At 56.8% G+C, this 40,741-nt stretch carries 28 protein-coding genes and 1 pseudogene; 12 read left to right on the top strand and 17 right to left on the bottom strand.

Features of this window, described 5'->3' with window-relative positions:
- Nucleotides 1–427: 427 nt before the first annotated feature.
- Both AAE514_RS06815 and AAE514_RS06810 read right to left on the bottom strand, forming a co-directional pair.
- The gene (locus AAE514_RS06815; RefSeq protein WP_347330778.1) at nucleotides 428–1,126 is read right to left on the bottom strand and encodes a hypothetical protein; all 699 of its coding nucleotides are present in this window, start codon (nucleotides 1,124–1,126) and stop codon (nucleotides 428–430) included.
- 585 nt (nucleotides 1,127–1,711) lie between these two features.
- Nucleotides 1,712–2,359: a hypothetical protein gene (locus tag AAE514_RS06810; RefSeq protein WP_347330777.1), complete on the bottom strand. Its 648-nt coding sequence runs from the start codon at nucleotides 2,357–2,359 to the stop codon at nucleotides 1,712–1,714.
- A 571-nt stretch (nucleotides 2,360–2,930) separates the two neighbouring features.
- On the opposite strand from AAE514_RS06810, the pseudogene AAE514_RS06805 reads away from it, so the two are divergent.
- Nucleotides 2,931–3,053 (top strand): annotated as a pseudogene (locus tag AAE514_RS06805) (phage integrase N-terminal SAM-like domain-containing protein); the annotation flags it as partial.
- Nucleotides 3,054–3,107: 54 nt separating this feature from the next.
- Here the strand turns inward: AAE514_RS06805 and AAE514_RS06800 are convergent.
- On the bottom strand, nucleotides 3,108–4,688 hold the full coding sequence (locus AAE514_RS06800; RefSeq protein ID WP_347330776.1) for an ABC-F family ATPase: 1,581 nt from the start codon (nucleotides 4,686–4,688) through the stop codon (nucleotides 3,108–3,110).
- A gap of 167 nt (nucleotides 4,689–4,855) precedes the next feature.
- Between AAE514_RS06800 and AAE514_RS06795 the strand changes: the two genes are divergently transcribed.
- Nucleotides 4,856–5,383, top strand: coding sequence for a cytochrome b (locus AAE514_RS06795; protein ID WP_347330775.1), 528 nt, complete (start codon nucleotides 4,856–4,858; stop codon nucleotides 5,381–5,383).
- 102 nt (nucleotides 5,384–5,485) lie between these two features.
- Here the strand turns inward: AAE514_RS06795 and AAE514_RS06790 are convergent, their stop codons facing one another.
- A complete protein-coding gene (locus AAE514_RS06790; protein ID WP_347330774.1) occupies nucleotides 5,486–6,028 on the bottom strand; it encodes a DUF3617 domain-containing protein in 543 nt (180 codons plus the stop codon).
- 259 nt (nucleotides 6,029–6,287) lie between these two features.
- Between AAE514_RS06790 and ahpC the strand changes: the two genes are divergently transcribed.
- From ahpC to AAE514_RS06775, 3 genes are all read left to right on the top strand, one after another.
- On the top strand, nucleotides 6,288–6,854 hold the full coding sequence (gene ahpC, locus AAE514_RS06785) for an alkyl hydroperoxide reductase subunit C (protein WP_347330773.1): 567 nt from the start codon (nucleotides 6,288–6,290) through the stop codon (nucleotides 6,852–6,854).
- 93 nt (nucleotides 6,855–6,947) lie between these two features.
- The gene (ahpF, locus tag AAE514_RS06780) at nucleotides 6,948–8,552 is read left to right on the top strand and encodes an alkyl hydroperoxide reductase subunit F (RefSeq protein ID WP_347330772.1); all 1,605 of its coding nucleotides are present in this window, start codon (nucleotides 6,948–6,950) and stop codon (nucleotides 8,550–8,552) included.
- 115 nt (nucleotides 8,553–8,667) lie between these two features.
- Nucleotides 8,668–9,675, top strand: coding sequence for a zinc-dependent alcohol dehydrogenase family protein (locus AAE514_RS06775; protein WP_347330771.1), 1,008 nt, complete (start codon nucleotides 8,668–8,670; stop codon nucleotides 9,673–9,675).
- Nucleotides 9,676–9,698: 23 nt separating this feature from the next.
- On the opposite strand, the gene AAE514_RS06770 is transcribed toward AAE514_RS06775, so the two are convergent.
- Entirely contained in the window at nucleotides 9,699–10,814 is a 1,116-nt protein-coding gene (locus AAE514_RS06770) for an endonuclease/exonuclease/phosphatase family protein (RefSeq protein WP_347330770.1), read from the bottom strand.
- Nucleotides 10,815–11,119: 305 nt separating this feature from the next.
- Here AAE514_RS06770 and AAE514_RS06765 point away from each other — a divergent pair, with 305 nt between their 5' ends.
- The 6 genes from AAE514_RS06765 to AAE514_RS06740 all read left to right on the top strand — a co-directional run bounded on the left by AAE514_RS06765 (nucleotide 11,120) and on the right by AAE514_RS06740 (nucleotide 21,108).
- Entirely contained in the window at nucleotides 11,120–14,269 is a 3,150-nt protein-coding gene (locus AAE514_RS06765) for a TonB-dependent receptor (protein ID WP_347330769.1), read from the top strand.
- A 65-nt stretch (nucleotides 14,270–14,334) separates the two neighbouring features.
- On the top strand, nucleotides 14,335–14,667 hold the full coding sequence (locus AAE514_RS06760) for a hypothetical protein (protein WP_347330768.1): 333 nt from the start codon (nucleotides 14,335–14,337) through the stop codon (nucleotides 14,665–14,667).
- A 94-nt stretch (nucleotides 14,668–14,761) separates the two neighbouring features.
- Nucleotides 14,762–16,105, top strand: coding sequence for a TolC family protein (locus tag AAE514_RS06755; RefSeq protein WP_347330767.1), 1,344 nt, complete (start codon nucleotides 14,762–14,764; stop codon nucleotides 16,103–16,105).
- Between the two features lie 10 nt (nucleotides 16,106–16,115).
- Nucleotides 16,116–17,057, top strand: coding sequence for an efflux RND transporter periplasmic adaptor subunit (locus tag AAE514_RS06750; protein WP_347330766.1), 942 nt, complete (start codon nucleotides 16,116–16,118; stop codon nucleotides 17,055–17,057).
- 10 nt (nucleotides 17,058–17,067) lie between these two features.
- The gene (locus AAE514_RS06745) at nucleotides 17,068–20,202 is read left to right on the top strand and encodes an efflux RND transporter permease subunit (RefSeq protein ID WP_347330765.1); all 3,135 of its coding nucleotides are present in this window, start codon (nucleotides 17,068–17,070) and stop codon (nucleotides 20,200–20,202) included.
- A gap of 30 nt (nucleotides 20,203–20,232) precedes the next feature.
- Nucleotides 20,233–21,108, top strand: a complete 876-nt coding sequence (locus AAE514_RS06740) for a cation diffusion facilitator family transporter (protein ID WP_347330764.1) — start codon at nucleotides 20,233–20,235, stop codon at nucleotides 21,106–21,108.
- 97 nt (nucleotides 21,109–21,205) lie between these two features.
- Here AAE514_RS06740 and AAE514_RS06735 read toward each other — a convergent pair whose 3' ends face one another.
- The 10 genes from AAE514_RS06735 to AAE514_RS06695 form a co-directional block, all read right to left on the bottom strand.
- Nucleotides 21,206–22,381: a hypothetical protein gene (locus AAE514_RS06735; RefSeq protein ID WP_347330763.1), complete on the bottom strand. Its 1,176-nt coding sequence runs from the start codon at nucleotides 22,379–22,381 to the stop codon at nucleotides 21,206–21,208.
- Nucleotides 22,382–22,414: 33 nt separating this feature from the next.
- Nucleotides 22,415–23,239 (bottom strand): outer membrane lipoprotein-sorting protein, encoded by an 825-nt coding sequence (locus tag AAE514_RS06730; RefSeq protein ID WP_347330762.1) that lies wholly within the window; start codon nucleotides 23,237–23,239, stop codon nucleotides 22,415–22,417.
- Nucleotides 23,229–25,583, bottom strand: coding sequence for an efflux RND transporter permease subunit (locus AAE514_RS06725; RefSeq protein ID WP_347330761.1), 2,355 nt, complete (start codon nucleotides 25,581–25,583; stop codon nucleotides 23,229–23,231). Before AAE514_RS06725 ends, AAE514_RS06730 begins: the two co-directional genes overlap by 11 nt.
- A gap of 1 nt (nucleotide 25,584) precedes the next feature.
- Complete coding sequence (locus AAE514_RS06720; RefSeq protein WP_347330779.1) at nucleotides 25,585–26,634, bottom strand: flavin-containing monooxygenase; 1,050 nt, start codon at nucleotides 26,632–26,634, stop codon at nucleotides 25,585–25,587.
- A gap of 1 nt (nucleotide 26,635) precedes the next feature.
- Entirely contained in the window at nucleotides 26,636–26,920 is a 285-nt protein-coding gene (locus AAE514_RS06715) for an acyl carrier protein (RefSeq protein ID WP_347330760.1), read from the bottom strand.
- Between the two features lie 10 nt (nucleotides 26,921–26,930).
- On the bottom strand, nucleotides 26,931–28,631 hold the full coding sequence (locus AAE514_RS06710; RefSeq protein WP_347330759.1) for a fatty acyl-AMP ligase: 1,701 nt from the start codon (nucleotides 28,629–28,631) through the stop codon (nucleotides 26,931–26,933).
- 12 nt (nucleotides 28,632–28,643) lie between these two features.
- Nucleotides 28,644–29,822 (bottom strand): cysteine desulfurase family protein, encoded by a 1,179-nt coding sequence (locus tag AAE514_RS06705; protein ID WP_347330758.1) that lies wholly within the window; start codon nucleotides 29,820–29,822, stop codon nucleotides 28,644–28,646.
- Entirely contained in the window at nucleotides 29,822–30,190 is a 369-nt protein-coding gene (locus AAE514_RS18575) for an iron-sulfur cluster assembly scaffold protein (protein ID WP_430623886.1), read from the bottom strand. Before AAE514_RS18575 ends, AAE514_RS06705 begins: the two co-directional genes overlap by 1 nt.
- A gap of 18 nt (nucleotides 30,191–30,208) precedes the next feature.
- On the bottom strand, nucleotides 30,209–31,387 hold the full coding sequence (locus AAE514_RS06700; RefSeq protein ID WP_347330757.1) for a LuxE/PaaK family acyltransferase: 1,179 nt from the start codon (nucleotides 31,385–31,387) through the stop codon (nucleotides 30,209–30,211).
- Nucleotides 31,388–31,820: 433 nt separating this feature from the next.
- A complete protein-coding gene (locus AAE514_RS06695) occupies nucleotides 31,821–32,648 on the bottom strand; it encodes a hypothetical protein (RefSeq protein WP_347330756.1) in 828 nt (275 codons plus the stop codon).
- 85 nt (nucleotides 32,649–32,733) lie between these two features.
- Here AAE514_RS06695 and AAE514_RS06690 point away from each other — a divergent pair, with 85 nt between their 5' ends.
- Entirely contained in the window at nucleotides 32,734–33,393 is a 660-nt protein-coding gene (locus tag AAE514_RS06690; RefSeq protein ID WP_347330755.1) for a Fe2+-dependent dioxygenase, read from the top strand.
- Nucleotides 33,394–33,433: 40 nt separating this feature from the next.
- Here the strand turns inward: AAE514_RS06690 and AAE514_RS06685 are convergent, their stop codons facing one another.
- Nucleotides 33,434–34,837, bottom strand: a complete 1,404-nt coding sequence (locus AAE514_RS06685) for a PTS galactitol transporter subunit IIC (protein WP_347330754.1) — start codon at nucleotides 34,835–34,837, stop codon at nucleotides 33,434–33,436.
- Nucleotides 34,838–34,941: 104 nt separating this feature from the next.
- Nucleotides 34,942–40,741: tandem-95 repeat protein (locus AAE514_RS06680; RefSeq protein WP_347330753.1), on the bottom strand; the 5,800-nt coding region annotated here is incomplete at its 5' end.

Raw genomic sequence — 40,741 nt, 5'->3', positions numbered from 1 at the left:
CCGCGATTACGGCTTCTTGCACGGCAATGCAAGGCCACTGCTCAATCTGTTGCAATGGCTTCTGCGGGTACCGAAACCACCACCGGTTGAAAAACGCTCAGTGAGCCTGCCTTGCCCACATTGCCAGGGGCGAATGCGTGTGATCGGAATGCGATCCGTTAAAGAGTGCCCTGGTTGATCGCCTAATCCGACAACAACCCGCCATACACCGAAACGGGGAGGGCCAACACCTATGTAAAATCAGCTCGTTCTTTTTTATCGTCACACCGTGGCGAGGATCTCGCTCGCCCTGAAGAAAGGCCACTTGCAACGAGTGGCCCCAAACCGCCCGCCTGAAAACTATTTAATTACCTATAGAGAGAGCGACGGCCTCCGGGCTCGTTCAACAATGAGATAGGTTGCGGCAAGCGCAACATATCCTTATTCGTTATGCACTTGAACCTCCGGTACGCCTTTTGCGTTTTTTTTCAACTTCTATGCAATATTGCTCAGGCTCAAATATTTCCTGAAAATCGTTTTCGAACGTTGAAATCATGCGGTTGAGGCCACCGATAAGCTTATGTGCGTTCTCCGCCGTCTCCCTAATCAAGTCGCCTTTTTCGATATTACTATCTCCGCTATCGTCAACATATCTTTGGGTTGCCACACCGCCATCGTGCTCATAGACGTGGCGGCGCAAGAACATCTTTTTAATAAATGCGCGGTCAGTTGACATTCCCCGTAGCAAATTGATATCAAAGCAGTCCGTTAACAGATTTTCAAATTTATCCAGATTATGGAATAGCAGTCTTTCTAACTGACTTCTTCTTGATTCTTTCATGGGCACACGGGCAATGAGCTGATCTACATAATCCCGCGCAGCTGAATCAAACTCCGATACGGATTGCTTAACCGCGTCAGACGAAGATACTTCGTCCTTCACCAATCGATCTCGGATCTGTTCTAATGCAGCGCGTTGAAACTCCGCAGAGTTTCTCCATCCGCATGAAGAGCAATACCCATATTTTCCACGGATATCATTGTAACTATTACACGCCGAGCATCTAAATTCCGTCTGCTGCGCGGTAGACGTGTAATAAAAGTCCGGTCTCGGCTCATCCGTGATCGAATCAGCCAGAGCATCCATGTCAATAACAACTTCCCTAGTCGAGCCAGGTTCTGCTTCGTGTATAGCTGCGAGCAAAGACTCTATATAGTGTGAGATATATGACTTCTGAGGCGGAGTGAGAAAATGATACGACTCTGCTCTTACGCCACAGTATGGACAGGTCAACGGAAATCTCGAAGGAATACTCTCCGAACGAAAATGCTTATTGCAGTTAGGGCACTCATGGCCAAACTTTCCCTGCGAATCTGACGCCATCATCACAGCTATACAATTCGGATAGGGAGGCGTATTCCAAGGGTCCCCAATACCTCCCATCACTATATTTCCACACGCAAACCCATCTGGGTGAGTATAAATTCCTACAAGACTTGCCGGTCGCGGGGAAGCATGCGAGTAGCCGATTTGATATTGGACATTTCCGTGCTCATCACAAACGATAGTGAAAGTGACTTTTCCACCCGTATGCCCAATTTCGCTGAAATCCTCTCTGGTCATCTCATATCTTCGGTATCGGTTTCATATGTATAACGCTGAAATAAGCGGCAGCCCGACAGGGACGTCCGGTGGACGGCCGCCAGGCCGGGAACGAATTTAATTGACTGGTTAAACGATGCCCAACTCACGCCGCATCTCCCTGAAGATTTGCTCCTGAAGACCAATCAATTCTTGAGCTTCCCCTGAAGCTTCTTCTTGCATGAATTCTTGAACCTTTTGTTGCGCAGCCTCTGGCTGAGCTAAAAAAGTCGTCGCGTTCCCGTTCATCCAGCTCAGAAACGATACCGTTCTCTCCTGTACTTTTTCGAGAGCGGAGACGTAGGACTCAATCAACTCAAGCAGAGGCTCTCCGGCTTCTAGCCGCAGGCCATTCATTTCGTTTTTGAACATCAAAAACTTATCTGAAATATCATTCTGCAGGCTGAGAGTCTTTTTGATGTATTCGATCGTGTTCTCGGTCGAGGGGTTCTCCAAAATCTTGAAGATACCCTCCTGAAATCCGTCCATCAGCGCGCGCCGCTGCTCCAGCGAATAAGAATCCATAAGGGCAAAGTATTTCTTATACTGAGCCAGCTTTCCTTCATAGAGACGCTTCTTCTTATCCAGCTCGAAATCTAGATGGCTTTTCAGCTTGGCCAGATCTTGATCATATTCATACTTAATAGACTGCCGAAGTCGCTCTTTAATCCAGAACGCCCCGATCACGTTTATCAGTATCGCCAGCAATCCAGAGGCTGTGATCGTAGCTAGATCCATTTCTCTCCCTTACGTTTAACGCCGCGTACAGAGGCGCGAGCTTGCGAGCGTCCTGCCGACGCTTGCGGCGGCGAACTGGTACGCATGGTTATGTGGCTGCCGATAGCTACTCACTTGCTTCTCGCTTCAAATCGTGAAGCTCCTGCTCCAGCGTACTGATTCTATTAAGTGCGTCGTTAATGCGGTCGTCTTGATAGCTGTTTTCGCGAGCTCTTACATTCGGCTCGCCAAACGCTTGGCAATAGTTCGCGATAGAAGTTACGGAGAGAATGAATAGTAACAGTGAAAACTCCCAATAACCGCGTACGATACCCACGTAACAAACATAGATTGCGAGTATAGGCAGAAGTACGACGTTAAAAGCCCAATAAGCCTTATGCATAGTAAATACTCACGAAACCAAAGCACACATAACAATATTATTAGACGGAAAGTTTCCGTGTTTAAACCCGGAAACTTTCCGTCTTTCACATTTGGGTGTTTTTATATCATGCCCCATAGGCCGCGTCACTCTTGACTTAGAACGTATTGGCATAAAAACGGTAGCACAAAATACGGAAAATTTCCTTGTGTGGGGTATTCTGATGCAGAAGTTGAGGCGTTTCTCGATCATTTGGTGTTGCAGCGAGAGGTTGCCGGAGGCACTCAGGCGTTGGTTCTGAACACTTTGTGCTTTCTCTATAAGGAGGTCCTGGAGCAACCGCTCTCTCTGAATTTGAAGTTCATTAAGAGCCAGCGGTCTCGAAAGCTACAACCCCTGGCTGCGCAAATACTCATCATAGGAACCATGAAAATCCACCAGTCCATCGGGCTTCATATCGATAATGCGCGTCGCCAGGGAGGAGACGAACTCGCGGTCGTGGCTGACGAACACCAGTGTGCCGGGGTAGTTTTCCAGAGCCAGGTTTAACGCTTCGATGGACTCCATATCCAGGTGGTTGGTGGGCTCGTCCATCAGCATGACGTTGGGGTTGAGCAGGGTCAGCTTGCCGAACAGCATTCGGCCCTGTTCGCCCCCGGAGATGACTCGCACGGATTTTTTTACATCGTCATTGGAAAACAGCATGCGCCCGAGGGCGCCGCGCACCACTTGTTCGTCGCCGGTGGTCCACTGCTGCATCCATTCAAACAGGGTTGCTTCGTGCGCGAAATCGTCGGAATGGTCCTGCGCTACATAGCCCACGTCGGCCTGCTCGGCCCATTTTATGGTGCCGGTATCCGGGGTGACGTCACCGTACAGGCAGCGTAGCAGCGTGGTTTTACCCGCGCCGTTGGGGCCGATGATGGCGACTCGCTCGCCCGCTTCTATACTCAGGCTCAGGTCCTGAAACAGGGTTTTCTCGAAAGCCTTATTGGCCTTGTCCACGACCACCGCCAGGCGGTGCAGTTTTTTGTTTTGGTTAAACCGGATGAAGGGGCTGATCCGGCTCGAGGGTGGAATGTCTTCGAGCTGGATTTTCTCCAGCTGCTTGGCCCGGGAGGTGGCCTGCTTGGCTTTGGAGGCGTTGGCGGAGAAGCGGCTGACGAAGGCCTGTAGGTCGGCGATCTGGGTTTTCTTCTTGGCGTTTTCGTTGTGCAGTCGTTCGCGTGCGGCGGTGGAGGCCGTCATATAGTCGTCGTAGTTGCCCGGATAGATGCGCAGCTCTCCAAAGTCCAGGTCGGCCATATGGGTGCACACGCTGTTCAGGAAGTGCCGGTCGTGCGAAATAATGATGATGGTGCTGTTGCGCTGGGTGAGGATGCCTTCAAGCCAGCGGATGGTGTTGATGTCCAGGTTGTTGGTGGGCTCGTCCAGCAGCAATACGTCCGGGTCTGAAAACAGGGCCTGGGCCAGCAGCACTCGCAGCTTCCAGCCGGGGGCGATGGCGCTCATGGGGCCGGTGTGTTGCGCCTCGGGGATCTCCAGCCCCAGCAGCAGCTCGCCGGCGCGGGCCTCTGCGGTGTAGCCGTCCAGCTCGGCAAACCGCACTTCCAGCTCTGCGACCTTCATGCCATCGTCTTCGCTCATTTCCGGTAGGCTGTAGATGCGGTCGCGCTCGGCTTTGACCTTCCACAGCTCGGTGTGGCCCATGATCACGGTATCCAGCACGCTGTACTCCTCGAAAGCGAACTGGTCCTGGCGCAGCATCCCCATGCGCACGTTGGGCTCCAGCATGACCTGGCCGCCGGAGGGCTCAAGGTCGCGGCCCAAAATTTTCATAAAGGTGGATTTGCCACAGCCGTTGGCGCCGATTAGGCCATAGCGGTTGCCGTTGTTGAATTTGACGGAGACGTTCTCGAACAGGGGCTTGGCCCCGAACTGCATGGTAATATTGGCGGTAGAGATCACAAATGGGTCCAACTGGGAGGTGAGCGCCTCAAAATGGGTAGAAAGGGGCGCAAAGGGGTGCAGTCTACCGGATACCGGCCTTCAGCCCAACCGGGAGACGGTTCGGGCTTGTTTTTTTATAAGCCACCGCTAACATTCATATAGCCGTATTGGAAAGGAGGAGAATAATGACGAATACTCCGGGGTATTCCGCCATTTCTATCATTAACCACTGGGTAACCGCCTTGTTGGTGGTGGCGATGCTGGTATTGGGCTTTATGGCCGCAGCGGCGCCTTCTTCAGAGGTGGGTGGTTTCATTATGTCGGTGCACGTCAGTCTGGGCTTTTTCGTGTTCTGGTTTGTGCTCTGGCGGGTGGCCTACCGCCTTTATCAGGGCTTCCCGCCCACGCAAGGGGAGGTCCGTTGGCAACGCCTGCTCGCTGGGTGGGTACACCGGCTAATGCTCGGGTTGCTCTTGCTGCAGGTCTTTACCGGGCCGCTCTACCTGTTTACCGAGAATGAGGGCATCAGTGTGTTTGGCTGGTTTACGGTGCTGATTCCGCTGGAGAGCTTGGCCATTATCCACGAACCGGTTGAGATCCTGCATGTGATCACCGGCCTCTACATAATCCCCGCGCTCATTGTGATGCACTTTGTGGGCGCCGTGCATTACTTCTGGACTCGCCCCAAAATAACCCCCGCCGATATCTCTTAGCGTCTGGCAGGCCAGTGTGAGCCTGCCTGGCCACCCCCCTCACGGATACGCCGCTCAGCCAGCCGGGGAAGGACGCCCCGGCCGGCTGCGCCAGGCGTTCCGTTATTCGGCTTTTAGCGCTTCGGAGCAGCCCTCTTTGAGGCGCTTGCCCGTAATATTCAGTGTAAGGTTCCCGGAGATGCCGGGAAACTGGGAGGGCATTGTGAGTTTGCCGGTATAGCGCTCACCGTTATCGATCTGGAACTTGCCTTCAGTGCCTGACTCCGGGCAGGTTAGGGTAATCGTAGAGTCCTTTCCGTCCCGGCTAACGGTGTTCTCGCAGCTCGGGTCTTCGGCGAAGTTGAAATCCGCCTCGTCAATATCCTTTTGGGTCATGCACTCCTTTCGGGGTTCGCCGTCAAATAGGCTGAAGGGGTTCATTTCCTCGGCCATGGCCCGGCTCTGCTCGGGGAGGGAGGCCAGCTGCTGCTCCATTTGCTCGATTCGCTTCTCCAGCTCTCCCGAGTCCGAACTCATCTGCATGGTCATTTCCCAGGTGCCGGGCTTGAGATAGATGGACTCGGCCTGGGCGGAGCCGCAGACGAACACGACCCCGGCGAGAGGGAGGAGAAGGCGGCGTTGGATAGAAGTTAGCGTGCCAATCATAACTCGAACTCCTTGTTAACCGTTGTTGGGAGTGGATGAGAGGCGATCTCGCCGCCCCAGTTGGGATTGTGCCCGGCTTGTTGGACGAACTCAAACGATCAGAGAAGCATAGTCGCACACTATATTGATTGTGGCGAATAAATAGTTATGGGCTATGGCGGCCATTAATATATAGAATTTCAATTAGAAGGGTTTGTTTAATAGTATAGCTATCGTCATTTAGCCATCCATTGAAACCAAAGACGAGGAGTTATACTGAATGTCTCGCTACATTGAATCCGAACTGAAACCCTTTAGCGCCCAGGCTTACCATAACGGTGAGTTCGTGAAAGTCAGCGACAGCGATGTCAAAGGCGACTGGGCGGTATTTTTCTTCTACCCCGCCGACTTTACCTTTGTCTGCCCCACCGAGTTGGGTGACCTGGCGGACAACTACGCCGAGTTCAAGAAGATGGGTGTGGAAATCTACTCCGTATCCACCGATACCCACTTCACCCATAAGGCGTGGCACGACTCGTCCGAGACCATCGGCAAGATCCAGTTCCCGATGATCGGCGACCCCACCGGCCGGATTACCCGCAACTTCAACGTAATGATTGAAGAAGAAGGCATCGCCGACCGCGGTACCTTCGTGATCGACCCGGAAGGCCGCATCCAACTGGTGGAAATTACCGCCGGCGGCATCGGTCGCGACGCTACCGAGCTGCTGCGCAAGATCAAGGCTGCTCAGTACATTGCCGCTCACCCCGGCGAAGTCTGCCCCGCCAAGTGGAAGGAAGGGGAAGAGACCCTCGCGCCTTCTCTGGATCTGGTCGGCAAGATCTAAACCCCGCCAGCTTGATTTAGCTTTTCAACACTGGCCCACCTTCGGGTGGGCTCGCTTAACACCACAATTGTTTAACCGCTTAAGGACACACTGATGTTGGATGCAAACCTGAAGCAGCAACTGGACACCTACTTGCAGAAAATCGTCAATCCGATTGAGATTCGTGTGTCCGGTAACGATTCCCCCAAATCTTCCGAGCTGGAGACCCTGGCGAGTGAAATTGTCGAGCTCTCCGGTCAAATTGAGTTGAAAGCCGGCTCGGGTAAGCGCCAGCCGGCCATGGCCATTGCCCCGGCCGGGGAGGCACCGCGTGTGAGTTTCGCGGGCATTCCCATGGGGCACGAGTTTACCTCCCTGGTGTTGGCCCTGCTGCAGGCCGGGGGCCATCCGTCCAAGGCGGACCCCGAGGTTCTGGAGCAGGTACGTCAGCTCGAGGGCGAGTACCACTTTGAGACCTATATTTCCCTGTCGTGTCAGAACTGTCCGGATGTGGTTCAGGCCCTGAACCTGATGGCGCGACTGAACCCGAACATCACTCACGAAATGATCGACGGCGCTCTTTTCCAGAAAGAGGTGGACGAGCGCCAGGTGATGGCGGTACCCGCCGTCTACTTGAATGGCGAGCACTTCGGTCAGGGCCGTATGAGCCTAGACGAGATTGTGAACAAGCTCGATACCGGCGCCGCCGAGCGTAAGGCGGCCGCTCTGAGCGAACGCGACCCTTATGATGTGTTGATCGTCGGCGGTGGCCCGGCCGGCGCGGCAGCGGCCATTTATGCCGCTCGTAAAGGCGTTCGGACCGCACTGCTGGCCGAGCGCTTCGGCGGCCAGGTGATGGACACCATGGGCATCGAAAACTTTATCTCCGTGCCCTATACCGAGGGCCCAAAGCTCTCGGCCGGCCTGGAACAGCACGTGAAAGAGTACGGTGTGGACATCATTACCGAGCAGCGGGCGGCCAGTATCAGCCGCCACCAGATGCTGGACCTGGAACTGGAAAGTGGCGCGACGCTGTCGAGCAAATCCGTCGTTCTGGCCACCGGCGCCCGCTGGCGCGAACTGGGTGTGCCGGGGGAAGCCAAATACCGCACCAAAGGCGTGGCTTATTGCCCGCACTGTGACGGCCCCTTTTTCAAAGGCAAGCATGTGGCGGTTATCGGTGGGGGTAACTCCGGCATCGAAGCGGCCATCGACCTGGCGGGTATTGTTAAGCATGTCACCGTGCTGGAGTTCGGTGACCAGCTGAAAGCCGATGAGGTGCTTCAGAAAAAGGCGCGCTCCATGCCCAATGTGGATATTCTCACCAATGCCCAGACCACCGAAATCACCGGTGACGGCAATAAAGTGACGGGCCTGACCTACACGGATCGGGCCACCGGGGACAGTCATGATGTGGAGTTGGCTGGCGTGTTTGTTCAGATCGGTCTGATCCCCAATACCGAATGGTTGAAGGGCAGTGACCTGGCGATGAACCGCTTCGGTGAAATTGAGATCGACGAGCGCGGCGCGACTTCCATGCCGGGGGTATTCGCCGCCGGGGATGCGACCACCGTGCCCTACAAACAGATCGTGATCTCCATGGGGGCGGGTGCCACCGCCGCGCTGAGCGCCTTCGACCACCTGATTCGCTCCTCCATGGAGGAAGAAGAGCCCGAAGCGGTCGGTCAGAAAGAGGCGGCGGAAACCGTGCCAGCCTAATTCAAAGCTCTCTCTGACTGCACATAAGCGCGGCTTCCCTTTGGGGGCCGCGGTTTTATTATTGCTACACTGCCTTCATTACTACTGATATCCCTGAACCAACGAAGGAGTTGTTATGAAAACCATTGCCGTTCGTAATCCTGCCAGCCTGGACTCCCTGGAAGTCCAAGATCGACCCGAACCGGGAGAGCCCGCTGCGGGCGAGATACGGGTACGTTTGCATGCCAGTTCGCTCAACTTCCATGACTACAGCGTGGTGAGTGGTGTTATGCCCACTGAAGATGGGCGCATCCCCATGTCCGATGGCGCCGGGGTGGTCGAAGCCGTGGGCGAGGGCGTCGAGGAGTTCGCCGTGGGGGACTCGGTGGTCTCTACCTTCTTCCCGACTTGGCAGTCCGGGCCGCCCCCGCTGGGGGATTTCTCCCAAACGCCGGGGGACGGTATTGACGGCTATGCCCGTGAAGCCGTGGTGCGTCCGGTGAACTATTTTACCCACGCGCCCAAAGGCTATAGCCATGAAGAAGCCGCCACGCTAACCACCGCCGGCCTGACCGCCTGGAGAGCGCTGGTGGTGGACGGCCATCTCAAGGCCGGTAGCACGGTGCTGACCCTGGGTACGGGCGGTGTTTCCATCTTCGCGGTTCAATTGGCGAAGATGATGGGCGCCAACGTCATCGCCACCTCCTCTTCGGACAGCAAACTTGAGCGCCTCAAAGAGCTGGGCGCGGACCACGTGATCAACTACAAAACCGAGCCCGAATGGGGCAAGAAGGTGCTGGAGCTGACCGGCGGCCGCGGTGCCGACCACATTGTGGAGGTTGGCGGCCCCGGAACACTGCCCCAGTCCATTCAAGCGGTGGCGATCGGCGGGCATATCGCACTGATTGGCGTGCTGACCGGCGTGGCCGGCGAAGTTCCCACCGCGCGCCTGATGGCCAAACAGGCCCGGTTGCAGGGGCTGATTGTGGGCAACCGCTCGGATCAGCAGGATTTTGTCAGAGCGCTGGAGGTGAGCGGGCTCAAGCCCGTTATTGATCGCACCTTTGCGCTGGAGGAAATGGCGGAGGCTTTCCGGTATGAGGCCTCCGGCGGGCACTTTGGCAAAATTTGCTTAAAGATGTAGCGGGCTCTTAAAGCACCGTGCCTTTACGGAGCGCATGCCAGATCAACCCACACCAAGCGATGGTCCGAGCTGGCGTTGCGGCTCCGAACCAGCCGATGCAAAGTGTGATTCTCTGGCGGCCAAAAAACACCGCTGCCTGCCACTTCCCAGTGAGTGGAGGGCAGCACATAGTCTGCCCGCAAACCCCAGCTGACCGTATGCGCCGCCGCCCGCGAGTCATCCGGGCGTGCCTGCTGGCCGCCTGTGGAGGTGGGGGTGGCCCCGTTGACCAACGGATGGCTTAACAGCGCTCGAATAGCGCCCCGGTGGCTGTCTCCTTCCAGGGGGGAAGCATTTAAATCGCCTAGAATGACGAAGGGCGCATTGTCCGCCAGTCCTCCAGTTTCGCCTTGGTCGTCATAAAGATAAGCGGCGTTGTTCAGGTAATCCACCCAAAAGCGGATTTCATCGTGGTTGCGTTTGCCATTGCGGTCCTCGGGTCCGTCGAAAACCGGTGGTGTGGGGTGGCTCGCCAGTAAGTGCAAAGTTTGCTCGTTCAGCCGCACGGGTATATCCCAGTGAGACTTGGAGGACAAGCGGAATTGCGACCACGCCGCTTCGGAATAATACGGGGTGCCATCGGGGTTAAAGGGCTTTAACGCGTCCGGCATATCCTTCCATAGGAAGTGCTGAAACGTCCGGACCTTGTCGTTATCAATCGGGTAGCGGCTGAGCACCGCCATGCCGTACTGGCCCGGGTAATGCCCGAAGCCGTAGGCATCCTCCGGCAGGGTAATCTCGCCATCGCCGTTACTGTCGAGCGGCATTATCTCTCCGGTGTTAACCGGTGCCACAAAGCGGTACGCGTACTCGATGGGGGGCTGACCGGATTGAGATCGACTGAGATAGTTTTTCTGAAACAAATCCAGCCCCGCCGAGCGCGGCTCAATGGTGTCAAATTCGTTCAGTAGAAGAATGTCCGGCCGTACTCGCTGAATAACTTCCGCGATGTTCCGAATTTGGGGGTGATCGCCCGCCTGCAGCCGTTGTTGAAGCGCGGCGACCGACAACGGCTGGGCGGCATCCTTGTCGAGGTAATTGCCCGCTTCCATACTGACGTTGAAGGAAGCCACTCGAATGGCGCTGGTGCAGGGGTTCATTCCGGTTCTCACTTTTCGCTCGGTTGTACAGCCACTGAGTACCAGTGCCATCATTAAGGCGGCTAACCATCCCGATTTCATCAGGCTCTTCCTGTTGCGTTTAAACCGGTGACAGAATAGCCGCCATGCCTGTTCAATGCACGGACTTTTCCCTGCCATGCAATCGTAACCCAGCGGTCACATTGTCGTCACTGAATCGTCGCTTTTCCGTCCTATAGTTCCTGACCCAGAGCACACGTAAAAGTGTGCCAATGACGTCGTGCCCGGTCGCGGGTGCGTTCTCGCAGTATTCAGGGGATTGATCTATGAAGAAGGCATTGATTCGACGCTCTCTTGGCCTTGCCATCGCCACCGCCATGGGTGTCGCGACAGCGCCGGGCCTGGCTCAGCAAACCAGCTCCGCCATTCAGGGGATTGTGACCGACGCCAGCGGCAAGCCGGTGGACGATGCCCAGGTAGTGGTGACCCACACGCCGACCAACAGTCGCAACCAGTTGATGACCAACGACGCCGGGCGCTTCAGTGCCGACGGCCTGCGTGTCGGTGGTCCTTATACGGTCACCATTCGCTCCGATGAAGGTGAGCGTACCCTTGAAGACCTCTACCTGACCTTGGGTGATGCCCATTCCCTGGAAGTTGTGCTTCGCTCCGTTGCCACGGAAGACATCGTGGTGGTGGGCAACATCCTGGAGCAGGAATTTGCGGCGGTCGGCCCCAGCTCCACCTTTGGTGTGAGCGACCTGCGCAACGCACCGGCGATCAACCGGGACCTGAAAGACGTGGTCCGTCTCGATCCGCGCATCTACGTGGACGAAGCCTTCGGCGATTCGATTCAGTGCGCCGGCGCGAATCCACGCTTCAATAGCCTGACGGTCGATGGCGTTCGCATGAACGACAATTTCGGTTTGAACAGCAACGGTTATCCCACCGAGCGTATGCCGTTTCCTTACGATGCCATCGAACAGGTGGCCGTGGAATTGGCGCCCTTTGACGTTCAGTACGGTGGTTTCAGCGCCTGTAACATCAACGCCGTGACCAAAGCCGGCAGCAACGAGGTGCACGGTTCGGTGTTCTTCGACTACACCGACGATTCCTTTACCGGTGACTCACTCGAGGGCGACAAGATTGATGTGGCCCCGTTTGATGAACAGCGCTACGGTTTCAGCGTGGGCGCGCCGCTGATTCAGGACAAGCTGTTCATCTTCGCCGCTTACGAAAAGCTGGAAGGGGTCGACACGTTCAATCGGGGCCCGGTCGGCACCAATGTGGCCACGCCCGTGGAAGGCGTCAGCGTGGAGCAGGCGAATGAGATCGCGCGTATTGCCAACGAGGTCTACGATTACAACCCCGGCGGTTTCCCCACTAGCCTTCCGGTTGAAGACGAGAAGTTTCTGGTCAAGCTGGACTGGAACATCAGTGAAGATCATCGCGCCGCATTGACCTATAACTACAACGATGGCTACAGCATCGCGGAGTCCGATGGCGACCCGGATGAGCTGGAATTTTCCAACCACTACTATGAGCGCGGTGCCGAGCTAACCAGTTATGTTGGCCAACTGTTCTCTGACTGGAGCGACCAGTTTTCGACCGAAGTGAAACTGGGTTATCAGGAACTGGATAATCGCCAGCTGTCACTGGCGGGCGTGGAGTTCGGGGAGTTTCAGATAACCACACAAAATGACCACGACAACGACGGCAACCCGTCTGAGGCGACCGTTTACCTGGGTGCGGACGATTCCCGCCATGCCAACAAACTCAGCTACGAAACCTTCAACCTGAAACTGGCCGGCACCTACGCGCTGGACATGCAAACGTTCACCGTCGGATACGAGCGTGAAGAGTTCGATGTGTTCAATATGTTCATCCAGGAGTCCGAAGGGGAGTACCGGTTTGACTCCATCGAAGACTTCGAAGCCGGCACGCCCGGTACCATCATCTATGAAAACGCGGCGGGTACCAACGTCAAGGCCGACGCCGCCGCCGAGTTCGGCTACGCCATCAATACCCTGTACGCCCAGGACGAATTCTACTTTGGCGGAAATGAGCTCACCGTAGTGGCCGGTCTGCGCTACGACTGGTACGAAAGCGATGACGTGCCGGCCTGGAACCGGGACATCTACTTGACCTACGGGCTGGACAACGAGCAGAACCTGGACGACCAGGACCTGCTCCAACCCCGTCTTGGTTTTAACTGGAACGTGACCAACGCGATGGAGCTGCATGGTGGTGTGGGCTTGTATTCCGGCGGCAACCCCAACGTCTGGATTTCCAATAACTACTCCAATGACGGTGTGACTCAGATTGAAGTATCGGACAGCTCCGGCGCCTCGGTATTTGATATGGATTTTAACGGTGAGGGCCGACCGGGCTATGACGTTCCCCAGGCACTGTACGACCGCGTGGCCGCTGGCGATGGTCAGGCCGGCGGTGTGAACCTGATGGACCCGAACTTCAAGATCCCGTCGTCCTGGAAGTACGCCTTTGGCGGTAGCTACGATTTTGGGAACGATCTGGTTCTGTCAGCCGACCTGTTGTACAGCGAAATGCAAGACGCCGCTATTATCAAGGACATTTCCCGTGTACAGACCGGTACGGCCATCGACGGGCGATCCATCTACGGCAGCATCGACGGCCGCAGCCAGGACTTTATGCTTACCAATGTGAAGGGCGATTCGGGCAAGGCATTGACCGTCTCTCTGGGCCTCAGCAAATACTTCGACTTCGGTCTGGAAACTGCCTTTGGTTACGCCTACAGCGATGCCGAAGACGTCAATCCCATGACCAGCTCCGTGGCGTTCTCCAACTACACCAATATCGCCACGGCCGATCCGGAAAACCCGGGTACGGCCACGTCCAACTACAACATTCCCCACCGCTTCACCACGAAACTCGCTTATGAAAAAGCCTTTTTCGGAGATTATCAAACCCGTATTACACTCTTTGGCTCGGCCAACGAGGGTCGTCCCTACAGCTACGCGGTCGATAATGGCTACCTCTTTGGAGACTCCACTGGGTTTGCTCAACGCCACCTGCTGTATGTGCCCACCGGGGTTAATGATTCAGCTGTCGTGTTTGGCGACGAATTCGATACTGACGCTTTCTTTGCCTGGGTAGATTCCGAAGGCCTGAATCGCGGCCAGATCATGGAGCGTAATGACCTGTACAGTGACTGGTGGGTCAAGTTTGACCTTAAGCTGGAACAGGAACTGCCGGGCTTCTCTCGCGACCACCGCTCTTCGCTGTACATGGTGGTGGAGAACCTGGGCAACCTGATCAATGATGATTGGGGTGTTCAGTACGAGGCCGGCTTCCCACGAATCCAAACCGCCGTGAACGCCTCAATGGACGATGAAGGACGCTACGTTTACCAGAGCTTCCGCGACCCGGCCGGCCCCACTCGCGAGGGTGGCCCGTCTCTGTGGGAAATCCGCGTTGGTGTTCGCTACGACTTTTGACGCATAAAACCTCAAGGGACAGGGAGGCTTGTATTGCGTGATGGGCTGGCGGTAAACTCCGGTCCATGAAACGCGTCTCCCTGATCCTTTTTCTGATGCTCGTGTCGTTTGCGAACCTTGTGTTCGCAGCGGACTGGCACGAGCGCGCGGCGGGAGACGAGCTCGCGCTGGAGGCCATGGCTGAAGGCGGCGAGGTAACGGAGCACTCCGATCACTCCCACCCCCCTGGCGGCAACTGTATGCACAGCCACAGCTGTCACGCCCACGCCCATTTATTTTCCATCGATACCGACGGTTACAGCGCTGTTGTCACCGACGGTGATCGCTGGCTGGCGGTGAACCTGCCGCTACCTCCCCAGCACTTTATGGCACCGGATGTGCCGCCTCCCATCGCCTGATAACGGTTGTACCTGTCACACCCAGTGACGTCCCTATTCAGCGGTATCGAGTAGTCGATGCTCGGTACTCGTACTCCGTTATGAGGAACCCGTTATGTTGCTTGAAATTATCCGCCGGTGGCGTTGGCGGCTGCTGGTCGTTGCGCTGATCGGTAGTGGGGCCGTGGCTCAAGGGGAGCCATCGCCGCCATCAGAGGCCCGTGAGCCGTTGACCTTGCGTGAGGCCCTCGCCCGTAGCCTCGAAAAGTCCCCGGCCTTGGCCAAGTTCCCCTATCGCGAACGAGCCGCCGAGGCGCGCGCCTTGCAGGCGAGCCTGAGCCCCAATCCCGAGTTGTCCCTGAAAGTCGAAAACCTGGCGGGCAGCGGTCGGTTTGAGGGAGCCGACTCGGCCGAAGTCACTCTGGCCTTGAGTCAGGTTATAGAACTCGGTGATAAGCGCCGCCAGCGTCAGTCCGTGGCGACCCTGGCGGGAGAGCAGGTACAGCGGACGTACGAGCGCTCGCGGCTGGAGGTGCTGACAGACACCGCCGGGCGTTTTCTGCAAGTGGCGCAGGCCGAGCGGCAACTGGCTCTGGCACGCACCGCTCAATCGCTGGCCGGTGACGTCGAGCAGGCCGCCCGCCGCCGGGTGGACGCGGGCCACACCAGCGCGGCGGACCTGAGCCGCGCGCGCATCGCCCGGATACGCGCCGAGCTGGACGTCCAGGCCACCCAACGCTCCCTGGCCATCCAGCGGCGCCACCTGGCCGCCAGTTGGGGCCGTACCCGAGCGGACTTTGGCCCGGTGAGTGCCGAGCTGTTTGCGTTGCCGGAGATTCCCGATTATGACGCGCTCTCTGCCCGGCTCGAAGACTCCCCGATGATGGAGGAGTTGTTAACCCAGGAGCGTTTGCGCGAAGCGCAGTGGCAGCTGGCCCGCGCGCGAGGGAAGCAGAACCTGCGGGTGGGTGCGGGTATCAAGCGCTTTGAGGACACCGGTGATCACGCTTTTACTCTTAGCGCTTCCATCCCCCTTGGCGTGCGCGACCGAAACCAGGGAGAGGCCCGCGCCCGGCGTGCGGAGTACGAGCAGTTGGCCAGCGAGCGTCGAGCACTGAAAGTGGAGCTGAACAATGCCCTGTACCGAGCCTACCAGCAACTTACCCAGAGGCGCACCGAAGCCAAGGTGTTGCGCACACAAGCGCTGCCCGAAGCTGAGCGAGCGCTGAAACGCATCCGCGACGGGTACGCCCGAGGCCGCTACTCCTACCTGGAGCTAACCGACATGCAGCGCGAGCGGCTGGCCCTCGAACGGGAAGCCATCAACGCCGCCGCCGATTTCTTTCAGGCGCTGTTGACTCTGGAGCGCCTGACGGGTGAGCCATTGACTGAATCCACGGCACAGGCATCGAATTTTGCGACGGACGCAACCGTGTCCGATCAGCCCAATAACCCATAAAGGTATCCCCATGAAATTAATGACTCAACGAACGCTGCTGGGGTTACTCGGTACTTTGCTGAGTATTCCGGCGTGGGCCTCCGGTGAACACGGCCATGGCCACCACGGACATGATGAAGCGGAACACGGGCACCACGAAGGTCATACCCAAATTTCAGAAAGTTTTGCCCGCGAATCCGGGGTTCGTATCGAAACCGTCGGGCCACACACACTGCAATTGAGCGAGCGGCTCTATGGACGCATCCGGCCCAATGCCGAGCGGGTGACCAACGTGAGAGCGCCCTACCCGGGTGAAATTGCCGAAATGAAAGTAAGCATAGGCGACCGGGTTGAGAAGGGCGATGTTCTGGCTCAAATCAGAAGCCGCGAGAGTCTCGAAACCTACGCGTTGCGAGCCCCCCTATCGGGCGTGGTGACGGAGCGTTTGCGCAACCCCGGCGAGTTCACGGGCAGTGAGCCCTTGCTGGTCGTGCAGGATCTGTCAGAGGTGTGGGTGGAGCTGCTCGCCTACCCTGAACAGAGCACCGGGCTGGCCGTCGGGCAAACGGTGCGGATAAAAGCGTCCGAACCCGGGGCCGAAAGAACCGCGACCCTTGATTACATCGCGCCCCAGCGTCTTCCGGCCAATCAGGGCACCCGGTTGCGTGCGAGCCTGAACAACGAAGACGGCCTTTGGGCGCCCGGGCAGCGCATTACCGGGGAGGTGCTTGTGGAAGAGCGCAATGTGCCGTTGGCGGTGCGTCGGTCAGCGCTGCAGAGTTTCCGTGGTTCCACCGTGGTGTTCGCCCGCGTTGATGACACCTATGAGGTGCGAAAGCTTGAACTGGGTGAGCGGGACAAGGACTACGTAGAGGTGTTGGACGGTATTGCGCCGGGCACCGAATACGTGACGGAAAACAGTTACTTGATCAAGGCCGACATTCTCAAATCCGGCGCCAGCCACGCCCACTGAGGAGTTCATCATGCTCGCATCGCTATTGCGTCTGGTGCTCAGTCATCGTTGGCTGGTACTGGTGGTCACCCTTGGGTTCGGTGCCCTGGGTGTCTACAACTATCAGAACCTTGCCATCGACGCGGTACCGGACATTACCAACGTCCAGGTTCAGATCAATACCCATGCACCGGGTTACTCGCCCCTGGAAACCGAACAGCGTATTACCTTCCCGGTGGAAACCGCCATGGCGGGGTTGCCGGACATGGACTATACCCGGTCCCTCTCACGTTACGGCCTGTCCCAGGTCACGGTGGTATTCGAGGAGGGCACCGATATTTACGCCGCGCGCCAGTTGGTGGCCGAGCGGTTGCAATCGGTACGCTCGCAGATCCCCGATGGGCTGGAGCCCACCCTCGGGCCGATTGCCACCGGCCTGGGGGAAATTTTCATGTACGCCGTGGTCGCGGACGAGAGTGCTCGCAAAGCGGACGGCTCCGCCTACACCACGGAGGATCTACGAACCCTGCAGGACTGGGTAATCAAACCGCAGATGGCGCTGGTGCCCGGCGTAACCGAGATCAACAGTATCGGCGGTTTCAAACGGGAATACCACGTCACGCCCGACCCGGACCGACTGGTGGCTTACGACCTGTCGCTGAACGATGTGGTCGTTGCCCTGGAACGTAACAATCGCAACGTCGGTGCGGGTTTTATCGAACGCAATGGCGAGCTGTTGTTGATTCGATCCCCCGGGCAGGTAAAAACCCTTGAGGATATTGCCCGCATCCCCGTGGCCGAGCGCGACGGCCTACCGATCCGCATTGGCGATATCGGTGAAGTGGTTCTCGGCAAAGAGCTGCGCACCGGAGCGGCCATGCTCGATGGCCGGGAGACGGTATTGGGCACCACCTTCATGTTGATGGGCGAGAACAGCCGGGTGGTGGCCCAGGCCGCCGCCGAGCAACTGGCGCAGGTGAACCAGTCATTGCCCGAAGGGGTGCACGCCGAAGCCGTGTACAACCGCACCACGCTGGTGGATAAAACCCTGGCGACGGTGCAGAAAAACCTGCTTGAAGGGGCGCTGTTGGTGATTGCCGTGTTGTTCCTGCTCTTGGGCAATTTGCGGGCGGCGCTTATCACCGCGTTGGTGATCCCTCTGAGCATGCTGATGACCATTACCGGCATGGTCGCCAACAACGTCAGCGGCAACCTGATGAGTCTGGGGGCGCTGGATTTCGGCTTGATTGTTGATGGGGCGGTCATCATTGTGGAGAACTGCCTGCGCCGGTTGGGTATCGCCCAGAGGCGTCATGGTGGCGTCCTGCCCGTGGCCGAACGGCTCGAAGTCGTCTTCAGTGCAACCCGAGAGGTGATTGCCCCCGCCACGTTCGGCGTGCTGATTATTACGCTGGTGTATGTCCCGATTTTTGCGCTCACCGGGGTCGAGGGCAAGATGTTCCACCCCATGGCGTTTACCGTGGTGTGCGCGCTTTTGAGTGCGTTGGTTCTGGCGGTTACCTTTGTGCCCGCGGCCGTGGCGCTGTTTGTGCGCGGCCCGGTGAAAGACGAAGACAACCGGGTAATGAAAGCGGCCCGCAAGGGCTACGCCCCGGTCTTGGGCCGGGCGCTGGCAGGGCCCTGGTGGGTGCTCGGTGGAGCCGGCTTGCTGATGGTCGGGACCTTGGTGCTGGCCTTACGGATGGGTTCGGAATTCATTCCCAAACTGGATGAGCACGACATTGCTTTACACGCGCTACGTATTCCAGGTACCAGCCTTGAGCAGGCCGTCGATATGCAAAAACAGCTGGAAGCCCGACTGAGAGAGTTGCCGGAAGTCGCGCGGGTGTTCACCAAAATCGGCACGGCCGAGGTGGCCACCGACCCCATGCCGCCCAATGTGGCCGATACCTTTTTGATCATGAAACCGCGCTCGGAATGGCCCGAGCCGGACAAGCCCAAAGCGCAATTTTTGGAAGAGCTGCAAACGTTGCTCGAGCAAGTGCCCGGCAACAATTACGAAGTCACTCAGCCGATTCAAATGCGCTTCAATGAGTTGATCTCTGGAGTGCGCGCCGATGTGGCGGTCAAACTGTTTGGTGACGATCTGGATCAGCTTTACGAGACCGGGGCGCAGATTCAAACGGTGCTTGAAACCGTACCGGGCGCACAGGACGTCCGTATGGAGCAAGTTACCGGCCTGCCGGTGATGACGGTGGCGCCCGACCGGGAGGCGATCAGCCGCTACGGGTTGGCGACGGCGGACGTACAGGAAACGCTGCAAACCGCGACAGGGGGCCGAGTGGTCGGCCAAGTGTACGATGGCGACCGGCGCTTTGACCTGGTGGTGCGTATGCCGGAAAGGTTGCGTCAGAATACCGAAGCCATCGCCCGCCTGCCCATTCGCCTGCCGCAAGCCGAGCCTGACAATTACCCCGGTGCGGGCTATGTGCCCCTGAGTGAAGTGGCTAGTATCGATATCTCGGAAGGCCCGAATCAGATCACCCGCGAGAACAGCAAGCGACGGGTGGTGGTTACGGCCAACGTCGCCGAGCGTGATTTGGGGTCTTTCGTCGCGGACGCCGAACAGCAGATTCGTGAGGGAGTGGCGATCCCCGCCGGCTACTGGCTCGATTTCGGCGGCACTTTCGAGCAGCTAGAGTCGGCCAGTCAGCGCTTGCAGTTGGTGGTGCCGGTCTCGCTGTTGATGATTTTTGGCCTGCTGTACATGGCCTTCAATTCCGCCCGCGACGCTCTGCTGGTGTTTAGCGGCGTACCTCTGGCGCTTACCGGGGGCGTGCTGGCACTGTGGCTGCGGGGTATTCCGCTGTCCATCTCGGCGGGGGTGGGCTTTATTGCCCTGTCGGGCATTGCGGTGTTAAACGGGGTGGTCATGGTGAGCTTTATTCGCCGCCTGCTCGCGGATGGCAAACCGTTGATGGACGCCATTACCGAGGGCGCCTTGACCCGCTTGCGTCCGGTACTGATGACGGCTCTGGTGGCGAGCCTCGGCTTTGTGCCCATGGCATTTAACGTCGGTATCGGCGCGGAGGTGCAGCGGCCACTGGCCACGGTCGTGATCGGTGGGATTATTTCATCGACCCTGCTGACGCTGCTGGTGTTACCGGTGCTTTATCACCTTGCCTATCGGAAACGACTACTATAGAGGGGTAGTAGCTTTCAAAAGGGGGCGGTTGTGGCGCATAACCATGAACATGGCGAAAGCCAGTCGCGAATCGGCTGGGCGTTCTTCCTCAATCTCGGCTTTACCGTTATTGAGTTTGTGGGCGGTGTGCTGACCAACAGCACCGCCATCATGGCCGACGCCGTGCACGATCTGGGTGACAGTCTGTCCATCGGCCTCGCCTGGATCCTCGCCCGCTTGAGTGGCCGGGAGGCGAGCGAGTCGTTCACCTACGGTTACCGGCGTTTCTCGTTGCTGGGCTCATTGATCAACGGACTGATTCTGGTGGCCGGCTCCATCTGGGTCATGGCCCACGCCATCCCCCGCCTGTTTGAACCGGAAATGCCGGTGACCGAAGGCATGTTCGCGCTGGCGATTTTCGGTATTGCCGTCAACGGCTTCGCCGCCTACAAGCTCAGCCACGGCAAAACCCTGAACGAGCGCGTGCTGAACTGGCACCTGCTGGAGGACGTGCTCGGTTGGGTGGCGGTACTGGTGGTGTCCGTTGTGCTGATGTTCGTGGACTGGCCCATTCTGGACCCGCTGCTGTCCATCGGGTTTACGCTTTTTATTCTGGCCAATGTCGTGCGCACACTGTGGCAGACGGTACGACTCTTTTTGCAGGGAACCCCGTCCGAGGAGGTGCGCCAAACCATTGAGCACGAGCTTCGGCGTCTGCCGGGGGTGAGTAATGTGCACCACCTGCACTTCTGGTCGCTCGACGGGGAGCATCATGTGCTGACTGCGCATGTGGTGGTGGAACGGGTGGACGGCATTCAGCAGCTGCGTGAGACCAAAGAGCGCATTTCAAGCACGCTGGCCCGCTACGAGCTGGCCCATACCACTGTGGAAGTGGAGCTCGCCGGAGAACCTTGCCGGGATCAATAAGAGGAATGGTGGGGGTGTGCACCCTGTCCTTGGACTCTGGAACTCTTCGTGTTGCTTTTAGCATCGTTCCTGGGGTGCGTTACCGAAGCTGATCGGCTCAGAACGCCAATGTTAGACCCAGCTCAATATAATCTTCGGTTTCGACGGGATGAAGACGTGAGTCCCTACGGTCAACTTTTGAAAATATCACGACTTGACAGTGCGCGCGATAAAAGTCAGTCAAGCGGCTTTCAAGACTGACATCCCAGTAACGAGAGCCGTATTCAAGGTCGTATCCCGCGACCCAGCGCAGTTTATTCTCTCCCAGTGTTCCCCAGTCGGCCTTAAACCCGACGAATAAGTCGTTCTGTCCGATGGAAGCCGCCTGTTCGTCCCGGTCGTCCGTCAAGTGTTCAGCAACGACAGATACTTGCTGAACATTAGCAACTTGCGGGTAGAAGGGGTACTCAACCCCGATATTGGTGGCGGTATATCCACGATTCAGCTCTTCACCTGCCTGCAACTCCCCCTTCAAAATCCAGCTTTGCCAAAAGGTGACGACATCTACGCTAAGACTATCCGACTGGGGATAAAACGGCTGTAGGCGGGTTTCTCCTCCCTCTGAAACGAATGGGCGAAGTAGAGGATCCCGCCGTGTTCCCCGGAAAAGGCTCAGCCCGACTTCGGCGTCTTCAAGAAACCACTCCAGCCTGACGGCGACATCGCCGTCGGGGTCCTCCTCAAAAGCACCTTGGGAGGTGACTTTCAATGGCAAAGCCGGCCTCTCTGGAAAAACACGTTCCACAAACACAGGCAGGTAGAACATTGAAAAGCGCGCCTGAGCGAAGCTATGATTGATGGAGACAAAGGGCTGCCCCATTTTAACCTTGCCGTCCACTCCCTCCCGCAAATCCGATTGGTTGAGTTGATTGGCGACGTTAATAGTTTCCGATACTCCCCAGAAAAAGGTTCCCATTCCGGCCGAAAAACGCCAGTCATCGAAGTCGTAGGACAGTCGGGCCTCTCGGGCGTCCAGATAGGTGCGTTCGGTATCCTCAGAGTTGAGACTGACAAAAAGATTGGCGTCTAGAGACCAGGGTCCATGCTCGCTCGTTTTCTCCCATTCACCCCGTAGCTCGTAACTTTCAGTCAGGGATGTTCCCGCCGTGACGGGGGGGGAGTGAAAGAAATGTCGATATTGCAAGCCAATTTCAGTGCGGCTGTAGCCATGGGCTGACGATACCGCCATCACGAAGAATAGGATCACCGGTAAATCAAGCTTCATCGCCCTCATCCACGACCTCCAGAAAAGCAACTTATTTTCCTTTTAGTGGGACAGTGCACTGCGGTGGAAATCTGAATTATTCAACCCGGTGCCGAACGTCAACTTATCATAATGTAGCTCGGTGGTCTTTCCGGTCTGAACATTGCTCATTTCCACCTTCAAGGGTCGCCAGTATTCATTGTCGAAGAGCTTGAATCGGTAGGTGGAAAATACCTTTAGCAAGCTGCCCTTACGGTCATAATACTGAATTTTCACTATACGATAATGCTCGGGATCGACGCTTAGAATCTCCTTCGAATATCCAGAGTACTTATCCTTTGGTATCCTCTCTAATCGTTCACATTGAATATTCTTTCGGCGTTCTTCGTGGTCTTTATTGTTTAGGCTCAATGCACAGTCTGCTTTACCCAGGAGCTGGTATTCATAGTCATCCACGCTATGGTCGGAGAGATCTTCAAAAGAGAACTCGCTTCCGACAAAAGGGCCCGACTTATTGCGTGATGAGATGCGCTTTACTCGGTTGATGGAGGGCATGAATAACCACTGACGATCCTCTCCGTCGTGATTCGGCTGCGTCAGCAGGGTTGTGCCTCGGATATCAGCCGGAAACTCAAAGCGCATCAGAGAGTAATCGCCATCGTTCGTTTGTTCTAGGGTTTTCACTGTGAGCTCCCGGCGCGTTTCCTCACCAGCACTATTGCGTATAATCATGGTCAATTTTGCCACCGCATCCTGGTAGCCCTTGTCTTTCGTGTCTAAAGCTTCTGCCAGTTCTCTTCCTCGGTCCGCTGTGCCGGTATCGGAAGCGGCCGGGGTAGCCAATAAAGCTGCCAATATTAACGGGAACAACGCCATTTTACGGTGCATCACTCACTCCTATATCATTCGTTGGTGCGATCTCTTTGGATGGTTGACGTAGCGGTTGCTTTATAAACAGCATAGCCAGAGCTGGCAGCAGAACGAGATCAAGAACCAGGGCATAGAAAATCGTAAGACTGGTTAGCTGCCCCATCTGTGCGTTCTTCTCAAAGGAGGATGTTGACAGCAATAAGAATCCAGCCATTAATAGTAACGAGCTAACCATGATAGCCGTTTTGGTGTAGCGGAAGGTGTGCCTTACGCTGTCTTCCGGGGAAAATCCCTGGTTAATGTTACGTACATACTGAAACAGAAAGTGCACGGTGTCATCCACAACGACGCCTATTACCATGGCCGATACACCTGCCAATCCCATGGACACTTCGCCCACTAGAAAATACCAAGTTCCAAACCCGGCGGCCACAGGAATTATGTTCGGGATAAGGCTAACCAGACCAACCACCACGGAGCGGAAAATAATCAACAAGAGAATGGAAATCAACACCAGAGCAAGGAGGGCTCCCTCCAGCAGGCTCGAAATACTGCTTTGACCCACATGAGAGAACACAATGGCGGGGCTGGTATGAGTGACAGAGATGCCTTCAGGTATATACTTCTCCAGCCAGGACTCGACCTGCTTCTCAAACGCCAGAACGCCTTGGGACCCCTGATTGGGCATACGCACACTCAGCTTGAGTGCGGACTTAGTCATGTTGACTTGGTTTGTTGGCTCTTTACCAAAGGGGAGCGACATTTCATACAATAAAAATAACTGAGCCGCCGAGGTGGCGTTTTCAGGTAATCGGTAGTATTTTTCCTCATCGCCATGGGTGAGTCGGTTAAGGTCCTTGAATCGGTGGAGTAAGCTGTCAACCGTCACAACTTCTGGCTGATCAGCCAACCAACGTTCAAACCGGTCGGCAAACGCGAGAAACTCCGGTTGGAAGATGCCTCTCTCCTGATTGGAATCTACCGAATAGTCAATACTGTAAATGCCTGAGAATCGGCGATCCACCGCTTCGGCGTCCTGACGGAACGGGACGGATTCCGAGAAGTAATGAACCAGGTTGTCGTTCAGGCGATTCTGAAGGCTAAACCATGAGAGCGCCAGGGTTGCCGGTATTACTGTGGCGACGATTATCAATCGCCGTCGAATCACCCACTCAGAGAGGGTCACGGCATACTTCTCCAACTGCAGGTGCTTTGGGTTACGCGGACGTATACGCAAGTGGGCCAGTAGTCGCGGCAGTAGCGTAAAAACCAGAGCCAGGGAGAACAGAATGCCCAGAGCGACGATATTGCCCAGGTCGCGGAAGGGTGGAGAGTCGCTCCAGTTCATTGAGGTAAAGCCGATAAGCGTGGTTATGTGGCTCAATAAGATTGCGCTGCCGCTGTGAGAGTAGGAGTCCCGCACTGCCTCCATAGCCGTTGCGCCCCCCTGGTAGCGTTGCCGCATGACATAAGAAAGAATGTGAATGCTGGAGGCCACAATAACCGTAAACATGATAATCGGAGCGGAAATGGAAGGAGCTGACAGCTTGATCCCCAGCCACCCGGCGAGCCCTAGCGAGCCGGAAAACGCCAGCAATACCACCAGCAGCATGATGCCCGCGACCTTCATGGACCCGAGAATTAAACCAGCTGAGAGCACAACGAACACCATCATTAGGGGGATAAGCGTTATAAAGTCACTGCGTGCCGCATCAAAGAAGGCGGCGTTCATTGGCACAATTCCGCTCACGTAAAAATGATGGTCAGGGTACTGTTCCCGTAGATCAGCGATAACGTCGTCTACCGCTCGGTCCACGGAAAGCACTTCATTCTTGGTATCCTCACCCGGCATGGAAAGGGTTAGGTTAACACCCGTCACGCGACCATCCGGAGAAATGAGCTTGTTCACCAAGTCTTGTTCGGTGGGTGCGACTTTGGCCAGATCCGAGAGGCGCTGTTCGGTGAGCGGCTCATCTTCGTAGACAAGCTCCTCAATGACAATGTCATCACCTATCGCTTTACTGCGCGGATAGTTGGTTAGGGAGTCCACCCTTGATGCGTAGGGTATCTGCCACAAGCGGTCGGTCAGATCGAGAATCAAACCGATGGTGTCTTTCCGGTATATAGATCCCGAGTCGGGTTCCACCATGACGAACACATTATCCGTCTTGGTGTACTCCTCCTGCATTCGCTCGAGCTCTGCAAGGCGACTATCGCCCTTGTCGAAAAAAATTCGATAGTCACTGGCAAGCTCGAGTTGGCTTATCCCCAAAGCGGACAGGAGGGTGCAGAGAATGACACCGGCAACAAGCCAACGTCCGCCAGCCCCTGTCAGCCATGTGATGTAACGCTGCCACCGCACATTAAGCTCCCGACGCCAAGTGGCGTCTCAGTGGGCCCATAACGAGCGATGCATCTCGCTCTACCCCCATAACGAGCTCCGAAGCCCTGCAGCTCAGCCACTTTCGGCCAATTACAAAGAGTCCGGGAACCGGGGAAATACCATAGTCTTCCGCGAACTCGCCCTCTATCAAAGCCTCGGGAATAGCCATCCAATCAGTGCGGTCCCGATACCCCATGGCCCAGATAACCGAGTCCGGCCGCATTGATTGACCGCAAGCGAAGTTGGCCTCTCCTTCGGTGCAGTCGGTCAACTTGCCTACCAGACGAACTCCTTTGCGTTTAAGCTTGTGGTCTTTCAGGTTTGCGCAGGGGACGGGGTTGCGGCGTCGCAGGATCTTGGCCACCGGCGTTCGCTTGTCGGCGAACAGTAGCCCCAGTTTGGTGAGCCACCAAAAGAGATCTTTCCCGAGGATCCTATTGGGCGGCATCGGGCGAGGTTCGCCTCGCGCCAGTGTGACCTGGCACCGCTGAGACAGCTGGTCGGCGATCTGCCGTCCGGAGGCCCCCCCGCCGACAACGAGTACCTGACCATCAGGAACTTTACCCGGGTCGGGAAGCTCTGCGGTGAACTGTGTTATGCTCGGACCAAGATTCTCGGCATACTCTGGAATTATGGGTTGCTGGTTGGACCCAGTAGCGTTAATGACGCTGCGGGCCTTCAGAATCTGGTCGCTCCCCGCTCTAATGATAAAGAGCCCGTCCGCATCGCGCTCCAGGCGAGTGACGCTACAACCTTCCATTATGGATAACTGAAACTGTTGGGCATAACTGCGAAGATAGTTGCCCATTTCAGTGGCTAGAGGATACCCGTCGGGGTCGCCTTCAAATATTTGGCCAGGAAGCATGCAGAAACGGCGGGGAGTGAATAATCGCATGTTGTGAGGACGACGCATCCAGCTTGACCCGATGGATTCGGCTTCCAGGGTGACATAGCTGAGCCCCATGTTAGAAAGACACTTGGCGGCATAGAGGCCACTTTGGCCCGCTCCGATAACCACACAGTCGAGCATCTTATTCAACGTAACTTTCCTCTTTAATATCGTTGGATGACAGCTGTGTTTCCATATGATCAATTAGCGCGTTAATCGTTGGATAGTTAAACGCCACCTCTGGTGATACGCTGATGTTGAGTTGTCTCTCCAGTACGCCGCTCAGTTCCACATGGCCAAGCGAATCCAGCCCGAGCCGAGAGAAGGAGGTATCTGCGTGCTTCTCGGGATCAAAATCAGGAACTTTGGTTTTGATGTAACCACTGAGTGCCTGAATCAGCGATTCTCGGGAAAATTTGGAGGGCATTTTCAGCTCCTTATGTCTCTGCGATGGGCGTTGATTGAAATAGCGTGCGACACTCCAGTCGTCGAAACTTACCACTGGTAGTTCTGGGGATGGTGCCGGGCTTTACCAACAGAAGATCCCCTACAATGATTCCATGTTCAGACGTAATTGCCTCGATAAAATCCTGCCGGAGTGTGTCCATGTCCGCCGAGGCCAGAACTGATTTCTTGACTTCTACTACAACTCCAAGGGTTGGCTCATCGTTTTTTTCAAAAGCCACCGCTACGGCACCATGCCCTGATGCGGCAGGCTGCTCGTTGCAAGTGCGTTCGATGTCATAGGGATAAAGGTTGCGCCCGCGTAGAATAATGACTTCCTTGCGCCGACCCGTAACGTAGAGTTCATTACCCTGAAGAAAGCCCAGATCACCGGTACGCAGAAACCCTTGCTGATGATCGGAATCGGCCAAGGGCACGCTGAATGCTTCTCGGGTTTGATCAGTTGACTGCCAGTAGCCTTGGGTTACCGAGCTGCCACGGAGCCAAATCTCCCCGACCGTGCCAGCAGCACAGACTGTTCTGGTTTCTGGGTCGACAATCCGGCAATCAAACTGATCACTGACCTTTCCGCAGCTGACCACTTCGGAAGCTGAACTGTTTGAGCTGGAACTGCCCCCTGAAATTACCGGCAAGGACGCAGTCTTTACTCCTTGCCCGGGAGGTCCCCCGGAAACGAATAAAGTGGTTTCAGCCATTCCGTAGCAAGGGAAAAAGGCATTGGAATCAAACTTATATTCGGAAAAACGCTCTGCAAACCGTCGCATTGTTTTGGCATCCACGGGCTCGGATCCGTTAAGAGCCACCTTCCAACACGATAAATCCAGGGTGGATAGGTCTTCCCTATCGGATATGGCGTTGACACAGTGCTGGTAGCCAAAATCCGGTGCCGCGGAGCTATGGATACGGTAGCGGGAGATAAGCTCGAGCCATCGGCGAGGGCGTTGCATAAAGGTCATTGGAGGCATAAATACGTAAGTGCCCCCCAAATACAGTGGTTGCATCATGTGTCCTATCAGCCCCATATCGTGAAACTGCGGCAACCACCCACCGGCCACCAAACGCTCAGAGTGATTGCAGGCCGTGCGGATAGCTTCCTGGTTTGCGACGATATTGGCGTGTGACACCATGACGCCCTTAGGCTGGCTTGTTGAACCCGACGTGTACTGTATAAAGGCGAGATCCTTCGCATCGGGTAAGTCCCAATAGTGGGAACCGTCGGGCCGGGGGGCCGATTCATCAATCCAGTCCAACAAAGAAAAGTCGCGACCGGCCTCGGCAAAAAAGTGCCACATGCTCTGCCGGGTACTTTCCGTGGTCATCACGGAGCTTGCTTGGGAGTCGCTCAGTACATCCACCAGACGCTCGAACTGCTTGGCGTTGCGGGACAGGTTTAGAGGGACAGCAATGGCGCCGGCGCAAAGACATGCGAGGAAACCCACCACAAAGTCGATGCTTGTGGGATAGAGTAGTGCTACGGGCTTTCCGGGGAGTCCGCGGGACCTAAGCACTTCGGCTTGAGACGTCACGCGATCTTTCAATTCTCGATAGCTTAGCATCTGTGCTTCGCTATCTCCGTGGGGTTGGAAGACCACCGCTATATGGTCCCCGTTGCGCTCCGCGTGATTGAAGACAGATTCAATAAAAGTGGCGCATTGAGAAGCTGAGCAATCCATAGGTTGGCTCCTTCAGGAAGGGGTGCTAATACCCAGTAACTGTTCCGCACAGGCATGCAGATTGTTCACAAACCGGTCTAACTCGTCCTCCGTGGTGTAACGGCCGAAGCTCATTCGAATTGCACTTTGAATCCTTTCGTCACCTAATCCCATTGCGACCAAAACATGAGAAGACTTGCTGCTCTTGTTATTGCTGCAGGCGGAGCCTATCGAAACCTGGGTTTGATGTTTATGATCCAGCAGGGCCGCTAGTGCCTCCCCGCGCACGCCGGGAACCGAAAAATTGATCGTATTACCTACGCATTTACTGGGGTCTTGCGGCCCGTTGAATTCTATTCCCAAACCTGAATCTTGAAGCTTTCGTGTTATACGATGTCGAAGACGGCGGTAGTGAGACTCCCACTCGGGGAGCAGTTGGGTGCAATCTTCTGACGCGCGTGCCAGCCCTGCCATGCCCACCAAGTTTTCGGTGCCGGCACGAAGGCCCATTTCTTGTCCCCCCCCATGAATCAATTGCGCCAATTCTCCGGGGCGACGAACATATAGGCCTCCAATGCCCTTGGGTCCATAGAACTTATGAGCCGAGAAAGAGACATAATCCGCCGCCAAAATTCTGTCGTCCAAGGTACACTTACCGAGTGCCTGAACCGCGTCGGTATGGGAGGTGATGGCCCGCCGGCGAGCTTCCTCCAGAATAGGGCCAATTGGCTGCAATGCACCGGTTTCGTTGTTAGCGTACATGACCGAAACGAATTGCGTGTTAGGGCGAAGCGCTGACAAAAAGTCCTCTTCACGAACGCGACCCTCGACATCAGGCACTAGTCGGGTAACGGAAAACCCGTGAACTTGCTCCATGTAAGCGATGGGCTCAAGCACGGAGGGGTGTTCAATCGCTGTTGTAATTATATGGCCCGGATTTTTCGCATGACGGGCGAGGCTCCCCTTAATAGCCCAGTTGTTCGCTTCCGACCCGCAGGAAGTAAAGAACATCTGGCTGGTTTCGGCACCCATAAGCTGTGCCATGTTTTCCCTTGCGGAGTCCACCAGAGCTTTGCTCTCTTGGGCACGGGAGTAAGGGCTGGAGGCGTTTCCATAGATGTCCAGCGCTTTCAACATCTCGGACTTTACACTGTTCGATAACGGTGTGGTGGCGTTGTAATCGAAATATCCCGACAGTGTCGTCTCCGACATTATGCGTCCTCCTTGAGAACATTCTTGAGGAGTAGACTATGCAAAGACATCATAATGTCGATGCAATGCTTTTGAGGGGGGTCCAGCTCCCCGAGCAGGTCCCGAATTTCCCCCTCGCTCCGAGCTTCAATATCGGTATATGACTTTCCAGTCACCGATTTACAAAAGATATCAGCTGTCGCGATGGATGTGGCGCAACCCCAAGCTCGAAATGCGATTTGGTCAACTTTGTCTGACTCACTATTTAACTGAATGCGGATGCGGTCTCCGCAAACCGAGTTCCCCACTTCGAACTCATGGTCGGGGTTAGGAACATCTCCCACATAGGATGGGTTGCTAAAGTGTTCAATTACCAACGGACTATACATAGCGCTACACTCCCTACGTTAGCTGACGACGGGGCAATTTGGCTCGTCGGCTTCCACTTCCTCAAGCTTCTTGTCCAAGTTCACGGCGCAACAGCCAAACTCTTTCGCTTCTGGCTTTCGCATTACGTACTGAACTCTTTGACCGCTGCGTCCGCTACGGCTTTTCCCGGGCAGTAGTCTCACCATGTCTTCTGTTAACATAAAGCCTGGAGTGGATTTCGCCAGGGGGTCGAGAATCGCAAGTTGGCCCACTTCGCCTTCAGGAACCTCTTGGTCCAAATGTTCGGGGTCGCGCACTGAAAAGTGGATATAAGGCGTTACGTGCTTTTCGCCAAACTCGTCGTCAATAGCCATTACGTTGGACTCGACCAAGGCGTAAATGTCGCGAATTTGATGCTCCTTGACTCCGAGGAACTCAACGCACTCGCGGTTGAACTCTTCTCGGGAGAGCATTTCACCAGAAAATCGTTTCCAGCCACCGAGAGTAATGACGTAAGCACTTTTATCCAGGGACAGCTTTATATTTCGTGCTTTTAGGTAACGAATGAATCGGTTAATCAAAAAAGGAGGGCCGATAATGTGGGTAGAGAAACGGTTCTCCCAGGCATGAATCTGGTCCACCACCTCTTCAGGGACAAATTGTTCTCGCTCCACCATGAACCGGTGTGTATCGAGTAGCCCCGCTAACATGTTCAGCGCTTTAATCATTCCCATTTCGGGAATTTCTTCTGTCGAAGGGCACAAGTATAAACCGGCGCCTTTGGAAATCGAGAAGAATTCCCGATACATGGCGTAGATGCTAAAGACGGCATGGTCCACAGTGTCAGAGCACCGACGGGACACACTCGGGATACCCGATGTCCCAGTGCTGCGCATTTCAAGTTCCACGTCGTTCAATGAAACGGATAGGAGTTTGTGGCTATCGTTGGCTTTGTAGAGCTCTATTGGTACAAGTGGAATTCGAACTAAATCAGAGAGCTGTTTTATGTCGTCGGGGTGGATGTTCTTTTCTTTGCATGAATTTCGGTAAAAATCATTATTATTGTAGTGGCGATAAAATGCTTCCTTGATGACGTAAAATTTAATGTTCTCTAGAGTATTATCGTCAAGCTGAAATAATTCGCTGACTGAGCCCAAAAGTACTTTTAGTGGATCTAGGCCTGACTGGCGAATGTGAGAGTGGAGATCGGTATCCATAGAGTTACTCCTTTTGTCCTCTTAGTTGTTTATTATTTAAAATTCCAAAGATCTTCCTGGAAAATTTTCGCGTCACTTTTCAAATTTCGGCGCAATTCTACCAGCACGATATCAACTGCTGTCAATCAACATGCGTAATGTTTTGGGAAATTGGCGTCATAAAAAACGTTTTGGATGATTTTCGCGAAACTGCAAAGAAAAGAAGTTTTCAGAGGTGACGGTTTTGACGTCAAACTTAAGAGGGGAAGGAGAGACGTTCAGAAGTCCCAGCACAGAAAGTTGACGACTGAGGTGTTTGATGAAACGTTAGGATAACTGTCGTAACGTTATTGGTTTGAAGCGGCATTCAGGCTGAATGTTCCGTCCGGATGTTGTTTTATGTGCTTTCAGTATTAGCAGATTGTGGTGGCAGCCCCTCCGTGGGCTGTATTAGTCACTCAAGCTCCCACGCGGCGAGCTGAATGCGCGCGGCGGCACCGTAGAGCTTGCTGGCATCGCCTTTAACGTTGCCGTCTGGGGCCAGTCCGGACCAGAGTCCGCTCACCGCATTCAGCTGATCTTTCACTTCCGCGACCGCCTCCGGGCTTTCTTCCCGCTGCATGTCGCTCAGCAGTTTCAGGCGGGCTTTGGCGGCTTCCACGAAGCCGTAGGAGTCCTGGTATTCGTGCATATTGACGATTTCGCCTTCTTTCACGCCAATGGCGTACTCGTCGGCGGCAGTGCGCACCATTCGCTCAATACTCATCAGAATCGTGCCCAAGCTGGCGGTGTGTAGGTTTTCAGCATCGGCGATGCCTTTTTCCAGCGCCATATAGCGGCGCTCGACCACGTTGGTGGGTTGCTCTTGCTCCACGGCCTCGGCCAGCGCCGTCAGGGCCTCGGCGAACCCATCCTCGTCGCGGGCGGCCAGGGCGGGTTTGAGCCCCGTGTAGAGTTCATCACCCGGATGTTTCATATGGGTCAGGGCCATATCGGTATGCCCTGCCTTGTACAACTGAACGCCTACCCAGAGGTGTCCGCGTACCAAGCCCAGCTGGCCCAGGTAAGCGGCGTCATTGGTGGTCAGGTCGACGGCACCGCCGCCTTCGCCCTCTCCTTCGCCGCCTTCACCTTCGCCTTCTCCCATGGCCGCGGCCAGTTGCACGGTACCGTGGCTCGCATGGCTGTTGAAAGGGTCGGTATCGGCCGCGTGCGCGGATGCGGCGCTACCGGCGAGCAGGGCGGCGCCCAGGCCAACCCAGACTTTGCGTTGTTCGTTCATGACGTCATTCTCTTAGTGGCGGTTCGTGACTATAATGCGGTCGATTCTGGCATAAGTGAGATTGAGTCTCAATATAGGCGGTTGAATGATTTTATACCTCCAGCAAGTCCTGGACCCCGGCACCCTGGACGCGGTGCGCGAACGCCTCGCCGGGCAAGCGTTTGACGACGGTGCGAGCACGGCCGGCTATGCGGCCCGGCAGGTGAAGCACAATGAGCAGGCGCGCGATGACAAGACTCGCGCGGCGGTACTCAAACTGGTGGAAGGTCAGTTGCGCAAGCATGCCCTGTTTGCCAGCGCTGCCCAGCCCAAAAGCTTTCCCCGCCTGTTGATCAACCGCTACGGCGCGGGCATGCAGTATGGCTCCCACGTGGACGATGCGGTGATGAATGGCGAGCGCACGGACCTGTCTTTCACCCTCGGTCTCACGCCCACCTCTGAGTACGAAGGTGGCGAGCTGGTGCTGGAAGACAGTAGCGGCGACCGTGCCTGGAAAGTGGGAGCCGGGGATCTGCTGCTTTACCCCACCACCTACTTGCACCGTGTGGACCCGGTGCGTTCGGGGAACCGAGTGGCCGTGGTCGGGTGGGTGCGCAGTTACATCCGCCATGCTCATCAGCGGGAGATTTTGCTGGACCTGGAAACCGCCCTGCGAACAGAATTTGAGGTAAACGGCAAAACGGAACAGTTTGACCGGCTCAGCCGAAGCCGAAGCAACCTGTTCCGAATGTGGGCCGAGGACTAAGCGACTTGACCGACGGCTTTCAAACGCTCGCGCTCAACCATTAGCTTGAGGTTCTGCTCAAACGTTTGAACCGCCGCCAGGTGACCACCATCATGGCCAGTAGTGCAATCAGACCGCCTACCGCCCAGGGGTTGCCTTGGTACAGCTCAAACAGCAGGTAGCGAACCTGGTGACCACCGTCGGTGAAGGCGGTAATGGTTCCCAACCCCTCGGCGTCGAAGCCGGACGTCTGGTTCGCCAGTTTGGTATAGAGCGGGGCCAGGTGTGTTGAAATCAGCAGGAAGGTGATGATCACGGGAATGCCCGCCACCACCGCACGCAATACGTTACCGCGAAACATCAGTACCGAGATGGACATCACCGAAATCAAGTTGGGCAAATCCCCCAGGGGCAAAACCCGGTTGCCGGGCAGCACCAGCGCAATGGCCACGGCAAATACCATCAAAATCAAACCGGTCACAATCACGGATTTGTGGCTCATCAAAAAGCCGGTGTCCAGGGCGACCACCAGATTTTTGCGACTGGGAAAGCGTCGCTCGACCTGCGCCCTCAAGGCATGCGTAATGGGCGCCATGGCCTCCCCAATCAGCCCCGCGCTTTTGGGCAACAGAAACATAACCGCCGCAATATGAACCGCCAGTTCCAAGGTTTGCTTGGTGTCATAGCCGGCGGCCACCGCCAGCACCAGCCCGATCAGCACGCCGATGACCATCGGCTCGCTGAAAAAGGCCAGCCAAGTCATCTTGTGAGAGTCGCTCGAACCTTCCGCGCCGGCCGGCGTGTCGTGGGTGGCGGCGGCCTTCTCGGGGTTGTAGCTCAACCGGTTAAAACCCGGAATCCGGTCAAACACCCAGTTGATACAGGCCGTGTAGGGCACAATGCCGTTGACCGAGACCGGCGAGGCGGAGACGCCTTCCAGGCCGATTTCCCGCTCCACGTCCGGCGCCGTCCACTCGGTTAGCTTGAAACAATAAACGGCCAACAGCAGTGTCGCTGAAAGGCCCCAAAGCATGCTGCCGGTGGTGGCCATTACCAAAGCGCCAATCAGCGCGAAGTGCCAGTAATTCCACAGGTCAATATAGACCGTGCGGGTCCAACCCAGGGCGAGCATGGCGATGTTCAGAAACAGCACCAGCGGTATCGACAGTGCGGCCAGCGGGGAGGACCAGGTAATGGCCGCCAGCGGCGGCCAGCCTACATCCAGCACGTTGTAGTTGAGCCCGCGCATTATCATCAGCTGTTCGACCGCCGGCTTAATGTTGGCCACGAAAAAATCGAAGGCGATAAACACACCCGCAAAGCCCACCGCCAGCTCGACAGTGCTCAGCAGAGACTTCTTAAAAGGCAGGCGAACTGCCAGCGCGATGATGAAAATGATCGCGGGCAGCATCACGTAGGCTTTAAAGCTGAAGAAGGCGTCGAGGAGGTGCTGGATAGAGTCCACGGCTGGGTCCTGTAATGAATTGTGTGCCGCGTACTCTAGTCGGCCGGGGTATAAGAGTCAATTTGACTTTAACCTGGGCAGCTCCTTCTGCCTCCGCAGGTCGGTTAATACTGCCAGCCGAGAGTGACGCCCATCAGGTCGACCGGCTGGTCTTCCAGCATCACCCGCCGGAAATGAAAACCGGCGGTGGCTCGCTCGTTGACGGGGAGTTCAAAGCCGACTCCCAGCATGGGGTCGACACCGTCCCGCGAGTAGACCGGTAGGTTCGGTCCCAGAGAACGGGTGTCGCTCTCCCAGCGGTACAACCCCGCCTCGGCGGTGACGGCGATGCGTTCATGCAGAGGCACCCGCAGCTGCGAGGTGACCGTCAACCCTGTTGTGCTGTAAGGGTAGTGTGTTTGTAGACCCCGCGCCAAAGCCTCTCGCTCAACGCCTTCTACTCGTAAGTCCGCGCTTACATCGCCCAGGTTGAGGTAACCGAGCCCCAGCCGGATATGCGGTGTTAACGGCAGTTTAACGTCGAAACTCAGCGCTTGGCGATTGGTATCGTACCGGCTCAGAGTGATCGGGGCTCCACTGTCAGTCATGCGGGTGGTGAAGCTCGTCGCGCTAATGGCGCTCTTGGCGCGGTAGAGTCCCACTTCGAACTGCAACTGCTCCAGGATCGGCTCTTCGCTCATCTGGGCATTGGCGGGTGGGCTGGGCAGCATTAAGCTGCCCAAGGCCGCTACGGGCAACCAGGCCAGTGCGCGATGGCGCTTGCGGCTCCGGCGGGCGAGCCAGCGACGACCGAGACCAAGGCTCAGCAGCAAGGCTGCGAACAGGCCGCTGCTATGGCCGCCTCCGCCTGAGCTGCGGGTGGTCACTTCGCCATCGTATTTCGGCGTCTCGGCTCCGGGCTCCTCGGGGCCTTCAGGCTCTTCAGTGCCGGGTTGTTCGGGCTCTTGCTCTACCGGGCGGCTTACAACGCCCGGGTCCGCAATACTGCCGTTGACCCGGCCGTCGGCGTCGTTGGGCCCGCCGTCTTCGATGGTGAGCTGAACGCAGTGATAGCCTTCGGTGAGCCCGCTTTCCCACTCATTCGCACCGGCCGGAGGACAGAAGCCCGGCTCGCCTTCGGTGGACTGTAGCCGGTTGTTGGAGTCTTCCACGAAGGTGACCCACTCACCGTCCTGGAATTTGCGGTAGACCGCTTCTGCAGGGATTGGTTGGCGTTGGGGGATGACGATACTGATGCTCTGCCCCAGTTCAGGCAGCTCCGTCATTTCGAAGTCGAAAATACCTCCAACCGGCTCAAAGGGAACATCTTCCGGTATTGGTTTATTCTCTCCGATGCTTTCATCGCCCAATTGGGTGCCGCCCTTTCCGGTTTGCAGCGAGAACTCACCCAGGCCACAGGTGATGCCGGGATCGCATTCCATCAGGAAGGCATCTTGCCGCTCGACGCTTTCCGGCAGCACATTGGTGCTGGCGAGGCTGTCCTGGTAGTTGGGAATGCCATTGCCGTTTTCATCCGAGAAACCTTCGGTGGCATCATCAATGCCGTCACCGTCGCTGTCTTCGTCCGGGTTCAATGTTGGGGGCACTGGTACCACGACAAAGTGGCGGCTGACCTCCGTGGCGGCCCCTGCGCTGTCGGTCACCGTGGCGGCCGCGCGGTACCGACCCGGGCTCAGTGCCTCTGGGTCGAATACCAGCGTGGCGTTGCCGCTGTCGCCATCGGTGTCGATCAATGCACTATCGCTGGCCGACCAGTCGTACTGGTGGCTGTCGCCCGTGTTGGGGTCGGTGACCAGAGCGGTGACCGTAACGGGGCCGCCTGAGCGGGGAATCAGCAGGCGGCGCTCTTGGTTCTGCACCAACTGCAATTGCGCTCGTGGGGCGACATTGCCGGAGACGATTTCAATCCGGTGACGGGTTTTGGCGCCACTGTTGATGTCGTAAATGTTGGGGTTGTCCTCGTCATAGCCCTCGGCCAAGTCTTCCGCATTGCTGGTGCGATCATCCAGAGCGACAATCAAATTGGCGTCGCCGCTATTGGGCGCCAAGGTGACTTCTATCGTCTGGCGGCGCTCTCCCGCTTCCAGTACGACCGTACCGTCGGTCAGGTCGTGAGCGTCACTGTCGGCGGTACTCTCGCTGGCCACCCGGTAAGGAATGGTCAGCGGATAGAAGGGTGACTTGCCATTGAGGATGAACGAGAGCTCCACCGTGTTGCCGGCGACCGCCACCTGATCCTTGCTCAGAGAGACCAGGGGGCGAATGTTCACCACCTGGGTCGCTTCGGCACTGTTGTTCTGTCGATCCTCCGCCAGCCAGGTGATCTCGTGCCGACCCGGAGCCAGGCGCAGAGTGTCGCCCTCCATGCCGACCACTCGCGGATTGCAGCAGGCGCTGCCATCGATATCGTCACTGGCCAGTGGGTTCAGCGCCGTCTGCAGCTCGGCGTCACTCGCCTCGTTCGCCAGTCCAAGCAATTGCCTCAGGGTGACGCGGGTGAACAGAGCGTCGGCGTCGAGGACTTGATCGGCAGGTGCGGCCAGCTGTGGCGGCATCAGGTCCAGATAACTGGCCGGGTCGTTCGGGTCGGTGCCGTCCAGATTTTCCTGATAGTCACTGAAACTGTCGTTGTCGCTATCCACGCCCGGCTCGACCGTCAGGTCGAAAGCGCCGAGGGTGGCAGTCTCTGTTCCGTCACTGACGCTCAGTTGCAGTCCGGTGTAGCTGCCCACGTCGTCGTCCGCCGGCGTGCCTGAGAGCTCGCCGGTGGCGTCGTCGAGTGTCAGCCACTCGGGCAGACCGGTGGCGCTGTAGGTCAGAGTGTCGGACTCGTCCGGGTCCTCGGCTGTTGGGGTAAAGGTGTAGGCCTCTCCCACGGTGGCCGTGGTCGGAGCCGTGCCGCCGATGGTGGGGGCGTTGTTCACATCAATGACTTCAATGCTGAACGCCGCCAGGTCGGTGGTGGCATCGCCGTCGCTGACGCTAATTACAATGGCCGGATAGCTGCCGCTGTCGGCCATGCCCGGCGTGCCCGTCAGGGCGCCGGTGGTGTTGTCGAACTCGGCCCAAACAGGCAAGCCGCTCACGCTGAAGCTTAGCGTATCGTCGGCATCCACGTCGGTGGCGGCCGGGGTGAAGCTATAGGCCTCGCCTTCGTTCACGCTGGCCGCCGGTGTGCCGCTGATGGTGGGCGCGTCATTAACCGGTGTGACGGTGACGGACACCGTCGCCGCGTTCGATGGTTCGCCCACATCGTCATTGACGGTGTAGGTGAAGCTGTCGGCCCCATTGAAATGCTCGTCCGGGGTGTACGTCACCGTGCCGTCGCCGTTCAGGCTGAGGCTGCCGTTGCTCGGGCTGCTCAGGGCGAGACTGGCCGGGTCCAGGGTGCCGTCCACATCGTTGTCGTTGCTTAGCAGGTTGATGGTTACAGGGACGTCTTCTTCCGTCGTGGCGGTGTCGTCGTTGGCCAGCGGCGCGTCGTTAACGCCCTGCACGGTCAGGTTCACCGTCGCCACGTTGGACCAGAGGCCCTCGTTATCCATCACCCGGTAGGTGAAGCTGTCGCTGCCATCGAAGTTCTCCTCTGGTGTGTAGGTAATGGCACCGGTCGCGGTGTCGATGGTGGTACTGCCATCGCTGGGTGCGCTGACCACTTCCACCGAGGCGGTATCCAGGCTACCGTCTACATCCGAGTCATTGCCCAGCACGTTGACCTCGTGCGGGGTTTCTTCCTGCAGTGTAGCGGCGTTGTCCTCGGCCACCGGGGCGTCGTTGACGCTGTTGACGGTGAGCGTCACGGTCGCCTCGTTGGAGGTGCCGTCGGCGTCATCCCGCACCACGTAGGTGAAGGTGTCGGTGCCGTTGAAGTTCTCGTTCGGGGTATAGGTGACCATGCCGGTGGTGTCATCCACGGCCAAGGTACCGTTGGCGACGTTATCCAACACCTGCACGGTAGTGGCATCCACCGATCCATCAATGTCGGAATCGTTGGCGGTTACATCGATATCCACCGGATTGTCTTCATCCACGCTGGCGGTATCGTCATTGGCGGTGGGCAAGTCATTCACGCCGGTCACATTGATGATGACCGTGGCCGCGTTGGAGAGGCCGCCATTTTGGTCTTCAATGGTGTAGGTGAACTGGTCCGTGCCGTTGAAGTTCAGATCCGGTGTGTAGAGCACTTCGCCACTGACGAGCTCTGCGCTGCCGTTGGTTGGCGCCGAGGTGATGACGATGGTGTTCGGGTCGACGCTGTCTCCGCCATCAATGTCGGTATCATCCGCCGCCACGTCGATGCTGACCGGGTTGTCTTCGGGCGTGCTGGCGGTGTCATCGTTGGCCGTGGGCGGATCGTTCACGTTGTTAACGGTGATGGTAACGGTGGCTTCGTTCGAACTGCCGCCATGCACATCGTCGACGGTATAGGTGAACGTATCGCTTCCGGCGAAGTTGGCGGCAGGCGTGTAGGTAATGACTCCACTGCCGGTATCGACACTGGTGCTGCCGTTGGCCGATGGTGTGCCCACTTGAACGCTGGCCGCGTTGAGGTCGCTGTCCGGATCGGTGTCATTGTTCAGCACGGTTATATCAATCGACTGGTCTTCATTGACTGAGGCAGCATCGTCGTTCGCGACCGGGCTGTTATTGGCGACGGTGAAGTTGAGCTCAGTGGGATCGCTAATGCCGGCGTAGGTATTGCCCGCGCTGTCGACAAAGGCGTTGCTCGATATCGCCACGTAGTAACGAGTGGTGGGCTCCAGATCGGGTGAAATATCGATGGTGGCGGTAGAGCCGCTTATGGTGACGTCGTTAGAAGTCGCCGCAACGCTGCTGACCTGTGTGCCATCCTCTTTGTAGACTTCAATGGCACCACCGGACTGAGCGGCGATCGTTTCGCTGAAGGTTAGCGCGATATCCGTGTCGAATTGAACGTTGGTTGCATCGTCCGACGGGGAAGTACCGGAGAGCGTTGGTGCGCTGCCATCATAGTTCAGGCTGAATTGGCCGGCGGGCTCGCTGTTATTGCCAGCGGCATCTTGCGCGGCGCCAGCGGAGATATCCAGGGTCACCGTGCCCTCCGAACTCGGGGTTACCGTCACCTCGAAAGTACCGTCACCATTGTCGGTAAACCCGCCCAGCGACGCGTTGTCGGCGTTGATATCGCTTAACACAAAGCCGCTGACCGTTTCGCCAAAGTTGACGCTGGCGGTAAAGCTGGCGCTGTTGCTCGGACTGGTTTCACCGCTGGTAATGGACGGGGCGGGAGCCGTGCCGTCGTAGGTCAGGCTCAGGGTGGCCGCTGCGGTGTTGTCATTTCCGGCCGTATCCTGAGCAGCGCCCGCGGCCACATCCACACTCACTGAGCCGTCTGCCGTTGGGGAAACGGTGGCGGAGTAGCTGCTACCGCTCCCGGTGAAGTTGCTCAAGCTGGCATTGGTGGCTTGGATGTCACTGACATCAAATCCACTGACGGTCTCACCGAAGGTGACGGTGATGTCGAAAGTGCCGTTGGTGGGGTCGCTGGCCGCCGTGCTCAGGCTGGTTGAAGGTGCAGTGGCATCCAGAGTGGCGGTATCGGTCACGGCGCTGGCGGTGTTGCCGGCGGTATCGGTTAATGTCACCGAAAGGGTCAGGGTGCCGTCGGGGAGGTCGCTGACGTCGATGCCGGTGATCTGCTCTCCGGCGCTGGCCACGGTGCCCGAGCCGGTCACCGATGTGCCGCCCCCGCTGCTGGAGATGGTGTAGCTGTAGTTGGCATCGACCTCGGCGCTGGCGAAGGTAAAGCTTGTGGCGCTTGCCTCGGTGCCGCTGAGTGTAGCGTCATCGAAGCTTACGCTGTGGCCGCTGGGCGCGGTGGCATCCAGGGTGGCGGTATCGGTTACGGCACTGGCGGTGTTGCCG

It is taken from the genome of Marinimicrobium locisalis (genome assembly GCF_039822625.1).
GTDB lineage: Bacteria > Pseudomonadota > Gammaproteobacteria > Pseudomonadales > Cellvibrionaceae > Marinimicrobium > Marinimicrobium locisalis.
This window is presented reverse-complemented; position numbering and strand designations above follow the sequence as displayed.

Bases quoted from the DNA above. Each gene is read 5' to 3' on its own strand.
- AAE514_RS06810 (WP_347330777.1), bottom strand. From the start codon at position 2,359: ATGGATCTAGCTACGATCACAGCCTCTGGATTGCTGGCGATACTGATA.
- AAE514_RS06790 (WP_347330774.1), bottom strand. From the start codon at position 6,028: ATGATTGGCACGCTAACTTCTATCCAACGCCGCCTTCTCCTCCCTCTC.
- AAE514_RS06735 (WP_347330763.1), bottom strand. From the start codon at position 22,381: ATGAGGGCGATGAAGCTTGATTTACCGGTGATCCTATTCTTCGTGATG.
- AAE514_RS06815 (WP_347330778.1), bottom strand. From the start codon at position 1,126: ATGGATGCTCTGGCTGATTCGATCACGGATGAGCCGAGACCGGACTTT.
- AAE514_RS06745 (WP_347330765.1), top strand. From the start codon at position 17,068: ATGCTCGCATCGCTATTGCGTCTGGTGCTCAGTCATCGTTGGCTGGTA.
- AAE514_RS06730 (WP_347330762.1), bottom strand. From the start codon at position 23,239: ATGCACCGTAAAATGGCGTTGTTCCCGTTAATATTGGCAGCTTTATTG.
- AAE514_RS18575 (WP_430623886.1), bottom strand. From the start codon at position 30,190: ATGTATAGTCCGTTGGTAATTGAACACTTTAGCAACCCATCCTATGTG.
- AAE514_RS06775 (WP_347330771.1), top strand. From the start codon at position 8,668: ATGAAAACCATTGCCGTTCGTAATCCTGCCAGCCTGGACTCCCTGGAA.
- AAE514_RS06710 (WP_347330759.1), bottom strand. From the start codon at position 28,631: ATGGATTGCTCAGCTTCTCAATGCGCCACTTTTATTGAATCTGTCTTC.
- AAE514_RS06795 (WP_347330775.1), top strand. From the start codon at position 4,856: ATGACGAATACTCCGGGGTATTCCGCCATTTCTATCATTAACCACTGG.
- AAE514_RS06755 (WP_347330767.1), top strand. From the start codon at position 14,762: ATGTTGCTTGAAATTATCCGCCGGTGGCGTTGGCGGCTGCTGGTCGTT.
- AAE514_RS06765 (WP_347330769.1), top strand. From the start codon at position 11,120: ATGAAGAAGGCATTGATTCGACGCTCTCTTGGCCTTGCCATCGCCACC.
- AAE514_RS06770 (WP_347330770.1), bottom strand. From the start codon at position 10,814: ATGAACCCCTGCACCAGCGCCATTCGAGTGGCTTCCTTCAACGTCAGT.
- AAE514_RS06690 (WP_347330755.1), top strand. From the start codon at position 32,734: ATGATTTTATACCTCCAGCAAGTCCTGGACCCCGGCACCCTGGACGCG.
- AAE514_RS06695 (WP_347330756.1), bottom strand. From the start codon at position 32,648: ATGAACGAACAACGCAAAGTCTGGGTTGGCCTGGGCGCCGCCCTGCTC.
- AAE514_RS06720 (WP_347330779.1), bottom strand. From the start codon at position 26,634: ATGCTCGACTGTGTGGTTATCGGAGCGGGCCAAAGTGGCCTCTATGCC.
- ahpC (WP_347330773.1), top strand. From the start codon at position 6,288: ATGTCTCGCTACATTGAATCCGAACTGAAACCCTTTAGCGCCCAGGCT.
- AAE514_RS06760 (WP_347330768.1), top strand. From the start codon at position 14,335: ATGAAACGCGTCTCCCTGATCCTTTTTCTGATGCTCGTGTCGTTTGCG.
- AAE514_RS06700 (WP_347330757.1), bottom strand. From the start codon at position 31,387: ATGGATACCGATCTCCACTCTCACATTCGCCAGTCAGGCCTAGATCCA.
- AAE514_RS06750 (WP_347330766.1), top strand. From the start codon at position 16,116: ATGAAATTAATGACTCAACGAACGCTGCTGGGGTTACTCGGTACTTTG.
- AAE514_RS06705 (WP_347330758.1), bottom strand. From the start codon at position 29,822: ATGTCGGAGACGACACTGTCGGGATATTTCGATTACAACGCCACCACA.
- AAE514_RS06715 (WP_347330760.1), bottom strand. From the start codon at position 26,920: ATGCCCTCCAAATTTTCCCGAGAATCGCTGATTCAGGCACTCAGTGGT.
- ahpF (WP_347330772.1), top strand. From the start codon at position 6,948: ATGTTGGATGCAAACCTGAAGCAGCAACTGGACACCTACTTGCAGAAA.